Genomic DNA, 56931 nt, shown 5'->3' on the forward strand with positions numbered 1-56931 from the left:
CGAAGGCGATCGTGCCATCAGGGCTGAGCACCAGCCAGCAGGGGGCCGCCACTCCGGGCGCACTGGCCGTGGTGGATGCCGTGCTCACCGAGTTCAGCAAGCCGGCGGCGTCAGTGAACTCCGTCAGCGAACCCTGCGACGCACTGGTCGACAGATAGATGGGGTTGGTCTTTTGCGGGAGGAAAGCGGCGGCGAACGGGGCCGTGAGGCCCGTGTTCGCGACGGGCGTTCCCAGGCTGCCGTCGGCATTGATCGGGAACGACAGAACCGCGCCGCTCGCCGTGCCGGCGCTGACCACCAGCGAGCCGCCGTCCGGCGTGACGATCGCCTGCGTGGGGGCGGCCCCGGCCACGCCGGCGACCGAGTTCAGGTCGTAGGCCGCCATCAGCGCCAGGCTGCCGTCGACGCCGACCTTGTAGGCGGCCAGCGCGTGCGCACCGGACAGGAAGGTCGCATAGAGGATGCCGTTGTTGTAGGCAAGGCTGTTCGGCATGTGGCCGGCGGTCGCGGCGCTCTTCTTCAACAGCGTCAGGGCGCCGGTGGTCTGGTCGATCGACAGCGCCGAGATCGAATCGTCCCCGCCATTGACCGTGAACAGCATCTTCGCGTCGGCACTGAGGATCACGCTGTGCTGGCTGGCGAGCGAGTCCGGCGCCGTTGCGCCCGAAGCGCCGACCGCATTCGTCCCCGTACCGCCCGTCGGCGTGGACTCGGCACGCACCAGCATGCCATTCGATTGCCGGGTGAAGTGGACGATGGCGTTCGCGGACTCGTTGGTCTGGGTGTAGAGCTGGTTGGCCAGCGGGGCCGCCGCCGGCGGCGTGACCGGAGCGGTCGTGGCGTCGTCGCCACCGCATGCCGCGAGCAAGGCCGAGGCCGCGATGGCCGTGACGAGAGCGGGCATCGATTGGATGCGAAGTCGTGACCCGAGAATCTTTTGCATGAGAGGTGCCTGGTGTTGTTTGCCGGCCTTCCGATGCGTCGCGCTCGCATCGTCTGACCGGCTGTGTTCATAGGAGCCGTCGGCACACTTTCGTAGGAGCTGGAACGGCTTTTCTTACGCCGCCCCCGTGTAAAGAAATGAGTCGGCGATCCAAGCCGGTCGTGTACGGGAGCCGCGTCTGGATGGCCGTGCACACGTCGTTGGTGTACGCCGCACGATCGCCGACTTCTCTGCAAGGGGATGGCTCAACCGGGCCGCGCCAGTTCTCAAGGGCGGAGAAGATGCGTTGGTACCGTTTCTCCAGCCCGTTCAAGAGGGCAAACGACGAGAAGAGGTAACGCGCGCTCTTCCCTTCCAACTCTTCACCGGCGGCCTGAACCGCCTACGACTACATGGACACGACGACAAAGGATTCCGACGCCGGCTACACCCCACCCAATGTGTGGACCTGGGACAAGGCCAACGGCGGCCGGTTCGCAAGCATCAACCGGCCGATCGCGGGCCCGACCCATGACAAGCAGCTGCCGGTCGGAGAGCATCCGCTGCAGCTCTACTCGCTCGGCACTCCCAACGGTGTGAAGGTCACGATCCTGCTGGAGGAACTGCTCGCGCTCGGCCATGCCGGCGCGGAGTACGACGCGTGGCTGATTCGGATCGGTGATGGCGACCAGTTCGGCAGCGGCTTCGTCGACATCAATCCGAACTCCAAGATCCCCGCGCTGGTGGATCGCAGCGGGCCGGAGCCGATCCGCGTCTTCGAGTCGGGTTCGATCCTGCTGTACCTGGCCGAGAAGTTCGGCGCGTTCTTGCCCAAGAACGGCCCGGCGCGCACTGAAGCGATGAACTGGCTCTTCTGGCAGATGGGTAGCGCGCCCTACCTCGGCGGCGGATTCGGCCATTTCTACGCCTATGCGCCCTCAAAGATCGAATACGCGATCGACCGCTTCGCGATGGAAGTCAAGCGGCAACTCGACGTGCTGGACCGTCGTCTCGCGCAAAGCAGATATCTCGCCGGGAGCGAGCTCTCCATCGCGGACATTGCAGTGTTCCCCTGGTACGGTGGATTGGTCAAAGGCTGGCTGTACGGTGCGTCGGCGGAGTTCCTCTCCGTGCATGAGTACCAGCACGTACAGCGCTGGGCCGATGAACTCCTTGCGCGGCCCGCGGTGCAGCGCGGCCGCATGGTGAATCGCACGATCGGCCCGCTGTCCGAGCAGCTCCTCGAGCGCCACGACGCATCGGATTTCGCGACCCGGACCCAGGACAAGCTCGCCGATCCGCAGGCTTGACAAAGGGTTAGCGTCGAACCGACATTGATTTCATTCACACATTTTGGACGAGCGGCGGGACTCGAACCCACGACCCTCTGCTCCCAGAACTACCGTCCATGACCGATTGACGGTGTCCGATTCCTTGATCCCGCAACGCACACTTGGCCGAGACCCTTCAGTGCACGGTCCGCTTGGTGTCTGACCCTGCGCATTCGCGCAGCCCCCTGCGATCGGCCCGACATGGAACTTTCGCGCCGCCTCAAGCAGGCCGACGATGCACTCTATATGCATCGAAGCGCAAGGGACGAAATCGCATCGCGCTCGTTCCTCCGCCGAACGGGAGGACGCACTGGCGCCCCTCGAAGCGCCGTTGCGATCGCAACTGACGGGTCCGCAACTACATCGCATCGTCGCCGCTGTTGTCGGGCAGGCCGTGATGCGGCTGCCGATGAACCTGCGGGCCGAGCTTGCCGAGCTGCGTGTCGATGGCGCGATGGAGCTTGCGCACAGCGCCGTCAATGGCCTGATGCGCATTGCCGGCATGGTTCTTGGCGACAACGTTCTCTGACCCGGCCAGACGGGCTTCCAGGACGCAATGGACCTTGTCCTCGCTGCTCTTGGCACGACCGTCCGCCGCAGAAAGATGCGCCTCCACCCGCGTGATGCGTTCCCCGAAGTGTCCGAGGGTTTCCTTGACGACCGCGCCGAAGTGTTCGGTCATCGCTTGACTGCCGTCGGTGTTCGCATCGGATTCAAGTAGCACTTGCATGAGAGTCCTCGTTTAGGCGACGCCCGAGCTTGCGTCATTCGATCAGGCGTCGGCGTAGGACTCTGCCCCGTCGTGTGACCCTCAATTAGTGAGCTGTGCAAAGGATCGATGGTCGCCATCGGCAAGCGCCATCCCGTCGGGCCACGGCAGTGGACAGGCACGCGAGTTGCCATAGGGCTCCGGCATTCATCTCCGGACGCATATGGCCACAGACGACGACGCTGCTGCACCTCAGCCGGCCCATCACCCCGCCTACCAGACCGGCTACCGGGAGGGTTTCAATGATGGCTTCCGAGATGGCGTGCGCGAGGACGCGGCAACGTCTCGCAAGGACGGCAAGGTCGACGACAAAGAGAACAACAAGGATAAAGACAAGGACAAGGACAAGGACAAAGCCCAAGACGAGCAAGGGAGCAAGGCGTCTTCTGAGAAGGGGGACGGCAAGCCTCCGCTCTACAAGCGTCCGCTGATCGTCTTTGCCGCACTGCTCGTCGTGCTCGCGCTGCTGATTGCCGGCCTGCTGTTCTGGCGGCACAGCCGTCATCACGAGACCACCGATGACGCTTTCATCGACGGGCGTGCCGCCACGATCGCCGCGCAGACACCGGGTCGCGTCGTCAAGCTCTACGTCAACGACAACCAGTTCGTCCACGGCGGCGACCTGCTCGTCGCCATCGACTCGCGCGAAGGTGAGACGCGGCGCGAGCAGGCACAGGCCCAGCTCGCCAACGCGCGGGGTCAGGTCGAAACCTCCCAGGCCCAGGTCCAGGTACGCCGCGCCGCCGAACTGCAGGCCGGCGCCGCCGTGCGCCAGGCAGAGGCCGAGCTGACCAAGGCCACCCAGGACCGAGAACGTTTCGACCGCGTGGACAAGCAGGCCGTCTCGCGCCAGCAGATCGATGCGGCAGAAGCCCAGCTGCGCACTGCCCGCGCCAACCTGGACGCCGCGCGCAGCAACCAGCGCGCTGCTCAGGCGCAGACCGGTGCGGCGCAAGCGCAGGTGCGCGCGGCGCAGGGTCAGTTGCAGGCCGCCCAAGCCGACGTCTCCACCGCCGACCTGCAGCTCACCTACGACCGCGTCGTGGCGCCCATGGATGGCTACGTCAGCAAGCGAGCCGTCGAGCCTGGCAATGTGGTCAGCGCCGGCCAGCCGCTCATGTCCATCGTCAGTCCACAGGTTTGGGTGACAGCCAACTTCAAGGAGACGCAGCTGACGCGGATGAAGCCCGGCCAGCATGTGCGCATCACCGTCGATGCCTTCCCCGACGCCGAGTTCGACGCGCACGTGGAGAGCTTCCAGCGCGGCACCGGCGCCTACTTCAGTCTGCTGCCCGCGGAAAACGCGACAGGCAACTATGTGAAGGTCGTGCAGCGCGTGCCGGTGAAGATCGTGTTCGACGACGAGCGCGTGCGCAACTACCCGATCGGCCCCGGACTTTCGGTCAAGCCGGACGTCGACATCCCCTGACGACATGGCCGACCCCGCACTTCCCCGTTCGGCCGCCGGCGACCGCAGCCCCTGGCTGATCGCCGTCGTCGTCTCGCTGGCCACCTTCATGGAGGTGCTCGACTCGACGATCGCCAACGTCTCGCTGCGCCACATCGCCGGCGGCCTCGGCTCCAGCCAGGACGAGAGCACCTGGATCCTCACCAGCTACCTGATCTCCAACGCCATTATCCTGCCGGTCAGCGGCTGGCTGTCCATGCTGATCGGACGCAAGCGTTTCTACATGATCTGCGTGGCCATCTTCACCGGCAGCTCACTGCTGTGCGCGCTGGCGCCGAGCCTGCCGTGGATGATCGGGTTCCGCGTCCTGCAGGGCCTGGGCGGCGGCGGCCTGGCACCGACGGAGCAGTCGATCTTCGCGGACTCGTTCCCGCCCGAGAAGCGCGCTGCCGCCTTCGCCATGTACGGCGTCACCGTCGTCGTGGCGCCGGCCATCGGCCCGGTGCTGGGCGGCTGGCTGACCGAGTCCTGGTCCTGGCACTGGATCTTCCTGATCAACCTGCCGGTGGGCCTGGTCGCGCTGACGCTGATCTGGTTTCTGGTGGACGAGCCGCCCGCCGTGGTGCAGGACACCAAGGACTTCCGCGCGCGCTTCGTGCCCGACTGGCTCGGCTTCGTGCTGGTGGCGATGACCTTCGGCGCGCTGCAGGTGACGCTGGACCGCTTCGACCAGGACGATGGCTTCGCCTCCGAGTCCATCCTCGTGTTCTTCACGGTCACGGTGTTCAGCGGCCTCGCGCTGGTCTGGTGGGAGCGCCAGCATCCGCAGCCGGTGTTCGACGTGAGGCTGTTCAAGGTGCGCTCCTTCGCCGTGGCCAATCTGCTGATGTTCCTGCTGGGCTTCACGCTCTACAGCACCACCCAGATCATCCCGATGCTGGTGCAGAACCTGCTGCACTACGACGCGCTGGAAGCCGGCAAGTGCCTCGCGCTGGGCGGCGTGACCGCGGCGATGGTGATGCCGCTGGCTGGCGTCGTCAGCACGCGGGTGCCGGGCAAGCTGCTGCTGGTCGGCGCCTTCGTCGCCACGGCCTTCGCCTTCTTTCACACCTCCACGCTGAACAGCGAGGTCTCCTTCCGCACCTTGTCGCTGACCCGCGTGTACCAGAGCCTGCCGCTGCCTTTCCTGTTCGTGACGCTCACGACCGCCGGCTATGTCGGCGTACCGCCGGACAAGAACAGCGAAGCCTCCGCCATCATCAACCTGATGCGCAATCTCGGTGGCAGCGTCGGCGTGGCCGCAGCCACCACCGGCATGTCCTGGCGCACCCAGGTCCACCATGCCCGCCTGGCCGAGCACGTGACGCCCTTCGACACGCTGGTGCAGCAAGCGCTGGACCACGCGCACGGCAGCCTGGCCGCGCTGCAGCAGGCGGTACAGACACAAGCCCAGCTGATGAGCTACATGGACATCTTCCACCTCTGGGCATATGTCGCCCTCGCGGTGGCGCCGTTCGCGCTGCTGCTGAAGAACCCACCGAAGGGAGCGCCCGTTGGCCACTGAGCGCACTCGCGTCGCCGTGTTGCTGCTGGCCATCCTGGCCGGCTGCAAGGCTGTCGGGCCCGACTTCCATCCTCCCGTGACCCAGCCGCCCACCGCCTGGCCGGCCGAGGCCACGGCGCGCCGCGGCGGCGACGTGATCAGCGGCGTCGACACCGGCGCCGCCTTCGATCCGCAGTGGTGGACCATCTTCGGCGACCCGGTGCTGGACCGCCTGGTGCGCGACGCTGCTGCACAGAACCTGGACATCCGCACGGCCGAATTGCGCATCGAGGCGGCACGCGCCCAGACCCGCAGCGCCGAGGCGGCCCGCTGGCCCAGCGGCAGCGGCATGGGCTTGGCCGGACGCTCCCGCGCCAGCCCCAACGGCCCCCTCGGCGCGCTGAGTGGCGGCGGGCAGCAACAGCAGCCGGACCCACAACAGCAGCAACAGGGCAGCCTTGTCAGTGATCTCTACCAGGTCGGCTTCGATGCGAGCTGGGAACTGGACCTCTGGGGCGGCGTGCGGCGCAGCGTGGAGGCTGCCAAGGCCGATCGCGAGAGCGCCGAGCTGGCGAAGCGCGACGCGCTCGTGTCGCTGAGTGCAGAGATCGCCCGCACCTACTTCAGCCTGCGCGGCACCGAACGCGCACTGGCCATTGCCGAGGCACAGTTGCAGACCGAGCAGCACTTGCAGCGCCTGGTCAGCTCTCGACGCGAGGCCGGCTTCGCGCCGCAGTCGGATGTCGCCGCGCAGAGCGCGCAGGTCCAGGCGGCGCTGGCACAGCTGCCGCCACTGCGACAGCAGGCGGCCCAGTCGCGCAACCGGCTCGCCCTGCTGCTCGCCCTGCCGCCCGGCGCGCTGGCACAGCGGCTGGACGCGCAGAACCGCGCCGCGCTGCCTGCCCTGCCCGCTTCGGTGCCGGCAGGCCTGCCTGACGAACTGCTGCGCCGCCGGGCCGACGTCCGCAAGACCGAGGCCGACCTGCACGCGGCCACGGCCCGCATCGGCGTGGCCACCGCCAAGCTCTATCCCGGTATCACGCTGGGCCTGGCCGGCGGCCTGCAGGCCTCGCATTTCAGCGAGCTGGGGGACTGGGCGTCGCGCTTCCTGCTCGGCGGCGCGGAAATCAGCGTGCCGATCTTCCAGGGCGGCAAGTTGAAGGCGCAGGTGCGCCTGGCCGACCTGCAGTCGCAGCAGGCGCTGCTGGCCTGGCGCAAGACCGTGCTGACTGCCTTCGGCGAAGTGGATGACGCGATCGACGCCTACGCCGAAGCGCAACGCCATGCGGCCGCACTGGGTCGGCAATGGCAGGAAGCACGGCATGGTCGCGACCTGTCGCGCGAGCGCTGGGAGAAAGGGCTTAGCAGCTTCATCGAGGTGCTGGACGCCGAACGCAGCGCAGAGCAGGTGGAGTCGCAGCTGGCCCAGGCGCGTGTCGCCACCGTGGTGGATCTCGTCGCGCTCTACAAGGCGCTGGGCGGCGGATGGGAACCAACGCCGGATCCTTCCCATCCTACGGATGTGTCAGCCCGTGTCAGTGACCGCCTACAGTGACTCGACCCGCCGTCCTGCATGACGCGAGGCGGCCTGCCGGCAACATCTGCCGTCCAAGAGGGCACACAAGGAGATTCGCGATGGCCGAAGCAGAGCCGGCTGGGGCCGCGCATGGATGAATCCAAGGGCCATGTGCCGCTCTCCCTGGATCTTGACCTGCGCGCCACGTTCGAACGCAATGCAGTCATCGAACGCTACCGCCGCATCCTGAATCGAGCCACACAAACCGCGATCATCACGCTGGACAGATCGGGCCACGTCACCGGATGGAACGAGGGGGCTCGACGCATGCTGGGTTGGCAGGAACAGGAGATGCTGGGACAGTCGCTTGCCCGCATCTTCCCCGAAGAGTCAGGCGGTCCTTCCGCGCTGGCGCGCGAGATCCGGGAGGCCTCCGAGACCGGCACCGCCCTTGCGGAGGGCTGGCGTCAACGCAAGGACGGGGCACGCTTCTGGGCCACGGGCGAGGTGACACCGCTTGACGAAAGCGATCCCGACGCGGGCTTCGTGAAGATCATCCGGGACCGCACGGACCACCGACAGACCGAGATGCGCCTGGTCGAACAGGCTCGTGCGCTGGAGCTGCTGAATCGCACGGGCGCCAGCCTCGCTCGCGAAACCAGCGTCGACGTGCTCGTGCAGACAGTGACCGATGCCGGCGTGGCGCTGACCGGCGCGGAGTTCGGTGCCTTCTTCTACAACGTCACCGATACCAAGGGCGAAAGCTACATGCTCTAAACCCTGTCCGGCGTCCCCAAGGACACGTTCGCCGCGTTTCCGATGCCGCGCAACACGGCCGTGTTCGCGCCGACCTTCGGCGGCGAGGGCATCGTTCGCTCGGCAGACATCACCCAGGATCCGCGTTACGGCCACAACAAGCCCCATGCCGGCATGCCCCGTGGGCACCTGCCCGTACGCAGCTACCTGGCCGTGCCGGTGATCTCGCGCTCGGGCGCGGTGATCGGGGGCCTCTTCTTCGGCCATTCCGAGCCGGGCCGATTCACCGAGGATTCCGAGCGGAGTCTCAGCGGCCTGGCCGGCGAGGCCGCAGTCGCCATCGACAACGTACGACTCAACGCGGCGACGCAGACGGAAATCGTCGAGCGCCGCCGTGCCGAGGCCGCCCTGCGCGAGCTCAACGCGGATCTGGAGCAGTTGGTCTGGAAGCGCACGCAGGAACTGAATCACCAGGCGGAGGCGCTGCGGCAGTCGCAGAAGATGGAGGCCTTGGGGCAACTCACCGGCGGCATCGCCCACGACTTCAACAACCTGCTGCAGGTCGTGATCGGCAACCTGGACATCCTCGGTCGCACCTTGCCGGAGGAGCTGGTCCGCCAGCGCCGTGCGGTGGCTCTTGCAATGTCAGGTGCGAAGCGTTCCGGCGCATTGACCCAGCGGCTGCTGGCGTTCGCTCGCCAGCAGCCGCTCGATCCCAAGCCCATCAGCGCCAACCGCACGATCCAGGGCATGGCTGACCTGCTGCGACGCACGCTCGGCGAGACCGTCGAGTGGCGGACCACCCTGACGCCGGAACTGTGGACCGTCGAAGCGGACCCCGGCGAGCTGGAGAACGCGCTGCTGAATCTTGCGGTGAACGCCCGCGATGCGATGCCCAATGGGGGCAAGCTGACCATCGAGACGGCCAACGTCGAACTGGATGAAGGCTACGCGTCGAGGCGTGCAGATGTGAAGCCGGGGGCGTACGCGCAGATCAGCGTCAGCGACAGTGGAACGGGAATGGATGCCGCCACCGTGTCGCGCGCTTTCGATCCCTTCTTCACGACCAAGGCCGAGGGCAAGGGCACGGGCCTCGGCCTCAGCCAGGTCTACGGCTTCGTGCGGCAGTCCCACGGCCACGTGACCCTCTATTCGGAACCCGGCAGCGGTACCACGGTTCACATCTACCTGCCGCGGATGGATGCACAGGCTGAGACACCGTCCGAACAGACGCCCGAGCCTGCGCCGCTGTCGTTCAACGAGGTCGTGCTGGTCGTCGAGGACGATGCGGACGTGCGCACCTACAGCGTCGAGGTGCTCGAGGAACTGGGCTATCGCGTCGTCCAGGCTTCCGATGCTGCATCGGCCCTCCAGGTCATGGCCACCGTGCCCGTCGACCTGCTGTTCACCGATGTCGTGCTGCCCGGTGGAACGACGGGAGCCGTGCTGGCCAACAGAGCCCGGGAGATGCGCCCCGAGCTCAAGGTGCTGTTCACCTCGGGCTATGCACGCGATGCCATCGTGCACCACGGCCGGCTCGACCGCGGCGTGCAACTGCTGCCCAAGCCCTTCGGCTTCGACGACCTGGCCATCAAGATCCGCGAGGTGCTGGATGCCGAGCCCAAACGCGAGACCTGAAGAAGGGAGGATGCCGGCGGGCCTCACGCTTCTTAACCTTCGACGGGTGCGTCGCTTGCCCTTGCCGGCGGATCTGACGCACACGGAGGAACGGTCATGACCCGAACGGTTGGCGAACTGCTCACTGCGACCTTGGCGGATATCGGCGCCACGCAGGTCTTCGGCATCGTCGGCGATGCGATGAACGCCTTCACCGACGCGATGCGGCGCGAGCGGCGCATGCGCTGGATCGGCGTACGCCACGAGGAAGGCGCGGCACTCGCCGCCGCCGGCCAGGCCAAGCTGACCGGCCGGCTCGGCGTTTGCGCCGGCACCACGGGCCCCGGTGCCAACCACCTGCTCGCCGGTCTCTACGAAGCACGTCACGACCACGCGCCGGTGCTGGCGATCTCCGGGGACGTGCCGACCACGCTGGGCGGGATCGACTACCTGCAGGCCGCCGACCATGTGCAGGCCTTCCGGGATGCCTGCGTCTATGCCGCCACCATCGGCTCCGCCGACGCTGCGCCGGCGCAGATCCACGAAGCCATCGCGGCTGCCTACGGTCGCCGCGGCGTGGCGCTGCTGAACATCCCGCAGGACGTCATGGGCGCCAGCACCTCGCGTCCGCCGCTGAGCCTGAAGACGCTGCGAGAGCCGCGCGAGATCGCGCCCGACCCGACCGACATCGAGGCCGCCGCCCAGCTGATCGACGACGCCAAGTCGGTCGCGATCTTCGTGGGCCATGGCGCGCGAGATGCGCGCGACGAGGTGCTGGCGCTGGCGAAACGCCTCAACGCCCCGATCGTCCACACCTACCGTGCGCTGGATCAGTTCGCCTTCGACGAGCCGCTGGTCGTCGGTGGCCTGGGCCTGATCGGCTCCAAGGCCGGACAGGACGCGGTGCATCGCTGCAGCCTGCTGCTGATGATCGGCAGCGACTATCCGTACAGCGAATTCCTGCCGCAGAAAGTGACCCGCGTCGTGCAGATCGACGAGCGGGCCGAGGCCATCGGCCGGCGCCTGCCGGTGACGCAGGCCATCGTCGGCTCCAGCCGGCCGGCGCTGGCCGCGCTGCTGCTGCGCGTGCAGCCCAAGCCGGACGCCAGTTTCCTCGGCCTGGCCCAGCGCGAGTGGGCCGACTGGCGCCGCATGCTGGACCGCAAGGCAGACATCGCGCGCAGCGAGGACCGAATCCATCCGCAGGCGCTGGCACGCGCGGTCAGCGATCTCGCGGCGGAGGACGCCGCCTTCTGCGTCGACACCGGCGAGGTCACGCTGTGGACGGCCAACTGGCTGCGCCCGCGGGGGCGACAGCGCATCATCGGTTCCTACAACAATGCCGCCGTCGGCACGGCGCTGGGCATGGCCAATGGCGTGCAAGCGCTGGACCCGAAGCGCCAGGTGATCGTGATGTGCGGCGACGGCGGCTTTGGCATGCTGATGCAGGAGTTCGCCACCGCCGTGCAGCACCGGCTGCCGATCAAGGTCTTCATTTTCAACAACGCCGGTTGGGGCCTGGTGCACCTGGAGATGGAAGAGGCCGCCCTGCCCGCCTACAAGGCCGGCGTGGAGATGCGCAACCCGGACTTCGCGATGTTCGCGCGCGCCTGCGGCGCCACCGGCTTCACCGTGACCCAGCCGCAAGCACTGCGCGACATCGTGGGCCAGGCGCTGTCCACGCCGGGGCCGGTAATCGTGGACGTGGCCGTCGATCCCGCCGAGATCCCGGCGATGCCGCACGTGGAGCTGGACAAGGTCTGGCGCTTCGGCGTCGCCAAGCTGCGGGAAACGGTCCAGGCCTAGCGACAAGGTCGCCTGCCCATCGCACCGCCGCATGCCGCAGACCTTCACCGCGCCGGCCGTCCTCCTGCTGAGGGTCGCGGGCCTGGTGCTGGCCGGGCTGGCGCTGTGCGGCGCGCTGGCCTGGTGGGCCTGGTCGCCGCTGGGCGAGCCGGACGTGAACGAAGCGCGCGCCCAACCCATCCCCTTCAGCCACAAGCACCACGTGGGCGACGTGGGCCTGGACTGCCGCTTCTGCCACACCACGGTCGAGACGGCTGCCTCGCCCGGCCTGCCCGCCGCCGCCGTCTGCCTCACCTGCCACTCGCAACTGTTCGCCGACCAGGCGGTCTTCGCGCCGCTCCACCAGGCGATGGACAGCGGGGTGCCGATCGCCTGGGTACACATGAACCGCCTGCCCGACTACGTCTATTTCGACCACAGCATCCATGTCGCCAAGGGCATCGCCTGCGCCGAGTGCCACGGCCGCGTGGACCAGCAGCCACTCGCCGTGCGCAGCGCCAGCCTGCAGATGAAGTGGTGCTTCGCCTGCCACGAGAACGCCGCGCCGAAGCGCCACCTGCCCGCCCAGGTCTTCGACATGCCCCCGCCGACCTTGACGCCGCAGCAGCTCGAGGCGCTGAACCGCTTGATGAAGCTGGAGCGGACCGAGCGGATGACGGACTGCTCGACCTGCCACCGCTGAAGTAACGCGTCATGTCCACGCACCGCACCATTCCCCTGATCGCCGAGGCGCCCGACCGGGCGCAGCCATCGCGCCGCGCCTTGCTGCAGTGGTTGGCGGCCTCGGCCGCGCTCTCGCTGGCCGGCTGCGTGCGCCGCCCGGCCGAGCGCATCTACAGCTTTGCCCAGTTGCCCGAGATCGAGGCCAGCGGCCAGCCCCTCTACTACGCCAGTGCCTGCACCGTGGCCGGTCATGCACGGCCGGTGCTGGTCGGCACGCAACAAGGCAGGCCGATCAAGGTGGAAGGTCATCCCGGTCACCCGGCCTCCAGCGGCGGCACCGGCCTGGCCGAGCAGGCCGCCATCCTGGATCTCTGGGACCCGGACCGCTCCACCAGCGTCTGGCGCCGCGCCGCGCCCGGCCGGGACGAGCCGTCCAGCTGGGCCGCGTTCCTGCAGGCCTGGCGCGCGCAGCCGGCCGCCGCACCACTGCATGTGCTGACACCGGCCTTCACCTCGCCCACACTGGCCGCGCAACTGGCCGCCCTGCTGAAGCAGCGCCCCGGCTCGCGCTGGTACCGGGACGACGACGCCGCGCTGCTGGCCGCGCGGCACGGCAGCCGGCTGGCATTCAACCGCGAAGTCCGGACGGTGGCGCGCATCGAGGCGGCCGAGCTGGTAATCGCAGTCGGCGGCGATCCCTTCGGCGACCCGGTGGCCGGCCCGCGCCAGAGCGCCGGGTGGGCCCGTTCCCGGCGGGACGGCGCGCGACCACGCCTGCTGGCGCTGGAGACCACGCCGGGCCTGTTCGGCGCCCGCGCCGACGAGCGCTGGGCACTGACGCCGCTGGAGATCGAGGCTGTACTCTGGCAGGCCGGCTGTGCGCTGCTGCAAGAGCCGCGAGACGACGAACCCGCGCTGGCCGCCGCCCGGCGCATCGCCGCGCTGCTGCGGCGCCACCGTGGGCGCGCGCTGGTGCTGGCCGGGCCGGAGCTGTCGGCGTCTTCGCATGCGCTGGTGCATGCGCTGAACCAGGCGGTCAGCAGCGAACGAATCATCCACGCGATCGAGCCCCCGGACCTGCATGCCGATCTGTTGCCCGCCCCCGGCACGCTGGCCGAGCTGACCGCAGCGGCTCAGGCAGGCCAGGTGCCGGCGCTGCTGGTGCTGGGCGGCAACCCGGCCTACGAGGCGCCGGCATCGCTACGCTTCGAGGCGGCGCTGGCCCACGTGCCGCTGAGCCTGCATCTCGGCCTTCACCGCGACGAGACCGCGCGCTTGTGCCACTGGCACCTGCCCTGCGGCCACGATTTCGAGGAATGGGGCGACACCCGCGCCGACGACGGCACGCTGACGCTCCAACAGCCCGCCATCGCGCCGCTCTACGACACGCACTCGCCGATCGAGCTGCTGACACTACTGGCCAATCCGCGCGCCGCCGCGGACGGCCATGCGCTGCTGCGCGCGCAGTGGGCGGGTCTGGACTGGCCCGCCGCGCTGGCCCGTGGCTTCGTGCCTGACACAGCAGCCGCCCCGCTGCGTCTGCCGCCAGTCCCGATGCCGCCACCGCCACATGCACCAGCAAACGCACCAGCACACACGCAAGCGCCCGCGCAACTCTGGGCCGTCTTCCCACCCGACCCATGCATCGGCCACGGCGGCGCGGCCAACAACGGCTGGCTGCAGGAACTGCCGCGCCCGTTCACGCAGATCGCCTGGGGTAACGCGCTGCAGGTCGGCCCGCATACCGCCGCCGTGCTGAACCTCGCCACCGGCGACATCGTCGAGGCTCAGGGGCTTGCAGCGGCCCGCTATCCGGTCTGGGTGCAGCCAGGGCACGCCGAGGGCGCCGTGACGATCCACAGCGGCCACGGCCGGCGCGCGGCCGGCAGCGTCGGCACCGGCGTCGGCGTCGACAACGCGCCGCTGCGCAGTGCGGACACCGCCGTGCAGGCGCTCGTGCTGCGCCGCGTCGGCAGCGGCCATGAATTCGCATTGACCCAGGTGGAGCTGAGCCAGCACGGCCGCGAGCTGGCCCGCACGATGCCGATGCCACCCGCCGAGCCGCCCGCGCCGACGCTCTATCCACCGATGCCGCAGTCCGGCCCCGCCTGGGGCATGGCGATCGACCTCGACGCCTGCATCGGCTGCAAGGTCTGCACGGTCGCCTGCCAGGCCGAGAACAACATCCCCGTCGTCGGGCCGGACGAAGTGCGGCGCGGCCGCGCGATGCACTGGATCCGCGTGGATGCCTACCTGGACGACGACGGCGGGCAGGCACTGAGCCAACCCGTGCCCTGCATGCACTGCGAGAACGCGCCCTGCGAGCTTGTCTGTCCGGTCGGCGCCACGATGCACGACAGCGAGGGCCTCAACGTGCAGGTCTATAACCGCTGCGTCGGCACGCGCTTCTGCTCGAACAACTGCCCGTACAAGGTGCGGCGCTTCAACTTCCGCCAGTACAACGACCTGCGCACCGAGACGCTGAAGCTGATGCGCAACCCCGACGTCACCGTGCGGGACCGCGGCGTGATGGAGAAGTGCAGCTACTGCGTCCAGCGTCTGTCACGCGCGCGGCGCCACCAGGAGAAGACTGGCGAGGCGCTCCCGCGCGACACCGTGCGCACGGCCTGCCAGGCCGCCTGCCCGACCGCGGCCATCACGTTTGGCGACCTGAACGATCCGCAGAGCGCCGTCTCGCAGGCCCGGGCCTCGCCACGCCACTACCGGATGCTGGAGGAGCTGAACACGCGGCCGCGCACCGGCTATCTCGCGCGGCGCGCGCCGCTGCCACCGGAGGATGACGCGTGAGCGCGGATCCCGTCCTCAAGGGCCATTGGACCTACGCCACGCTGGGCGACCGCATTTCCGCGGTCGTGCTGGAACGGCCGCTGGGCCGGTACTGGCTGCTCGGCTTCGCGTTGACGGGCGCCGGCGTGCTGGTCTTCCTCGCGGCCATCGCCTGGCTGTTCGACCAGGGCGTTGGCATCTGGGGCATCAACATGCCGGTGGCCTGGGGCTTCGCCATCGCGAACTGCGTCTGGTGGATCGGCATCGGCCATGCGGGCACCTTCATCTCGGCCGTGCTGTTGCTGACGCGCCAGCGCTGGCGCACCTCCATCAACCGCTTCGCCGAAGCGATGACCTTGTTCGCCGCCTCGATGGCGGGGCTGTTTCCGCTGCTGCACCTGGGCCGGCCCTGGTTCGTCTACTGGCTCGTGCCCTACCCGGACACGCTGGGCCTGTGGCCACAGTGGCGCAGCCCGCTGGTGTGGGACTTCTTCGCCATCGCCACCTATCTCACCGTCTCCTCCCTGTTCTGGTACGTGGGCCTGATCCCCGACCTCGCCACGCTGCGCGACCGCGCCCGCGCACGGGCCATGCGAGGGCGCGAGATCGCGTTCGGCCTGCTGGCCCTGGGCTGGAGCGGTGAGGCGCGGCAATGGGCGCGGCACCAGCAGGCCTACCTGCTGCTGGCCGGGTTGGCGACACCGTTGGTGGTCTCGGTCCACTCGATCGTGTCGCTGGACTTCGCCATCGGCAACACGCCGGGCTACCACTCGACGATCTTTCCGCCCTTCTTCGTCGTCGGCGCGCTCTACTCCGGCTTCGCGATGGTGATCACGCTGGCCGTGCCGCTGCGCCGCGCGTTCCGGCTGGAAGCGCTGATCACGGGGCGGCACTTGGAGAACGCCGCCAAGGTGATGCTGGCCACCGGCTCGCTGCTGGCCTACGGCTATCTGGCCGAGGCCTTCTTCGCCTTCTACGGCGGCGACCGCTTCGAGATCGCCATCCAGCTGAACCGCTGGACCGGCCCCTACGCGCCGGTCTACTGGGCCATGATCGCCTGCAATGTGCTGATCCCGCAGGCGCTGTGGTGGCGGAGGGTGCGGAAGTCGGCAGCGGCCCTGTTCGCGCTTTCGCTGGTGGTGAACCTGGGCATGTGGCTGGAGCGGGTGCTGATCGTCGTCTCTAGCCTCAACCGGGACTACACGCCCTCGGCCTGGCGCCTGTACTGGCCCACCGGCTGGGACTGGGTCTTCCTCGCGGGCTCGCTGTGCACCTTCGCATGGCTGTTCCTGCTGTTCGTGCGGGTGCTGCCCTCGATCTCGATTGCCGAGATGCGGGAGGATCTGTCGCACCGGCCGGAGGCCTCGCGATGAAGGGCTGGCTCGCGGAGTTCGACTCGCCCGAAGGGCTGCTGGACGCCGCCCGCACTGCCCAGGCGCGGGGCTACGCACCGCAGGCCTTCAGCCCCTTCCCGGTCGAGGGCCTCGATGAAGCGCTGGGCCTGCAACGTTCGCCGATCGCCGCCTGCACCTTCGCTGGCGCGTTGCTGGGGGGCTGCGGCGGCTATGCGATGCAGTACTTTGCCGCCGTGGTGGATCGGCCGCTGAACATCGGCGGGCGGCCGCTGCACAGCTGGCCGATGTTCGTGCCGGTGAGCTTCGAGCTGGCGGTGCTGGGCGGCGCGCTGGCCGCCGTGATGGCCTTCCTGTGGACCAGCCGGCTGCCGCGGCTGCGCCAGCCGATATTCGATGCGCCGCACTTCGGCCTGGCCACGCGCGACCGCTTCTTCCTGCTGTTGCCGGCCGAGGACCCCGCCTTCGAACCCGAGTCGGCGGCCCAGTGGCTGGACCAGTTGCGCCCGCTGCGCCGTGTGGAGCTACCGGGATGAAGAAGGCCGCGCTGATCATGGCGACGACAGCGGCCCTGGCCGGCTGCATGCGCGTGACCGACGACATGGCCCGCCAGCCACGCCACGACCCGGGCGACACGAGCCCGCTGTTCTCCGACGGCAAGGCCGAGCGCGCGCCGCCTCCCGGCAGCGTCGTCCATGCACGCGGTGACCTGGCGCTGGTGAGCAGCGGGCGGGCCGGCGCCATCGATCCGGCCGCGCCGCGCCCCGTGGACAGCCCCGCCTTGCTGCGGCGCGGCGGCGAGCGCTATGCGATCTACTGCCTGCCCTGTCACGGCCCAGCCGGTGCTGGTGACGGCGAGGTCGTCAAGCGCGGCTTCCCCCGGCCGCCGGACCTGGCCGCGCTGCAGGGGGCCGACGACGCGCGCCTCTTTGCCGCGATCCGCCAGGGCAGTGGCCGCATGGCGGCATTTGCGGACCGCGTGAGCAGTGACGACGCCTGGGCCGTCGTCGCCTACCTGCGCCGCCTGCAGCAGAAGGCGGCACGATGAATCCGCTCGGCCTCCTGCTGCTGCTCCTGCTGTTCGCCGTCGGCTGGTGGCTCGATCGCCCGCTGATGGCAGCGAGTTGGCTGGGCGCCTGGTGGTTCTGCAGTGGCCTGGTGCTCGGCGCGGCGGCGCTGGCGCGCATCCACCGCTTCACAGGGGGCACCTGGGGCGAGGTGCTGCGCCCGGCGATCTGGCGGCTGGGCACTGCCATGCCGCGGCTGCTGCTGCTCTTCCTGCCGCTGCTGGCCCTGCTGCATGCGCTCTATCCCTGGTTGCGGCAGCCACCGGCGGGCGGCTTCGCAAAGGCCTGGTTCGCACCGGCCTTCGTCGCGCTGCGCTTCGCCGCCTACGGCATCGGCTGCTGGTGGCTGGCGCGTGCGCCCATGCGCGATTCCGACGGCAGCGGCCGCGCTGCGCTCTGGCTGCTCGCCTGGATGCTGGGCGGCACACTGGCCTCAGCAGACCTGCTGATGTCCCTGGTGCCGGGCTGGGCCAGCACCGTCTTCGGCTGGCTGGCGCTGGTTGGCCAGATGACCGGCGGCATGGCGGCCGCCGTGCTGCTCACCGCGCGGCGCACAACCCGGGCGCCCTGGCGCGACCTCGGCAACCTGCTGCTGATGTTCGTGCTGCTGCAGGCCTATCTGCAGTACATGCAGTTCCTGATCATCTGGGCCGAGAACCTGCCGCACGAGATCGCCTGGTTCCTGCCCCGGCTGCAGAGCGGCTGGCGCTGGGGCGGGCTGGCGCTGATCGTCGGCCAGTTCGCGCTGCCGCTGCTGGCGCTGCTGTGGCGCATCAACAAGGACCGACCCTGGCGGCTGGCCATGATCGCCGCGGGCCTGCTGGCGATGCAGGCTTTTGGCACGGCATGGCTGGTGATTCCATCCGTCCAGGCTCAGGGTTATGCGGCGTGGTGGATGCTGCCGCTGGCCTTCGGCGGCATGGGATTCGCCGCCTTCGGGCCGGCGCGGGCTTGGCGGCGAGTGACAAGGGAGGCGGCGCGTGGACGATCCTGATCGCGATCCCGAGTTGCGGCCGCGGCGTGTACTCGGCGCGGCAGTGCTGGCCGCGCTGGTCGTGGGGCTGGCCATCGCGGGCGCGGGTTCCCTGCTGCGGGCGTGGCGCCTGCCGGCCGGCGGCGAAGCGGGCAGCAGCGCGCTGGTGGAGGCGATCCCGGAGCCGCGCCTGCAGTCGGCACCACAACTCGACCGGCGCCGCGCCGCGCCGGAATTCGAGCAGCACCTGGGCGCGCGGCTGCCCGCGGGGCTGGACCTGCGCGACGCCGATGGCCACCGGGTCGATTGGCAGGCACTCGCCAGCGAAGGCCGTCCCCTGGTGCTGCTGCCGGCCTACTACCGCTGCGACATGCTCTGCGGCACTGCTGCCCACGGCGCGCTGGAGGCGCTGGCCGACACCGGCCTGCCGCCTCAGGCCTGGCGGCTGCTATTGTTCTCGGTCGACCCGCAGGACACGCCTGCCGCCGCCGCGCCGCTGCGCCAGGTCTACCGGGACTACGCCGCCTTCGCGCGACCGGCCGTCTTCGGCAGCACGGTGCCACCCCTGCAACTGATCAGCGGCGCGGACGGCGGCCGGCTGGCCGAGGCAATCGGCTTCCACTTCGAATCGATGTCAGCCAGTCCTGGCTTTGCCCATCCGACCGGCCTGGTCGTGCTGACGCCGGATGGCACGGTTTCTCGCTACCTGCTGGGCGTGCGCTTCGAGCCAAGGGCCCTGCGCGCCGCGCTGGTGGAAGCATCGGAAGGGCACGTGGGCACCTTGGCCGATCGCTTGCTGCTCGCCTGTGCTCATCTGGAGCCGCAGGGGCACGACGGCGCGGTGTTGGCCGGCGTGCGCGGTGGCGTGCTGCTGTCGCTGGCCGGGCTCGTGGCTTTCGTCGGCACCAGGCGGAGGCTCCGTCGATGAACGGCAGCGAGGCTCCGTTCGAGCTGCTGGCTCCAGCGGCCTCCACTGCCGCGCCGCGCACGGACCTGCTCTTCCTTGTGATGCTTGTCATCTGCGGCGCGATGGCACTGCTGCTGGCCGGGCTGATCGCCTGGTTCGCGTTGCGCTACCGCGAGGGCTCCGGCGCCGGCCGTGCGCACCCACCCTCGCACGCCAACGGCCTGGAGGCGGCCTGGACAGCGGTACCGATGCTGCTGTTCATCGTCCTGTTCGGTTGGGCGGCGCACGACTACGCGCTGGAGCGCCGCGTGCCGGCCGATGCGTTGCCGGTCTATGTCGTGGCCAAGCAGTGGATGTGGCGGCTCCAGCATGGCGAGAACGGCCGCCAGGAAATCAACGAGCTGCACGTGCCGCTGAACCGCCCGGTCGTGCTGGTGCTGGCCTCGCAGGACGTGATCCACAGCTTCTTCGTACCAGCCTTCCGCGTGAAGCAGGACGTGGTGCCAGGCCGCTACGCGCGGCTCTGGTTCAGTGCCACGCGGCTGGGCGAGTTCCGCATCCTGTGCAGCGAGTACTGCGGCAGCCAGCACTCGGCAATGCTGGGCCGCGTGATCGTGATGCGCGATGCGGACTATGCGAAGTGGCTGGCCAGCGGTCCGCCGCCGACCGGCGATCCCACACCGCAACAGCTCGGCCAAGCGCTGTACCAGCGCCTGGCCTGCGCGAGCTGCCACGCGCCCGATTCGAGCGTCCATGCCCCGCCTCTGGCCGGCCTGTACGGCCGCACGGTGGTCCTGCAGGATGGCGGCCATGTCACCGCCGACGAGGATTACCTGCGCGAGTCCATCGTCGCGCCGGACCGCCGACTCGTCGCCGGGCAGCCAGCCATCATGCCTTCCTACGGCGGCCAGCTCAGCGAGCAGGACGTGCAGAACCTCGTCGCCTACCTGCGGGAGTTCAAGTGAATGAGCAGTGACCTCGAGACCAGCTATCTCGCCGACGGGACGACGCTGCGCTCCTGGCTGCTCAGCACCGACCACAAGCGCATCGCCATCCTCTACGCGCTGGCGATCACCGCCTTTTTCTTTCTCGGCGGCGCGGCGGCCACCGTCATCCGGCTGGAGCTGGCCACGCCCGCCGGCGATCTGGTCTCCGACGAGGCCTACAGCAAGCTCTTCACCGCGCACGGCGTGATCATGGTGTGGCTGTTCCTGATTCCCTCGATCCCGTCCGTCGTCGGCAACTTCGTGCTGCCGCTGATGATCGGCGCGCGCGACCTGGCCTTCCCGCGGCTGAACCTGCTGAGCTGGTACCTCTACGTCGGCGGCGGTCTGGTCGTGGTGGCCGCGCTGGCGGCCGGGGGCGTGGACACCGGCTGGACCTTCTACACGCCCTACTCGACGATGTTCTCCAGCAGCTCCGTGGTGCTGACCCTGGTGGGTGTCTTCATCACCGGCTTCTCGTCCATCCTCACCGGGCTGAACTTCATCGTCACCATCCACACGCTGCGCGTGCCGGGCCTGAAGTGGTTCAAGCTGCCGATGTTCGTCTGGTCCATGTACGCGACGAGCATCATCCTCGTGCTGGCCACGCCGGTGCTGGCGATGACGGTGCTGCTGCTGGTGGCCGAGCGCCTGTTCCAGATCGGCGTGTTCGACCCGGCTCACGGCGGCGATCCGCTGCTGTTCCAGCACCTGTTCTGGTTCTACTCCCATCCGGCCGTCTACATCATGGTGCTGCCGGCAATGGGCGTGGCCAGCGAGATCATTCCCTGCTTCGCGAAGAAGCGTCTGTTCGGCTACCGCTTCATGGCCTACGCGGTGCTGGCGATCGCGGGCATCGGCTTCCTGGTCTGGGGCCACCACATGTTCGTCAGCGGCCAGTCGCCGCTGGCCAACCTGGTGTTCTCGCTGCTGAGCTTCATCGTGGCCGTGCCTTCGGCGATCAAGGTCTTCAACTGGACCGCCACGCTCTACAAGGGCCGCATCCGGCTGGACGCGCCGATGCTCTACGCGCTGGGCTTCGTCGGCCTGTTCACGATGGGCGGGCTGACCGGACTCTTCCTCGCCTCGCTGGCGCTGGACGTGCACCTGACCGACACGTACTTCGTCGTCGCGCACTTCCACTACATCATGGTGGGCGGCTCGGTGATGGCCTTCTTCGGCGCGCTGCACTTCTGGTGGCCCAAGGTGTGCGGCAGAAAGTATCCGGAGACCCCGGCGCGACTGGCGGCGCTGATCGTCTTCTTCGGCTTCCACCTGACCTTCTTCCCGCAGTTCCTGCTGGGCGTGCAGGGCATGCCGCGCCGCTACCACGCCTACCCGCCCGAGTACACGGTGCTCAACGTGCTCTCCAGCGCTGGCGCCTCCATCCTCGCCCTGGGCTACCTGATGCCGCTGTGCTACCTCACATGGTCGCTGATCAAAGGGCCGCGCAGCGAGCCGAACCCCTGGGGCGCGACCGGCCTTGAGTGGGAGACGGCCTCGCCGCCACCGACGCACAACTTCGACGTGACGCCGTTGGCCCCTGACGATGTCTATGGCTACACGCCGGAATACCCTGCACGCCATGAGCAGCACTCCGGCGCTTGAGCCGTCGCCGGACGCCGCGGCCACCGCGCGCTTCGGCATGTGGCTGTTCCTGGCCAGCGAGATCCTGTTCTTCGGCGTCGTGCTGTTCGTCTACGGCATCGCGCGTGGGCGTTCGCCGGCCGGCTTCCAGGCTGCTGGCGCGCGCACCGACCTGCTGCTCGGCACCGTCAACACCGGGCTGCTGCTGACGAGCAGTCTGGCCGTGGCGCTGGCGGCCGAGGGAAGTGCAGTACTGGCCCGCCGCGGCTTTGCCGCGGCCGCGCTGCTGGGCGGCTCCTTCCTCGCCATCAAGGGCATCGAATACCACCGCGAATGGGTGGAGGGTCTGTTCCCCGGCCCCGACTTCGCACTCGCCGATGTGCCTGGCGCGGAGCTGTTCTTCACCTGGTACTTCGTCGCGACCTCGCTGCATGCGCTTCACCTGGCCATCGGTATCGGCCTGTGCCTGCTGCTGGCGGCACAACCGGCGCTGCGCCTGCGCTGGCGCACCGGCGTAGCGCTCTACTGGCATTTCGTGGACCTGGTGTGGATCTTCCTGTATCCCTTGATCTACCTCGTCGGAGCACGTCCATGAGGCGGCTGGTGCTGGCCTGGCTCGCCCTGCTGGTACTGCTGGGGCTGAGCGCCGCCAGCGCAAAGCTGCCAGCACTGGGCCAGGGCCTGCTGGTGGTGTCCCTGTTGATCGCAGCAGGCAAGGCCGTGATCGTCGGCTGGGTGTTCATGGAACTCGGCCAGCGTCGGCCCTTGCTGCGCCTGGTGGCCGCCTGCGGGCTGGCAGCGCTGATGCTGCTCGGCGGCCTGAGCTGGCTGGACCTTGGCTTGCGCCGCGACGAGCCGAGCCGCTGGCAGGTGTCCCACAGACCGTGCCTCGGTCTGTCTAGCCGGTGCCGCGCGGCACGACGATTGCCTGAGGTGGCCATGTCAACGCAGGAGCTGAATCATGAAGTCACCCGGCCACCAGCAGATGCCCGACCACCAAGTGCGCGAGGAGCGCGCCAAGGGCGTGGTCAAGGTCCGCGTCAATGACGTGACGATTGCCGAGTCCGACCAGGTGATCAAGGTCACGGAGGACAAGTCGCCCGTCCGCTACTACTTTCCGCGCAGCGATGTCCGCATGGAAGCGCTGACGCCCACCGACACCACCAGCGAATGCCCGTTCAAGGGACATGCCACCTACTTCGACCTCGAGGCGGGCGGCCAGACGCTGAAGGATGCCGTCTGGACCTACGAGACCCCGTACGACGAGCACGCCGACCTCGCGCAGCGGCTCGCCTTCTACGACGACAAGTACCCGGCCATCCAGGTGATTGTCGGCAACTGAACGAATCGGAGGCTGCACCATGTCTGCATCTGCCGGCCGCAAGGCCGTTCCTCTGTACCTGCTGCTGTTCCCGGTGGCGATCGTCAGCTTCGTCGGTGCGCTGGCCAGCGACATCGCCTACGCGGCCAGCGCCTTCCTGATGTGGCTCAACGATGCCGAGTGGCTGATCGCGATCGGCCTGGCCTTTGGCGCGGTGGCAGCCATCGTCCTGCTCGTGGCCTTCGTGCGCCGGCCATCGATCCGGCGCGGGCCCTTCGGCTGGCTGCATCTGGCGGTCTTCGTCGTCGCCCTGCTGGTCGAGCTGTTCAATGCCTTCGTCCATACGAGCGACGGCTGGACTGCGGTGGTGCCGGGCGGCATCACGCTGTCGGCCATTGGCGCCCTGTGTGGCCTCATCGCCGTGGCCCTGCTCTTCCGCATGCCGGCCGCCCGCGTCCTGAACCCGGAGCCCATCCCATGAAAGCCCGTCGCCCCTTGATGACCATCGCCACGGCGCTTGTGCCGTTCGCCGCCCTGGCGGCAGGCTTCGACAAGAGCCAGCAGTACGGTCCGGACCCGCAGCTGCCCGAGCCCGCGCATGCGTTGCTGCCGCAGATGCATGTGCCCAAGGTCGTGGGCTGGCACGAAGGTGCGGCACCCAAGGTACCGGCAGGCTTCCGGATTGATGCCATTGCGACCGGACTTGCGAACCCGCGCAACGTCTATGCGTTGGCCAACGGCGATCTGCTGGTGGTGGAATCGACCAAGGATGCCAAGGAGCCGCTGGAGCGGCCGAAGCGTCCGGTGATGGACTTCGTCGAAGCCCGCGCGCATGGCGGCACGGGCAACGCGCCGAGCAATCGCATCCTGCTGTTGCGTGCCGCCAGCCAGGGCACGGGCCGGACGGTGCCCAACGTGCTGGTCGACCATCTGAACTCGCCGTTCGGTGTCGTCGTCGTCGGCGATGCGCTCTACGTGGCCGATACCGACGCGATCCTGCGTTACCCGTTCAAGGTCGGCGACACCGCGGTCGGCGGTCCGGCCACCAAGCTTGTGGACTTGCCCGCCGGGCCGATCAACCATCACTGGACCAAGAGCCTGACGGCCAGTGCGGACGGCCACAAGCTCTACGTGGGCGTGGGCTCCAACAGCAACGCGATGGAGCGGGGGCTGATTGCCGAAACCGACCGCGCAGCGGTATGGGAGGTCGATGCGGCAACGGGCGAGCACAAGATCTTCGCCAGCGGCCTGCGCAACCCGAACGGGCTGAACTTCTACCCCGGCAGCGACACGCTGTGGGCCGTAGTCAACGAGCGTGACGAGTTGGGCCCGAACCTCGTGCCCGACTACATGACCTCGGTCAAGCCAGGCGCTTTCTATGGCTGGCCGTTCAGCTACTGGGGCCAGCACGTGGATCCGCGCGTCAAGCCACAGCAACTGGACAAGGTCAAACAGGCCATCAAGCCGGACTACGGCCTCAGCTCGCACGTGGCTCCGCTGGGCATGGCCTTCTACGGTGGCACCGCCTTCCCCGCGCAGTTCCAGGGTGGCGCCTTCGTTGGCGAGCACGGCAGCTGGAATCGCAAGGAGCTGAACGGCTACAAGGTGGTGTTCATCCGCTTCGATGGCGGTCATCCGGTGGGCGCTCCGATGGACTTCATCACCGGCTTCGTCGACAAGGACGGCCATGCGATGGGCCGGCCCGTGGGTGTGACCGTGGACAGCGCGGGCGCGCTGATCGTGGCGGATGATGTCGGCAACACGGTGTGGCGCGTCAGCGCCGTGACAAGCACGGCCAAGCAGTAGCAGGAACTCCGGCCGATGTCGACGAAGAAGATCGTCCTCTACGCCGCCATGGCGGCCAACATCGGCATCGCGGTGACGAAGTTCATCGTCGCGGGCATCACCGGAAGCTCTGCCATGCTGTCCGAGGGCTTCCACTCCACGGTGGACATCTTCAACGGCGGCCTGCTGCTGGTCGGCACCCGGCTCAGCCAGCGGCCGGCCACGCCGGAACACCCGTTCGGCCATGGCAAGGAGCTGTACTTCTGGAGCCTGATCGTCGCCGTGCTCATCTTCGGCTTGGGCGGCGGCCTGTCCTTCTTCGAGGGCGTGCAGCACATCCTGCACCCGGAGCCGCTGAGCGATCCCGGCTGGAACTACGCGGTGCTGGCTGCGGCCGGCCTGTTCGAAGGCTCGAGCTTCCTGGTCGCGCTGCGCGAGTTCCGCGCCCAGATCGGCGACACGCCCTTCTGGGAGGCCCTGCACGCGAGCAAGGACCCCGCCACCTACACCGTGCTGGCCGAGGATGCCGCGGCGCTCACGGGTCTGCTGATCGCCGCGGTAGGCATCGGCCTGAGCCAGGCGCTGCAGCGGCCGGAGATCGACGGCGCCGCCTCCCTGCTGATCGGCGTCCTGCTGTCCGCAGTGGCCGTGCTGCTGGTGCGCGAATCGCGCGGCCTGCTGATCGGCGAAGGCATCAAGCCCGAGACCGCGCAGGCGATCCGCGACCTCGCCGCCGCGCAGCCCAAGGTCCGCGAGGCCGGGCGCGTGCTGTCCATGTACGTGGGTCCGGACGACGCGCTGGTCACCATGGATCTGCAGTTCGAGGACGGCACGACGGCCGAGGACGCGGCGCAGACAATCGCCGAGGTCGAGCGCCAGGTGCGCGAACGCTTCCCGAAGATCCGGCGCCTGTTCATCGAAGCCGGCTCGACGGCGCCACCGCATCAGCGCTGGGCGCGGCCCGATGCCGTACAGCAGCCGCCTGGCTACTCAGAACCAGCGGCCACTCCTTCAGGCGCCGCGCCGGGGCGGTCCTAGGTTGGCGTGTTCGAGATCCTAGGAACTGAGATCGATCGGAGAGGCCAACAGCCTCTCCAGCGTCTCGATATCCACCGGCTTGAGCAGGTGCGACGAGAAGCCGGCCCGGCGAGCTTCCTCCTGGTCCCGTTCCCTGCCATATCCGGAAATGGCGATCAGCCGTAGCGGATCGGCCATCTGCTGCGCGCGCATCCGCCGCGCCAGCTCGTAGCCATCGATCTCCGGCAGACCAACGTCGAGCAAGGCGGTGTCCGGCTTGAACTCGCGCTGCAACTGCAGCGCATCGATGCTCGAGTAGGCCGTCGAGACCTCGTGGCCTTCGGCCTGCAGCAGTTCCGCCAGCGCGTCTGCGCCGTCGCGGTTGTCATCAACGACAAGGATGCGACGCGCGACCTTTGCTGTGGCGGGCTCTGAGCGGACCGCCTCGCCGGAATCTGAAATCCGCGCCAGCCGGATCTCGAAGGTGGCACCCTTGCCGACGCCCTCGCTGCGGGCACTCACGGTTCCGCCATGCATCTCGACAAGCCGCTTCACCACCGCGAGGCCGATTCCCAGCCCGCCCTGCGAGCGATCCAGCGTGCGTTCGCCTTGTGAGAACAGATCGAACACGCGCGGAAGCACGTCGGCCGAAATTCCCACGCCGTCGTCGCTGATCGTGATCACCGCCTGGTCGCCATCAATCCCGCTTCGCACGCAGATTTCACCGCCCGACGGCGTGTACTTGGCCGCGTTGACCAGGACGTTGCTGAAGCATTGCACCAGGCGCTCCGGATCGCCCATCACGCTCAGCGGATCGGCGCTGGGACGCAGCACGACCGAATGCCGCTTCTCCCGCATCAGCGGCGCCACGCTGTCCAGCGAATGGTTGATCAGTTGATCGATTCGCTGTGGCGCGAGGCGCAATTGGATGCGTCCCTGCGTGATGCGGGAGATGTCGAGCAGGTCGTCCACCAAGCGTGTCAGGTGCGTGACCTGGCGCCCGATGATGTCCACCGCCCAACGTGATCGCGACGACTCCAGACTGGTCCGCAGCAGAAGCTCGGTCGCGCTGCGCATGGGTGCCAGCGGATTGCGCAACTCGTGCGCCAGCATCGCGAGGAACTCGTCTTTCTGCCTGTCCGCCGCTTCCAGAGCCTGGCCGTGCCGCAGGAGATCCTCCTGAGCCTGCCGACGTTCCGTGACGTCGGCGGCCGCGCCGAACCATTCAACGATCTGCCCCCGCTCGTCATGCAGCGGAATGGCGCGCGAAAGTGTCCAGCCCAGCGAGCCGTCCACACGGATCACACGGTGCTCGAGCTCGAACGGCGAGTTCGACGCGATCGCCTTCGCTATAGCGGCCTGCACCGCGGCTCGGTCATCCGGATGGATGTACTTCTGCATCCAGGCGTGGCTTGGCCCCTCTTCGTCGGCGATGAAGTTCCGTCCGTGCAACTGGCGCATCTCGCGCCAGTCCGAGCTCATCCGATAGACCGCGTCATGGGTCGCCTGCATGTAGGCACGGAACCTCGCTTCGCCCTGGCGGCGTTGACGGATCAACTCCAGCAGCGAGCCGATCCGGGTCAGCAGTTCGCGGGCATGGAACGGCTTGTAGACGTAGTCGTCGGCTCCGGCGGCGAGAGCCTCGATGCGCGACTCCTCGCCGGCTCGCGCCGACAGCAGCATGACCGGCACCTCGTGCAGGACAGGGTCGGAGCGCAGCCGCGCGAGCAGTGCCAGGCCATCGAGGCGCGGCATCATCACGTCGGCAAGGATCAGGTCCGGCGGCTCGGCGCGGGCCCTGGCCAGTGCCTCCTCGCCATCACCTACGGCCAGCACCTCGTAGTGCACGGCGAGCAGGTTGCGAAGGTAGGCCCGCATGTCCGCGTTGTCGTCGGCAAGCAGGATGCGGGCACCGAAGCTCGCCTGGAAGCGTGAGTCCGCGTCGCGCAGCAACTCGCCACCGGCATCCGCCTGCGCGCCCGGCCCCGCCTCCTCGCCGGGCAGCCAGCGCAGCACGTCGTCGACGTAGGCCCGGGCATCCGACGACACGGCCATCGACGACGAGGGCTCTGCAGTCCGTTGGGCTGGCGGGATATGAGCCGTGCCCAGTGCCACGCGAACCCGGAACGTACTGCCGCTCCCCGGCGCGCTGTCGACCTCGATCGATCCACCGTGCAGGCGAACCAATTCCTGCACCAGGGCCAGCCCGATCCCGGATCCCTCATGGCTGCGCGATCGCATGCCTTCGATCCGATGGAAACGTTCGAACAGGCGCGGCAGCTCATGCCCGGGGATGCCGCCGCCGGTATCCGAAACCTCCAGCAGCGCGAAACCTCCGTCTCGCCGCAGCCTCACCGTCACGCTCCCGTCGAAGGTGAACTTGAACGCATTCGAAAGCAGATTCAACACGACCTGCTCCCACATCGCGCGATCGACATGCACAGGCTCGTCGAGCGCTTGGACATCGACGTTGAATGCCAGTCCTGCGCGCTCCATCGCCGACCGGAAAGAGCTCGCCACATCGCGGGTCAACGATGCCAGGTCCACCGGCGTGAAGGACGCCGTCATCCGCCCAGCTTCGATGCGCGCGAAATTCAGCAGCGAGTTCACCAGCTTGAGCAGGCGCTGGGCGTTGCGGTTCGCCAGATCGAGTTGCGCGCGCAGCGGCGCCGGCAGCGTGTCATTCCCGAGCGCGTCCTCGAGCGGACCCAGCATCAGCGTCAACGGCGTACGGAACTCGTGGCTGACGTTCGAGAAGAAAATGGTCTTGGCCCGGTCGATCTGCGCCAACGCCTCGGCGCGACGGCGCTCTTCTTCGTAAGCCCTGGCATTGGCCACGGACGAGGCGATCTTGCCGGCGACGAGATCAAGAAAACGCGTGTACTGCGCATCGGGTCGGATACAGGCGCTGATGCCCGCGACCAGGACACCCGCTGGACGCGTACTCGTGGCCGATCGCAGCGGAACCAGCGCGAGCTGATGCGGCGGCTCCGGCCATGGGCCGACAGGCACATCGAGCAGCAAGTCCTCGCCAAGGTCGTGGAGCTGCAATGCACCAGCGCGCGCGCACTCGGCGATGCGCCGGGCCAGTTCGTCTTGCGGGGCCTCCAGATGGGCCGCACCGGTCGCTGCGCTCCAGCCGCTGGCCCCCGCAAGATTGATGGAGTCCCCGCTCTCGTCGAACAGGTACACGAGCGCGAAGGGCACATCCTTCGGATGCTCCGCCAGCACGTTGATGGCCTGGCGGCACGCGTTCTCCGCGCTTCTGGATTCGACCACCCTGGCGCCGAGCTCACTCAGGATCTGCAGCCGCCGCTCGCCGATCACCTTCTGCGTGATCTCCATCACCGTCCCCAGCACGCCGCCGATGCCCTTCGGCGCCTCGTCGTCGGGCACGGAGCTGTAGGCAATGGTGAAGTGGCTCTCTTCAGCGAAGCCGTGTCTCCGGACGATCAGCTCGATGTCGTCCATCCAGGTGGCCGGGCCGCCGTTGAAGGGCACGTCGACCAGCGGGCCGAGCACGTCGAACACTTCATGCCAGCATTCGCGAAAAGGGCGCCCCAGCGCCTGCCTAGGATGCTTGGCGCCGAGGATGGGGGCGTAGGCGTCGTTGTAGATCTGGATGTAGTCCGGCCCCCACCAGAGCAGCATCGGAAACCGATTCGCCAGCACGACGCGCACGATCATCCGAAGGCTGCTTGACCAGGTCGAAGGCGGGCCCAGGTCAGTACTCGACCAGTCAAAATCCCGTACGAGTTCATCCAGGGACTTGCCCTCCTCCGACGAGGGCGAGGTCGGGGTCGCTACGGACGAAGTCAACACTGAAACCATCGGCGCTCCTGTCATCAGGCGGCGCACTGTTGACCAAGACGGGCCGGCCTGGTCCGGGGCGCCGCATGTTTTTTGCGGCGAAAGTATCGCCTATGCCGAGGTGTTACCGACAAGCGCACACATCCATCAAATGCTATGAATTTGCGAATGGAGTGTCTGGCGAGGTCTCAGATTCTCGAACCAGGAGCTCGAGTGGGAAGTATCTGGTTTGGACAGAACTGGAAGCATCAACCCAGGTGCAGAGTGCATGCTCGCGGCCATGAAACTCGCGTATCTCCATGATGGACATCAGGGGTCCACCAGCTTTCAAGCTAACGATGACACTGGGATCGTTCATTGCCAACCTCGCGTCGCTTGCACGGAGAATATTGCAGCCTCGGGCGCGTGTTTGTAAGACAGTTTCCCGACAGAATCGTGCGTTTTCACCTGCGACATGCGCCGGATTGGGCGCAAGCGATGTCACCCGTGGGGCTTGTAGGGCCGTCGTGCCAACGCGTGCCCAGCGGCGTAGCATCGGATCCCGCCTGCAGGCGCCGACTTTTCGCCAGCGAGCTCACTTGCGCAGCGCGCTCACCGGGTGGCAGACGTGTGACCGGAGGCTTCCGGCCGCAAGCTGACATCGGTGACCGTTAGCTTCGCTGCCGTCCGCCGCCAGCCGCCCACAAGAAGCGCAATCGAAACAGACTCACGCCGTCCACAGACGCTCATGGTTGTGCACCCGAAACCGCTCTACCAAAGCGTCAATGAACGGTCGCACCCTGGCCGGCATGTGAGCACGGGACTGGAACGCAAGGTAGTGGTCAGCCGAGGTAGGTTCCAATCGTCCAGCGCGGGTACCAGACGGCCTGCGGGAGCGATCTTCCTGGATGATGTACTTGGGCTCTTGCGATAAGAAGTTGCTCAACGGTTTGATGATTGCTGCTCGTTAGTCGCGAACGATAGAGCCCGGGTACGTCCTGATCTCGATGAGATGCTTGTTCGGGTCGTTGAAGTAAAGCGTTGGCGCTTCTCCCCTGGCGCCTCTTTCATTGCCTAGCGAGGTGTTCACGCCTACCGTGTCGAAGGTCGGCCCGTGGTCGCGATTTGCGGCCTTGATCCTCCCGACGATCTGTTCGAATTCGGCGGCCGAAACCGCAAATGCATAGTGCTCGAAGCCGGAAGTTCCCCATGGCGCCAACTGGAGCAGGCAGTCTTGTCCGACGCGCATGATCGTGGACGGGCCGTCCGTCCCCTCGCATGCAAAGCCCATCAGTCCGCCGTAGAACTCGACGCTCGCCTGGAGATCGTTGACTTTGACGATGATGTGATCGAGTTGGGCCATCGGAGTTTCGTATCGGCGTGGATGCGCCGATCTTGCCAAGACAAGGCCTCAAAGTGAAGCGGATACAGCCTTGCTGATCCATCAACGCAAGTGGGAGTTCCATCGCTTGTCGCGGCCACGGCAAGAACGCCAAATGCTCTGCATCGAAGTGCCGCCCCCTCGTCAAGCCGCCGTTCGGCATAGGCGAAGCGGCCCAACTCGTAGTCAGGAGAACTCATGAACGATGCCCGAGCGCCTGCCTCCACCGACCGCCGCGCCATATGCGTGGCACTGCTGGCGGCCGTCTGCGCGCCAAGCCGAGCCGCAGCCCCGGCGTCCGGTGTGGCGGACATCCAGACGGAGGTCCAAGGCATCGTCTCCCGTTTCATGACGCGCGCATCCTCAGTCCTCCCCGGTGTGCCGGCGCCCAGAATCGTCATCTCGTTTACGCCACAGCTTTCGTGGATTGCAGACGACGGCAGCGCGATCCACACGGTTGCCTGGTCGCAGTGCCCACCGGGCATGCAGGGCTTCTTCGCCGGCCTGCTCGGCGACGCGCCTCCGATGTCCGCGCCGGAGTTCTTCCACGAGGTATTCAATGCATTCCTGGTCCCGCACGAGATGTCGCATTTCGTCGATGCCCGGCGGGGCCACCTGAAGAACGGCGGTGACTTCTATGGTGGTGAAGTGCATGCCAACCGCGTCGCCGTCGCCTTCTGGCTGGGCGAGCCCGGCGGCGGCGAACGCATGGCTCGGCTGATGGATGCGGTGACGCAAGCCCACGGTCGCATGAGCAGCCCGGTCCCGGCTGGCCAGGAAAAGGCGACGTACTTCAACGAGAACTACCAAGCGTTGCTGGACGACGCATCCAAATACGGCTGGTACCAGTTCCGCATGTTCCTGGACGCCTGGGACCAACGCAACGCTGCAGGCTTTGACACCCTGCTGCGGACGCCTTTGGCGTAGCCCGAATCGGGCTGCTGCCGGCCAGGTTCTACCGGCCACAAGCGGTCGTGGACGAAGGTCTGCATCCCGACGACCAAGTGTTGACGTGGCCGCTGCAACGGCGTGTCAAAGAATGGCGGCTGCACTCGCATCGTCGTCTGGCTCGAAGCCAAGCCCAATGCAATGACAGCGAGCGCACGGTCATCCTGGATACCAACTTCACCCGATTCGTGCGCCCTTTGGATGCAGAGCTCCACTCGAGCGGCATTGGCGACCCACGCGTGCGCCAGATCAACCGTACCCTTCGACTGCAACCGCGCGGCACGCAGGAGGGTTGGGAACAGCGAGTGAGGTGGGCGCCACGGCCTGGGAGATAGGAGTCGTAGGGCCCCGGCACCCACAGCCTCAGTGCGTCATCGAGTGTCATGCCCAACAACAGGGCCTGTAGGTCCAGCCGCTTCTCCAGCCCGAAGGTCTTCAGGTTCTTCTTGATGCGCTCGAGAACCACAACTGGCTCGCCGCTGACGCCGAGGCTGCGCAAGCTCAGGAAGCCCGCAGAGGCGACCAGGTCGCGCTCCATCTCGTCGGCATTCACGAAGACGCCAATCTACTGGGGCTTGAGGTCTGGTTTGATGGTGCTCTTGCCCGGTCCGTTCGGACCGGCGAGAACCCGGAGTCGAGGCTGCGCGGGCTGTGCCGCTGGCGCTTGAGGTGGTTTTGCGGCCTTGGCCGCTGCATCCGCGCCGGCCGGCTTACTTGACACGCCTGAGGACGGTGCCGGTCTTGACGCGCTTGCCGACCGGCAAGCTCTTGATGACCGTCTCGCTCCCATCGAGCGCGCGCTTCACGACCTGACCATTGCTGGTCTTCACGGTCACTGCACCAGTCTGCTGCAGCGTGGTCCGGTATGCCTCATGACCAGCCTTCGCCGCCAGCGCTGGAATGCGTCGCTCGACGATCTGCATACCGCGTTCGGTGAGGGTGTTACGGCTGGTACGGGAAGACATGTTGAGGCGCCGGAACGACTTGTGTGAGTCTACCAGCGGAAGCCCTGCTGGATGTGACGGCCGGTTGATGTCCCGCTGTCAGCATGCGGTGCTGGTGTGGACCGGCCCCACATGACTGCTTTCCGGCACCGGATTTGGGCTCGCCAACTTCTGCTGTGGGTCTAAATGAGACTATTTGGTAAGCGCGCGGGCATCACACGCTCGTGCCACCGCAGGAGTCCGAGCAATTGCGATTTGCGCCACTCAAATCGGATGTGTTTCCGCAACACATTGAAGTCACCCTCAACTTTCGAGTCTACGTGCTGCGTCTCGCAGCCCTTCGAGGATGGTGATGGCGACCTGTTCCGGGAAGCCCGCCGGCAGTCGGGCGCCGACCGCAGCGATAACTTGAGGTGTGCGCATGACGATGTCATCGATCAGGAACTGCACCTCTTGGCCGTCTTCGGTCAGGATGCCGTGACGGACTCCCAGTGCCATCCAGTGTCGGCGCAGGACGTCGCGCATCTTCCAGTGCGCATTCTTCGACCGTACCGCCATGGCCATCTTGGCCTTGAACGGCGATATCTTCGACGGTCCTTCGCCCAGAACCGGATAGGCGGACAGCACGTCATATAACGGCGTGAGCTGATAGCGCCCTTCGGGTCTGATGAAGGTGCTGAAATTCTTGGCGTGGCCGTCGGTGGCGCAGAGCATCCAGAAGAGCAGTTGCGCCTTGAAGAAATTGCGGCGGTCCTGCTCGCGCGTGATCGAGCCGCCGAGCAGGTCGAGGATGCGATCCATCCCTGGGCCGCCATCCGCCTCGTACTTGGCTTCGGGCGAGGTGCCGGTGGCCTGGCACATGTCTTCCTGTGGCAGGCGGATGATGCGGCGCTCGCCAGACGACGTGGTCCACCAGGTGCGATCGAAGCGCTCGACCACCAAGGCCTTGACGTCATCGAACTGCATGGGCTGGCAGACGGCGACAGGGAGGCCGAACTCTTTCAGGATCTGGGCGCACAGCCACTCGTTCTCGATCGAGTCGCGCATGTCGATCTTCATGCCGCCAATGAGTCCCAGCGGCAGCTTGAAGATGTGCGTGGTGGGTGTGTGCCCTCGAGGGAGGCACCACTGTCCGTTCTGCAACAGCAGAGCAGTTTTTTCCTGGGCGCCGGCGATCGATATGCGGAACTCGTCATCGTCGAATCCCCAGCCCATCGCGTTCGGGGTCGTCGTGCCGCGCAAGACCTGGGCGATCTGTGCCTCGCTCAAGGGTTCGGCTTGCAGCGGTGATGTACCGGAGGAGTCCGCGCCGTCGGGAAGGATCTCGAGCGCCCCGACACAATCCCGACCGATCTCGGCGAGCAGTTCGAACGCATCGGTCGATCCGGTGTTGAAGCGGCGCGCCAGGCGGTCTCGGATCTCCGTGCTGTCGGGCAGCAAGTTCTCGAAGTAGGCGCGGACCTTTTGGCCGCGATGCGGCGCATTGCCCGGCGTGAAAGGCAGCGATAGCGACAGGGGGCGCCCTTGCTCGGACCGAGTCCAGGCCAGGTCGTAGTGGAGCGTGTCGGGCGAATGGGGCGCCAGGCTCCAGGTGCCGACGTAGGCACCGTTCATCCAGAGGCCCAGCGTGCGCGTGTGGGACAGGCGACCCATGGGCTTACCAGACGGGCTTGTCGGACGACGCGGCCGGGCCTGATGGCGCGGATGCCGGCCGTGAGGGTTTGCCAAGCGCCAGTTCAATACCCAGGATGTTCAGCAGCTTCAGCAGCCTTGCAGTGCCTACCTTGTCCGCATTGCGCTCCATGGCGGAATAGGTCTGCTGTGAGACGCCCAGGCGCAGGGCGACCTCGCTCTGGGTGAGGCCGGCCTCCTTGCGGAAGGCCTGGAGCAACGGGGGGAGTTGCTCAGCAGTTCGGACTGGATATTGAGTCATACAGGCTTCAAACTGTATTTTCCTAATACAGCTTTTGATGTGTATTTTCTTTATACACACTATGGGCTGTAAATTCAAGAAACAGTATTGAGCTGTACCCTGACACCGCGGACATGTATGGGCCGGGCGGCGACGAAAGCTTTCTGGGCCCCTTCGCCCGGGTGAATCGCAGCTAGGTCGTGCTAGCCACGAAATTCGGCTACACCCGCTGGCCGGAAGCGCCCGGCGACTGGAGTTTGAGCAATCGTCCCGTTCTGCGGTCAATTGCCGACCTTGTTCACTCTTGTCCGCAGCGCTGGATCGCAGACGTGCAGAAAGCTGATTAGCGCGGACCGAGCAAGCCGCGCCCTTGCGCGATGCCTTTGGCAACCGCTTACGTCGCGCCTACTTTGCGAAGCTCCGAGGCGTAATGCCGCATTCCACGGGACGTGCATTGGGAACTTGGTGGCGAACTGCCCTACAGAGGCCGTGCCAGAAGTCGCGAGTCCACGCTGGGTATCGCGCAGCAAAAATCGGGGACGCTGGCGCGAAGAATGGCAGTTCAGCCGCAGCCGGTACCCACTCGACAAGTCCCGCCCTTGATTCCGGCAGCAGGGTGTCCCGCGGCGCCGGACTCAGCAGGAGGTCGAAGCGCCTTGCCTCAAGCATGCCGAATGCAAGGTCGTAGGTGCTGATCGGCACGATAGGCCACCGTCGCTCTCGAGCGAAGGCTTCTTGCAGAGAGCCAGAAACGACACCTACACGAGTGCCGCTCGGCAAATCTGTTCCATTCCAGGCCGGATCCGGCGTGCTTCCTCGACGGCCAAAAAGGGCAACGCGGCCCAGCAGGGGCGCCCACGCGCTATCGGGCCGGCCTTGACCGTCGAGAGGGAATCTCATCTCGGACATGCGCACCGGCGTAGCTCCAAGGAAGAGAGCGAAGTCGATGCGTCCCTGCGCGAGCCACGCGCTCAGGCGTTTACTTGGCAACCGCAGGTACTGTGCTCTACAACCCAGGCGCTGAAGTGCATCGTTCACTGCATCCACCTGCCAACCGGGAGGATCCTCAAACGCCTCGCCGCGGCCATTCAACATCGGTGGAATCGCCCCGTCGTGGAATCCGATGCGCAGCGGAGTCGGACATGTCGGCACTTCGGCACCAGCAGCAAGCCCTGACGCCAGCAAGGCAAACAGAACGAAAACGTGACTCATACGAAGGTGATCTGTGGGGCTGAGACTAGAGCACGTCAATGGCTTTATCAAGGGTACCTGCCGACTACGCGCTCACTGCCCGCCCCTCTCCTTCGTGCGCTCGACCATGATTCGATCCGCGAATGCTGACTCCTTCAGCGCACCTTCCACTCGCCAAAGCTGCTCGAAGACCTGTGCGTTAGCCTCGCCCAGCAGCTTTTCATAGGCCGCGATGAAGGAACTACGCGCTTCGAGCAGCAGCTTCGCTTGCCGCCTACCTGCAGGCGTGAGCGAGACCAAGGTGCGGCGACGATCGGCCGGGTCGAGCCGCGTCTGCACGAGCTTCAATTCCTTGAGCCGCTTGATCCACTTGATGATCTGCGGATGCGACTGGCCGATCGTCGCGGCGATGTCGGTGACGGCCCGCGGACCGCCCTCGTGCAGCAGGTGCACGGTCGAAACCGCCCGAGGCGGCACGACGATGCCGTATTCCGGGAACACGGCATCGCAGGCTTGCACGAAATGATCGGCGAGCCGCCTGAGGATGTGCGGGAGCCAGATGAGTCCCTGCGAGTGGATGAAGTCGTCCATGGCGTAACTGTCTCCCGAAAACGCTGGCGAGAACGGGCATTTATGTACTAAATTACGTAACCAGTAACGCAATTATTGGAGAGCTCGTGCAAGGTTCTTTTCTCGCGCCGGTGCTGGCGCTGTTGCTGGTCGTGTCAGGCATCTCGGCGGCGCCCTGCCTGGCGCAGGGCGCGCAGCCGCCATCGGGCGTGTACCTGGACGATCAGGATGCCAACGTCCGGCCGCAGGACGATTTCTACGCTCACGCCGTGGGCGGCTGGATCGCCCGCGTCAAAGGGCCCGCTTACCTCCCCGGTTGGAGCGCCAGCCGCGAACTTCAGCTGAACGTATATGAGGGGCTCGATCGCGACATCCAGTCGCTGGCCGCCGAGCCGCACGCCACGCCAAACCAGCGCAAGCTCGCCGAGTTCTACACGAGCTACATGGACGTCGATCGCATCGACGCCGCCGGCCTGCGGCCCTTGCAACGCTACTTCCGCGAGATCGATGGCGCCACCGGGCCGCGCGGCATCGTGCGAGCCATGGCGCTGCTGTCCTCGCAGGGGCTGGACATCGGCTTCGGTGTCTGGGTCCACGCCGATGACGAGGCACCCGAGCGCTACTTGGCGGACTTCGTGCAGAGCGACCTGAGCCTGCCGGAGCGCACGTACTACGTCAGCACCGAGCCGCACTACGCGGGCCTGCGCGAGGCCTATCTCGGGCATGTCGAGCGCGTACTGACGCTGGCCGGCGTAAAGGATCCAGCGCGGCAAGCGAAGGCGATCGTGGCGATGGAGACACGCCTGGCAACGGCGCAGTGGACGCAGGTGGCCACGCGCGTGCCGGGTGCTACCACGCACCGCAGCCAGCGCGCGCAACTGGCCTCGCAGTTCCCCGGCCTGGACCTGGAGCTGTACGCCCAGGGCATCGGGATCCGGGCTGAGGCCGCGCGTTTCAATGTCAGCCAGCCGAGCTACTTCACCGCTTTCGGCCAGCAACTGCGCGAAGTGCCGCCTGAGGTGTGGCAGGCCTATCTCAAGTACCGGCTGATCGACCATCTGGCGCGCTTCCTGCCGGCACCATACCGCGACGAAGCCGACCGTTTCTACACCTTCACGCTGGCCGGCGCGACGGGCACGCGGCCGCGCTGGCTGCGGGCGATCGGCGCGATCGAGGCGACGATGGGCGATGCGCTCGGCGAGCTCTACGTGCAGCGCCATTTCCCGCCAGCCGCCAAGGCGCGCGCCCAGGTCGTGCTGGACGACGTGATCGCCGCCTTTCGCGAGCGCATCGAGACCTCCGACTGGCTCAGCGAGACCGGCAAGCGCGGGGCGATCGCGAAGCTGGACAAGTTGGTGATCCGCCTCGGTGCGCCCGATCGGATCCACAGCTACGCCGGCCTGCACATCGACCGCATGGATCCGGTCGGCAACTGGATGCGTGCACGTGCGCTGTTGTCCAGCTTCGAGGTGGGGAAGCTTCAACGCCCAGTCGATCGCGAGGAATGGACGATGTCGGCGCAATCGGTGAACGGCTACTACTCCGTCAGCAGAAACCAGGTCGTACTGCCTGCGGCCCTGCTGCAGCCGCCGTACTTCCAGGCAGGCGCCGACGATGCCGTCAACTACGGCGCCCTCGGCTTCTTCATCGCTCATGAGCTGAGCCACGCCTTCGATCGCGCGGGCAGCCAGTACGACGGCGCGGGCCGGCGAGTGGAGTGGATGAGCGCGGCCGATCGCGCCGAGTTCGAACGCCGCGCCCACGCGTTGATCGAGCAGTACGGCGGCTATGAAGTCGCGCCGGGCCAGCACCTGAACGGCGAACTGACCATCGGCGAGAACATCGCCGACAACGCCGGACTGGCAATTGCGCATGCCGCCTACGAGCGCGCGCTACGCCGAAGCCCAACGACGAAGGGCGAGACGCTCGACGGGCTCAACGCCGATCAACGCTTCTTCCTCGGTTTCGCCCGCATCTGGGCGTCCGAGCCCATCAAGTCCGCGGCGGATATTCGCCAGGCGCTGTCTGACACGCATGCGCCCGACCGCCTGCGCGTGATCGGTGCAGCGATGAACCAGGAGGCCTTCTACAAGGCATTCGACGCACGGTCCGGCGACGCCATGTTCATGCCGCCGGAGAAGCGCACGAATATCTGGTGAAGCATCCCGTACTGAGTAATACCTTGTCGCAGCAATGGCGGCCCAGGTCGGCGAGATCCCTCTCAGCTGACGCGCTCAAACGACGAAGAAATGGTGCGTACCGTCGCGCCCGAGTTGCTCCACGAGGCCGAATTCCCAGTCGAGGTAGGCCTGCATCGCAGAAGCGGCGTTGTCGGTCCCTTCGTAGGGCCGGCGATAGCGGTCGATTCGGGGCGACAGCAGGCGTGTCTCGCCGGCTTCCACCGGCAGACCGGCAGCCACCCAGGCCGCAGTGCCGCCTTCCAGCACGAGGACCTCGCTGGCGGTGAGGGCCTGAATGTCCTCGGCGGCAAAGCGCGCCAGCAGGCTGGAACCGCAGGTCAGCACCAGCCGCCGCGGGTTGCCGAGTTGGGGCAGCAGCTCGGGCAGCTGCGAACGCAGGGCGTAGGCAGCGCCGGGCACATGGCGCTTCACATAGTTCGCGCTGAGCGTGACGTCCACCACGATCGCGTCGCCCGTGGCCAGCCAGTCGGCCAAGGTGGCCGGCGTGACGCTGCGCACGGCCGGCGGCGCCGGCTGCGGCGCCTTGTCGGGACCGGTTTCGAGCGCATCGCCCTGCGGCGGTGGTGCGTCCAGCACGGCCACGTCCCAGCCCATCTGGGCGAGCCAGGAAGCCGCCATCGAGGCCCGCACGCCATCGTCGTCGCTAAGCACGATGCGAGCACCGCGCACCGGCGCATGCACATCGGTCTCCTGCACCAGTTGCCCGCCCGGCGCGCTGCGGAAGCCAGCACGATGGCCGGCGGCATATTCCTCGGGCGTGCGTACATCGAAGCGATAGGTGGTGCGCCGGGGTTCGGCCAGCCATTGCGCCAGCGTGGTCGCGCCGATCACCGACACGCCCGCACGACGCGCCACGTCGGCGGCCGCGCCGCGTGCAGCTTCCAGATGCTCGGGCCGGATCGCCGGGTCGAAGCGCCGCGACGCGCCATGCTCCAGTGACTGGCCCGCCAGCGTCCAGCCGATCGTGCCGTTGCGCAGCGCCGCCACCGGGTTGGGCAGGCTCGCGTTGACCAGCGATTGCGTGCCGATGATGCTGCGCGTGCGGCCGGCGCAGTTCACGATCACGCGGGTGGCCGGATCGGGCGCCAGTTCGCGCGCCCGCAGCACCAGTTCGCCGCCGGGCACGCTGGTCGAGCCCGGGATGTTCATCGTCTGGTACTCGTCGAAGCGGCGGGCGTCGAGTACGACGACGTCGGCCTTGGCCGCCAGCAGCGCCTGCACGTCCTGCGCAGACAGCGAGGGCGTGTGGCGTTTCGATTCGACCAGCTCGCCAAAGGACTTGCTCGGCACGTTGACGTCGCGGAACAGTTCGCCGCCGGCCTCGCGCCAGCCGGCGAGGCCGCCGTCGAGGCTGTTGACGTCCGTGTAGCCCAGTGCCCGCAAGCGGGCCGCCGCACGTTCGGTCAGGCCCTCGCCGTCGTCATAGACGACGATGCGCGTGTCGCGGCGCGGGATGCGCCCCCAGGCCTCCAGTTCGAGCTTGGACAGCGGCAGGTTGGCCGCCCACAAGGGGTGGGACTGCGCGAACGGGTCTTCCTCGCGCACGTCGAGCAGCGCGATCTCCTCGCGCGCGATCAGGGCCGCACGGACTTCTTCGGTGGAAACAACAGAGGTCGTCATTGTGGGATCTCTTATTCAGGAATCGAGCGGCGAGTAGCCGGAGACAAAAGGCCGGCTGCTGCCGTCGGCCTCGTCGTAGATCGAGCGCTGCACGGTGCCGATGTCGCCACCGTAGATGTGGATGCTGATCGACACGCGGTCTTCGTAGGCATTGCGCACACGGTGAATGTCGCCGATCGCCGGAGACACGGCCTCGACCTGGCCCGGCTCCAGCCGCACGGGCGGGCCATCCGGCACCATCTGCCCCGGCCCGATGAAGCGGTAGCCCTGCGAATACTCGGCGCCGCGCAGCATGCCGATCAGTCCCCAGACCGTGTGGTCGTGGATCGGCGTGGCCTGGCCTGGCCCCCAGACGAAGCTGACGACCGAGAAGCGGCCCGCGGCGTCGCGATGCAGTGGGAGCTGCCGGTAGCGGGCGAGATCGGGCCTGGCGAAGGCCAGAGGCAACCAGTCGTCGCGCTGGACGAGGCCGGCGAGCAGCAGCGCGCCGCGCCGGCGGATCTCGGCCTCCGAAGGCCCCTCGTCCAGCAAGTGTTCGAAGGCTCGCACGAAGCGGTCCAGCGCGCCGCCGATCGCCTGCTCGCTATGATCAATGCGCATCGTATCCAACGACATCATTCCGCTCCTGCATGAAAATTGAAGACATCGCCGCCTTCGTGTCCGTCGTCCGCGCGCGCTCGCTGAGCCAGGCGGCCAAGGACATGGGCCTGACCCAGCCGGCGATCACGCGCCGGATCCAGAACCTGGAGGAGTCGCTGGGCATCGAGCTGCTGGACCGCGCCACCAAGCCGCCCAAGCCCAATGCCGCCGGCCAGAAAGTCTACGAGCAGTGCCGCGCCGTGCTCGATCAAATCGAGCGGCTGCGCGAGCTGGCTGCCGCCGACGCCCACCCCAGCGGCAGCCTGAGGCTGGGCTTGACGCAAGGGATCGGCGACCTGGTACTGCAGGGCACGCTCGACGGGCTGACCACGCACTACCCCGACCTCCAGCCGAGCATCGTCACCGGCTGGGGCCAGCAACTGCTGGAACAGATCCACACCGGCGAGCTGGACGCGGCGGCCACGTGGCTGCCAGTGAACGCCGTGCTGCCGAAGAACGCGACGGGCCAGGCGCTGGGACGCACCGACCTGGTCGTCGTCGCGCCGGCGAAGGAGGTCACGCGGCGCGCTTACCGCCTGGTCGACTGGCACACGCGCGGCTGGGTGCTCAATCCGGACGGCTGCGGCTTTCGGGCCGGCCTGCGCCGCGCGCTGACCGCGCTGGGTCTGCCGCTGACCGTGCGCCTGGACACCAACAGCCGCGAACTGCAGCTGGAACTGGTGGCCGACGGGCACGGCCTGGGCCTGGTGCCCTTGCCGCTGCTGGAGCGCAGTGCGCGGCGACAGGACCTGGGCGTCGTGCCGCTCACCGACTTCAAGCCGCAGATCGAGCTGTGGCTGCTGCACCGACCGGCGCTGGGCCGCCTGCAGGAGCCAGTGGACCAGTTCGGCACTTTCGTCGCCCAGGTACTGCAGGGCGCCTGAATCCACGCGCGCCGCCCGAATCACACGCTCAGGACGCACGGGCGCGCTCGAAGGCCAAGCGCCCCGCACCGAGCAGGATGCTGTCGTTCTGCGGCGTATGGATGCGGCTGCACAGCACGTCGCGGTGATGCCGCTCCAGCGGGTTGCGGCGCGACAAGCCATGATTGCCGCTGAGCTCCAAGGCCAGGTCCACTACGCGGATCGCGTTGCCGGTCGCGCCGTACTTTGCCAGGCCGCTTTCGACGGCCGGGGGCGGCTGTCCCGCATCAGTGGCCCGCTCCAGGCCGCCGAGCAATGCCTCATTGGCCCAGAGCAGCGCATCGATCTCGCCGACCACCTGCTGCACGCGCGGCAGCGTGGCCAGCGGCGCCCCCAGGCTGCCCGGCGTGCGCCCGGCAAGAAAGCCCAGCAGCCAGTCCCGCGCCGCGCGGGCGACGCCGTCGTACAGCGCGCCGAGCAGCACGATCATCCAGGCGTACTGGTCGGCATCGGGACCCGCAGCCCAGTCGGCCGCCGGTCGGATGTCCACCGCATGGTCCAGCGGCAGCCGCACCGCATCGAAGATCACCTCGTGGCTGTTGCTGGCGCGCAGGCCCAGATGATCCCAGCTCTCGACGACGCGGATGCCAGGATGGTCCGAACCTGGGTCGCGCGGCACCAGAAACATGCCGACGCGCGGCTCCGGCTCGTCGGTGCGAGCCCACACGGCCAGCCAGCGCAAGGCCGGGATGCCGGTGGTGTAGAGCTTGTGGCCGGACAGCAGCCAGCCGTCCCCGTCGCGGCGCGCCACCGTCTCCGGCAGCCCGCCGCGCGCCGGTGAGCCCAACGCCGGTTCCACCCGCAGCGAGTTGGCCAGCGCCCCCTCCTCGACGGCCGAGCGGTAGAGGGCATCACGCAATCGCGGGCTCCAGCGCGAGTCCGTCCGCGAGACCGAGCGGTGCATCAGGTAGGTCATCGTCAGCACCAGCGCCGTCGAGGGCTCGCCACGCGCCACGGCGGCCACGACGCGACGCGCATCGGCCAGCGTGGCGCCGCCGCCGCCCTGCGCGGCCGGCACCACCGCAGCAACAAGACCCAGCCGCTGCAGCTCGGCGAAGTTGCCGAACGGAAAACTGCCGTCGCGGTCATGCAGTTCGGCCCCGTCGGCGAAGCGACGCGTGAGCTCGGACAGCGCCGTCTCGAACGCTTCGGCGCGGGCGAGCAGATGGGGAACGGGCAGGCGGCGAACCTCGCCGGCAAACGAAGCAGATCCCATGGGAATTCCTTTCAGGGACCGCAGCCTAACGCTGGACTTCAACGGCGTTAATCATGCAAATCAAACATGCAAATGCGGTTTCATTATTTGTCCCATGCATGCACGGACCGTACCGTACCGGCTCCATTCACACGGAGTTCAGGGCATGAGCAGCATCGAGTTCATCGGCATGATCCAGACGCAGAAGGTGTCGGAGACACACGCCCCGCAGGGGCCGGCCGTCGATCGTGACTACGTCCGGGCCTTCGCCCAGGCCCATGAGGCCGCCGGCTTCGACCGTGTGCTGGTGCCACATCACTCCACCGGCCCCAGCGCCACGCTGACGATCGCCTACGCCGCGGCCCACACCGAGCGTATCCACTACATGCTCGCGCACCGGCCCGGCTTCACTGCACCGACGCTTGCCGCGCGCCAGATCGCCACGCTCGACCAGTTCAGCGGCGGCCGCCTGGGCGTCCACTTCATCTCGGGCGGCTCGGACGCCGAGCAGCGCCGCGACGGCGATTACCTGGATCACGACCAGCGCTACGAGCGCACCGACGAGTACCTGGGCATCCTGCGCCGCCTCTGGACCAGCGATCAGCCCTTCGACCACGAGGGCAGCCACTACCGCTTCGAGGCCGGCTTCAGCGAGGTCAAACCGGTACAGCAGCCCCATGTGCCGATCTATTTCGGCGGTGCGTCCGAGGCGGCGATCCCGGTGGCCGGCCGGCATGCCGACGTGTATGCGCTGTGGGGCGAATCGCTCGACCAGGTCCGGGAGTTGACGACACGCGTGCGCGCCGAGGCCGCAAAGAATGGCCGGCAGGTGCGTTTCTCGGTGTCCTTCCGCCCCATCCTGGCCGACAGCGAAGGCGCCGCCTGGGACCGCGCCCACCGCGTGCTGGAAGAGACGAAGCGCCTGCGGGTGCAGGCCGGCTATGCCCGTGGCGGCCCGCAGCAGAGCGAAGGCGCGCGCCGCCTGCTGGCCGCGGCCGAGAAGGGCACGCGCGTGGACAAGCGGCTCTGGACCGCCATCGCCCAGGAGACCGGCGCCCGCTCCAACAGCACCGCCCTGGTCGGCACGCCCGAGCAGGTGGCCGATGCATTGCTCGACTACTACGACCTTGGCGTCACCACCTTCCTGATCCGCGGCTTCGACCCGCTGGAAGACGCCATCGACTACGGCCGCGAACTGATCCCGCGCACCCGCGCGCTCGTCGCGCAGCGGCTCGCCGAACAGCAACCCAAGGCCGCCTGAGCGCGGAGGACCCTCATGACCCAGCCTCTCGACGGCCTCACCCGCCGCAAGATCCTGCACGCCGCCGCAAGCGCGGCGCTCGTGGCGCCCGTAGCCATCGCCACCACCGGCGCGCTGGCCCAGCCCCGCAAGCTGACCTTCGCCTGGAACGCGAACGCCTTCTGTCTGTCCCCGGTCGTCGTGGCCCAGGAACTTGGCTACTTCGAGCGGAACGGCCTGCAGGTCGACCTGATCAACTACACCGGCTCGACCGACCAACTGCTCGAGGCGCTGGCCACCGGCAAGGCCGATGCGGCGGTGGGGATGATCCACCGCTGGCTGAAGCCGCTGGAGTCGGGCTTCGACGTCAAGCTGATCTCCAGCTCGCATGGCGGCTGCGTGCGCCTGGTCGGTGTGAAGAAGGCCGGCGTCACCGACCTGCAGAGCCTGAAGGGCAAGACCATCGGCGTGGCCGACCTGGGCGGACCGGGCAAGAACTTCTTCGCGATCCTGCTGACCAAGGCCGGCGTCGATGCCGACAAGGACGTGCAGTGGCGCCAGTACCCGGCCGACCTGCTGGGCATCGCCGCCGAGAAGGGCGAGATCCAGGCCATCGCCGACGGCGACCCGACGCTCTACCTGATCGAGAAGCGCACACCCGGCTTCTACAGCGAGATCGCAACCAACCTCAGCGGCGAGTACAAGGATAAGGTCTGCTGCATCATCGGCGCCCGCGGCGAGCTGGTGCGCAACGAGCGGCCGGTGGCCGCCGGCATCGCGCGCGCCATCGTGCAAGCCTCGGACTACGTGGCCGATCACCCCAACGAGTCGGCCAAGATCTTCTCGAAGTACTCGCCCAAGGTGCCGGCCGAGGACCTGCGCGCACTGCTCGGCACGCTGACGCACCACCACCACCCGACCGGCAACGACCTGCTCGCCGAGATCGAGTTCTACGCGCGCGACTTCCGTGCCGCCGGGGTGCTCAAGCGCAGCACCGATCCGGCGAAGCTGGCGCAGCATGTCTATGCCAACGTACTGGCCTGAGGGACTGCGATGAGTGCCGTCCTCGATTCGCTCCCTGACCCGCTCCCGCTGGCGCAGCTTCCCGCACGGAGCCAGCGGCCCTGGTGGACCGGCGGCATCGCCGCGCTGGCCTGGGCCGCCACGGGCCTGCTGACCCTGCGCGTGCCCAACCAGGCCGCCGGCTTCAGCGACTGGGTCTACACCGATGAGTTCGGCATCGCCGCGCTCGCCGTGGCCGCGCTACTGTTCCTCCTGGCGCTGGCGGGCACCCGGACACCAGCGCGGCTGCGCACGGTCGGGCCCTGGCTGATCGCGCTGGGCGTGGGCCTGGGCGCCTGGGAGCTGGTGACCGCCAAGCTGGCCTGGCTGCCGACGCCTTTCTTCGCGCCGCCCACGGCCCTGGCCGAGGTAGTGGTCGACGATTGGCGGCGCCTGGGCGACAGCACCTGGAACTCGCTGAAGCTGCTCGCCACCGGCGTGGCCTGGGGTGCGGCCACCGGCTTCGTGGTGGGCGTGTCGATCGGCTGGTCGCGCGCTGTGGGCTACTGGGTGCATCCGCTGATCCGCTTCATCGGGCCGGTGCCGGCCTCAGCGCTATTGCCGCTGGCCTTCTTCGTGTTCCCGTCCAGCCATGCCGCGGCGGTGTTCCTGATAGCGCTGGCGACCGGCTTCCCGGTCGCGGTGCTGACCTGGTCGGGCGTGGCCGGCGTCAACCGCAACTACTACGACGTGGCCCGCACGCTGGGCGCATCGAACACCTTCCTGGTGTTGCGCGTGGCGATTCCCGCCGCGCTGCCGCAGGTCTTCGTCGGTCTGTTCATGGGCCTGGGCGCGGCCTTCTCCATCCTGATCACGGCCGAGATGATGGGCGTGAAATCGGGCCTGGGCTGGTACCTCAGCTGGGCGCAGGGCTGGGCGGCCTACGCGAACATGTACACCGCCCTGATCGTGATGGCGCTGATGTGCTCCGGCCTGATCACGCTGCTCTTCGTGCTGCGCGAGCGCGTGCTGTCGTGGCAGAAGGGAACCTTGAAATGGTGAATGCCGTCCTCGAAGCACCGCGGGTCGAGCCCGCCGCCGGTGCGCACATCGGCATCCAAAAGGTCAGCCATCATTTCGACCTGCCGGACGGACCGCTGCCGGTGCTCGATGCGATCGACTTGGACCTGAAGCCAGGCGAATTCGTGGCGCTGCTGGGCCCCAGCGGTTGCGGCAAGTCGACGCTGCTGCGGCTGGTTGCCGGGCTGGAGCCCGCCGGCCGCGGCACGCTGACGCAGGACGGCAAGCCCATCACGCGCCCCGACCCCTCGCGCATCGTCGTGTTCCAGGATCCGACGCTGTACCCCTGGCGCAGCGTGCGCGACAACGTGGCACTGGGCCTGCAGGCGCGCGGCGTGCTGGCCGCGCAGCGCGGCCGCGTGGACGAAGCGCTGGCCCGCGTGGGCCTGAGCGCCTACGCCAAGCTGCTGCCGCATCAGCTCTCCGGCGGGATGGCACAGCGCGTGGCCCTGGCGCGGGCGCTGGTCAACGACCCGGCCCTGCTGGTGATGGACGAGCCGCTGGGCAAGCTCGACTCGCTGACCCGGCTCACGATGCAGAGCGAGCTGGTCGCGCTATGGCAGCGCGCGCGCTTCTCGGCACTGCTGGTGACGCATGACGTCGAGGAAGCGCTGTTCATGGCGCAGCGCGTGATCGTGCTGAGCGAACGGCCGGCGCGAATCGTCGGTGAGCTGGTGAACCCCCTGCCCTACCCGCGCCAGCGCGGCAGCGCGCAGTTGGCCGAGCTGCGCCACGAGGCATTGCGCCTGCTGGGGCTGGACGCCACCTGGTGAGCCTGCTGAGCCTGATCCAGGCGGCGCAGTCCGGCCTGCTGAAGGCCATGCACGCACTGGGCCTCAGTGGCGAGGTGGCGGGCCAGCCAGCGTGGCCCTTCGACTCGCGCATCGACACCGGGACGCTGGCGATCGACCCCGGGCTGGAACGCCAACTCGCCTGGGCGCTGGGCCTCAGCGCGCTGGCATTGCTGCTGTTGCTGGCCGGTGGATGGCTGCGGCGGCGCTCGCGCTGGGCTTGGGCGGGCGCCTGGGCCGCTGCGGCCGCGTGCGTCTGGCTGGCCCCCTGGCCGCCGCTGGCGCTGCTGCTGACCGATGCCGTGCCGACCAGCTTCCATCGCTCGAAGACGCACTTCGACGCCGCCTCGATCGACCGCGGACTGCAGCTCTTCGAGGCCCACTGCGCGGCCTGCCACGGCAGCGACGGGCGCGGCGAAGGGCCGCTGGCGGCGCAGCAGCGGGTGTGGCCGCCGACCTTGTCGGCCGGGCTGCCGTGGAAGCGCGCCGAGGGCGAGTTGCTGTGGCATGTGCTGCACGGCATGAAGGACCGCAGCGGAGCGCCGACCATGCCCGGCTTTGCCGACCGGCTGCAGACGGCGGACGTGTGGGCGCTGCTCGACGGCATGAAGGCGCTTGCCGCCGGCGACAACCTGCAACGCGAGAAGGCCTGGGCCTGGCCCGTGCAGGCGCCCACGCTGGCGGCTGACTGCGCCCGGGCGTGGCGCGGCCAGCGCGTGCGCATCGTCGCGGCGGACGACGGCGTGCCTGCGCCTCGCGAAGATCCGCTCTTCGTGACGGTGATGCTGCACCGACAGCCCCTGGCCCCAGGCCCAGACTGCGCCGCCGGCTGGCGCGCCTATGCCCGCATCGCCGGCGTGCCCGATGTATCGCTGGCCGGCACGCAGTTCCTCGTCGACCGCGATGGCTGGTTGCGGGCCGTCAACCGACCGGGCGAGCCCGCCTGGTCGGAAGACAGCCTGGTCTGCAGGTCTCCCAACGAGTCACCAACGCCCTCCGGCGCCGCCGGGCTGGACGCCCTGATCGCCCGCATCGACGCCGATCCCGTCCGCCTCGGCGACAGCGGCCTGCCGCACACGCGCTGACGCAGCTATCAACCCGTCCCCAAGGAGCCCCCATGAGTGCCGTCCATCCCCTCCCCTTCACGACCCGTTCGGGCCTGACCCTGAACCCCCATCCACAGCGCAAGGACTGGTTCGACGAGCCGGCACAGGCACGAAGCCTCGAGGCCGAGCGCCGCCATCGGCAGGAGCGCCTCGCCGGCGCCTTCCGCCTGTTCGCGCGCTACGGCTTCGACCAGGGGCTCGCCGGCCACATCACCGCGCGCGACCCGGAGCTGAGCGACCACTTCTGGGTCAACCCCTTCGGCCTGCACTTCTCGCGCATCAAGGTGTCGGACCTGCTGCTGGTCAACTCGCGCGGCGAGATCGCCATCGGCGAGGGGCCGCTGAACCGGGCCGCCTTCGCCATCCATGCAGCCATCCATGAGGCGCGCCCCGAGGCCGTGTCGGCGGCGCACACGCACTCGCTGTACGGCAAGGCCTGGTCGTCGCTCGGCCGCAAGCTGGCGCCGCTGACCCAGGACTCCTGCGCCTTCTACGAGGATCACGGCCTGTTCGAGGACTTCGGCGGCGTCGTCTACGAGACCAGCGAGGGCGCGCAGATCGCCAGCGCCTTGGGCCCGCACAAGGGCGTGATCCTGAAGAACCACGGCATCCTCACCGCCGGGCCGAGCGTCGAGGCCGCCGCCTGGTGGTACATCGCGCTGGACAACGCCTGCCACACGCAGTTGCTGGCCGAGGCGGCCGGCACGCCGCAGCCGATCCCGCACGAACAGGCCGCGCTCACGCACTCGCAGATCAGCAGCCCCAGTGGCGCGGCGCATGCCTTCGATTCCCTGTGGCAAGGCCTGGTCGCCGCCGAACCGGAGTTGCTGCAATGAAAGCGCCGCTTCACATCGACCGCCGCCGGCTCCTGGTAGGCGCGGCCGCCGTGCTCGGTGGATCAGGACTGGCGCGGGCGGGCTTGCCCGTTCTGAAGGCCGGCGACCAGAAGGGCGGCCTGCGCGCGCTGCTCGAAGCCGCGAACGAGTTGCAGGGCCTGGACTATGAGATCCAGTGGACGGAGTTCCCGGCCGCGGCGCCGCTGGCCGAGGCGCTGAATGCCGAGGCCGTCGACCTCGGGCCGATCGGGGACGCACCGCTGATCTTCGCGCAGGCCGCCGGCGCGCGCATCACGGCCTTCGCCGTCAATCGCTCCGACCCCTATGGCACGGCCGTGCTGGTCCGCCCCGACTCGCCGTTGAAGACGGCAGCCGACCTGAAAGGCCGGACGATCGCAACGAACCGGGGCTCGATCGGGCATCACGTCGCGCTGAAGGCGCTGGCGTCCGCCGGGCTGAAGCCCGATGCCGGCACTTTTCGCTTCCTGCCGCCAGCCGAGGCCAAGCTGGCGCTGACGCAGGGAGCCGTGGACGCCTGGGCAACCTGGGAGCCCTACACCGCGATGGCCGAGACGGCCGGCCATGCGCGCGTGCTGGTCAACGGCCGGGGTTTGTCCTCGGGGCTGAGCTTCCTGGCCGCAACTGACGCGGCGCTGGCGAAGAAGCACGTGCAGTTGCTTGACTTCGGCCGGCGGGTCGTGCGGGCGCAGCGCTGGTCGCTGCAGCACGTGCCGGAGTTCTCAGCCACCCTGGCCCGGATCATCGGCATCCCACCGGAAGCGGCACGCCTGCAGTTCGAGCGCCGCCAGCAGCGCTGGATCGCCATCGACGCGCAGGTGGTGGCCGATCAACAGCGAACGGCTGACTTCTTTCTGGAGGCTGGCCTGCTCAAGCAGGCGCTGGTCGTGAAGAACACGTTCGACACGAGCTTCGCGGTGGTTTGAGACGAGCAGCGGATGCAGTGGCACCAAATCCCTAGCGCCCCAAACCAGCAGCGGATCGCCTCTAGTCGGCCGTGACCCGCCGCGGGTGAATGGCCGGCCTCTGACAGCTAAGAGTGCCAGGCGAAGCCCTGTCCCCGACATGCAGTGCACAGGTTAGCTCGAGGTCGGCTCTTCACTTGCTTGACCTGGGCGTCAAACGGCTGGGCACCGGCGCCTCATCGTCGGAGTCAGCTTCACAGGACTTCGAAAACCTCGAGGTGCACAACGCTGCCGTCGCGATAGCCGCTCGTCAGGAAGATGGCGCTGTTCAGCCAGGCCAGAGATCCCGCGGGCGCTTCGAAGCGCATTCGCCCGCGGAAATAGGGGCGGTCGTCCTCGGTGGCGGTACGCCGCAGTCCGGTGTTCTCGAGCAGCAGATGACCGGCATCACCCAGGTCCACTGCGTAGCGCGCCATCAACTCGATAGTGCCGTCGTCGCGCACGGACTGAACGTCGGTGCCGCCAGGCAGGATGCTGCCGCTGAACTGACCCTGCACCCTGCCACCCACGATCGAAACCATGCGGCGCTCAATACCGTTGAGTGTTCCGAGCAGGGTCGGTGGAGCCACCTCAATTTGCAGTCGGACGACAGGGCGCAAGACGGGAGCTGCGATCTGGTTCATGTCTTGGTCCTGAGGCTGTCCTTGTCGAATCCCGCCAAGCGCTTGTAACGCAGCGAAATACCTTCCAGCGTTTCGCGCGGAATCACGTCATCGATGTTCTTGAAGCCGCTTGGCGCGCGCGATTCGGCCATCTGCATGACCTGTTCCGGTCCGTTCATGCGGTTGCGCAGAACGATGCCCGTGGTTCTGGGCAGCCGTTCGGCTTCGTACTCGCGCAGCGCATAAGACGTGTCAGGGTCGGACGCCAGGCAGTCGCTCAGGTAACGGGCATCGAGGATGGCCTGTGCGCTGCCGTTGGAGCCGATCGGGTACATCGGGTGCGCGGCGTCGCCCAGCAGCGTGACGCGACCGAATGTCCAGCGTGGCAAAGGGTCGCGATCGACCAGCGGGAACTCGTAGATTTCCTTGGCGCCGTCGATGATGGCGGGGATGTCGATCCAATCCCATTTCCAGGCCTGGAATGGCGTCGCGAAGACGGACTTGTCGACCTTGCGGTTCCAGTCGGAATTCGGAAGTTCGCCACTCGGCACGCGCAATTCGGCGATCCAGTTGATCAGCGAGCGGCCTTTGCGGTGCAGCGGCTGCGAGATCGGGTAGCAGACAAACTTCTGATCCTGATGCCCAGCCATGAACATGCTGCGGCCGTCCATATAGGGCTCGGCTTCGGTCACGGCGCGCCACAGCATGCGCCCGGAAAAACGCGGCTCGTCACCATGGGGATACAGGAATTTGCGCACCGAAGAATGGATGCCGTCCGCACCGACCAGCACATCGCACTCGGTCTGTACCGTGATGCCGTCTTCACGGCGCGTGAACTGGGCGAGAACCCGGTCCGCAGACTGATCGAATGACGCGAACGCGTACCCGACGTGCACATTCTCGAGGCCGATTCGCTGCTGGACCGCCGCCAGCAGAGTCATCTGCAGTTCGCCGCGGTGGATGGAGAACTGCGGGAATTCATAACCGGCTGCACGCCCGCGGGCCTCTCGCCAGATCTCCTGGCCGAACTTGTTGAAATAGGCCAGCGTGGATGTCTCGATGGCCTGCGCGGCCAAACCGTCTTCCAGGCCGAGCATGCAAAGTTGCTGGCTTGCGTGCGGCAGCAGGTTGATGCCGACGCCCAAGGGCCTGATCTCACCGACGGCCTCGAAGACTTCCACCTCGATGCCGCGCTCGTGCAGCATCAGGGCCAAGCTGAGACCGCCGATACCGGCGCCTGCAATCGTGACTTTCACGCCGTTCTCCAGTTCCTGTTGTTCATGCGGCGCCGCGGCATGACATGCGCGCCGAATTGTTATAGCCTATAACAGTTGCATCCGTGAACACAAGTGCCCGACAGCCGGGGATGAGGAGACGTCTTGGAGCCGCGCGTTCGTTTCAACGCCCGCATCGAAGGTGTGGAGTACGACCTGCTCGACGAACTGATCGGCTATGCAGTGCGCCGCGCACAGTTGTCGATCTACGAGGATTTCGCCGCGACGATGGAGGCCGACGAGATCACGCCGCAACGCTTCTCCTCGCTTGTGATCGTTGAGAACAATCCCGGAATTTCCCAGTCGCGCCTGGCCGAAGTGATGGGCATTGCGCGGTCCGGTGTGGTGGCGATCATCGATGGCTTCGAGAAGGCAGGCCTGATGGAGCGTCGCGCCAGCGGCGACCGCCGCTCGTACAGCCTGCTGCTGACCCAGGCAGGCACGCGCCTGCTCAAGCGCTACAAGCGGGCCGTGAAGGAACACGACGAAAGAATCTCGGCCGGACTGACGCTTACCGAAAAAGCGCAACTTCGAAGACTGCTGAGCAAGCTCGGCACGGCTTGAGTCGCAAGGAAGAGGCGCGGCATGCAGCGAATGGATTTCACCCAGGAGACAAGATGAAAAGATCGATCCGTCCCTTGTTTGCGATGCTCTTGAGCACAGTGGCCTTCGGTACGGCCCGCGCCGAAATCACCATCGGCGTGAGCCTGCCGCTGACCGGACCGGCGTCAGGTCTCGGTATTCCGACCAGGAACGGGATCTCCATGTGGCCCGACATCATCGCTGGCGAAAAGCTGAAGCTCATCATTCTGGACGACGCCTCCGACCCGACGCAGTCGGCCAAGAACGGGCATCGCTTCATCACCGAGGACAAGGTTGATGCGATCGTGGGCTCCACCGCCACCCCCGCGTCACTGGCGCTTTCAGCTGTGGCACAGGAGGGCAGGACGGTGCAGATCTCGACCTCGCCCGTCGAACTTCCCGAAGGCAAGGATGTATGGACCTTCCGTGTCGCGCAGTCCACGGCGCTGATGGCCTCGGCACTGGTCGAGCACATGAAGAAGCATGGCATCAAGACCTATGCCTACCTCGGCTACTCAGACGCTTATGGCGAGGCTTGGCTGAAATCCTTCGATGCGCTGGCCGAGAAGGCCGGTCTGACCTCGGTGGCCACGGAGCGCTTCGCCCGATCCGATACGAGCGTGACGGCCCAGTCCTTGAAAGTCACCATGGCTCATCCGGACGCGATCCTGATCGGCGCGTCAGGCAGCGGTTCGGCGATGCCACACAAGGCCATTGTTGAACGCGGCTACAAGGGAAAAATCTACCAGACCCACGGTGCTGCCTCGCGCGACCTGATCCGCCTGGGCGGTAAGGACGTGGACGGGTCGATCGTGGTGGCGGGCCTGGCTGTGATGCCGGAAGCACTGCCGGTGTCGCATCCCTCCAAGAAACTGGCCACCGAGTTCGTAGAGCGCTACGAGCAGCAGTTCGGCGCGGGCACGCGCAATCAGTTTTCGGCGCATGGCTATGACGCTTATCTACTGTTGCAGGCGGCGGCGCCAGTCGCTCTCAAGAAGGCCAGACCGGGCACGGCGGAATTCCGCGCAGCCCTCAAAGACGCCTTGGAGAACTCCAAGGGCATAACAATCACTCAGGGTGTGATCCGCTATTCGGCCAAGGATCACTGGGGACTGGAAGACAACGCCCGCGTCCTGCTGACGATAGAGAACGGTGAGTGGAAGGCAGCGAACTAGAGGCCGCGGATCGCTTGCTCGAACCACGGCCTTTGATCGCTCGTCGAGGGTCGCCACAACATCGGCCTTCGCAACAGCGATCGAGGGGCTCGACCTCCAGTAGTTCGAGTGTCGGATAGCGCTGGCGTCGTGAACCGCGCTCGCGCTCATGGGACAGGGTGTCCAGGATAGAGCCAGCGAACTGTTAGGGTCGGCCATCTCCAGACATTCGCCACCGGCTGCTGTCGGTCAGCTCGTTCTGGCTCTGATTCAGGGCTTGGACCGCGCGGCCAGCGAATCCATCGGACTGCGTACCCCACCGCCGCCCACCTTCAGCACATGGGTGTAGATCATGGTCGTCGCGACGTCAGCGTGCCCGAGCAAGTCCTGCACGGTGCGGATGTCGTAGCCGGCCTGCAGCAGGTGCGTCGCGAAGGCATGTCGAAGCGTGTGTGGCGTTGCCGGCTTGGTCAGTCCGGCCGCACTCACTGCACGTTTGAAGGCGCGCTGGAAGGTTTGGTCGTACAAGTGGTGTCGCCGAACCACGCCGCTGCGCGGGTCCGTGGAATGCTCCGCCTGCGGGAACACCCAGAACCAAGCCCAGGCCGCGCCCGCGCGCGGATACTTTCGCTCAAGGGCATCCGGCATGAACACGCCGCCCCGCCCCTCCGCTTGATCGAACGTCCACAGCGACCGAGCCGCATTGAGCTGTTCGTGCAACCCTGGCACCAAGCTCTCCGGCAGCATGACCACGCGGTCCTTCGCACCTTTGCCCTCGCGGACGATGACCGCGCCGTGCGCGAAGTCCAGATCCTTGACCCGAAGCTGCAGCGCCTCGCTGATCCGCAGACCCGTGCCATAGAGAAGCTGCGCCAGCAGGCGGCGAGTACCCTCCATGTGATCCAGGATCGCCATCACCTCGGATTGACTGAGCACCACGGGCAGACGACGCTTGACTTGAGGTCGGCCGATCTCCGCCATCCACGGCAAGCCGACGCCCAGGACTTTGCCGTACAGGAAGAGCAACGCAGACAAGGCCTGGCGATGCGTCGAGGCGGCGACGCCGCGTTCATTCGACAGCCAGGTGAGGTAGGTTTCGACCTCGGCCCCACCCATCTCGGCGGGATGGCGAACGCCGTGGAAGCGGATGTAGGCCCGGCACCAATGCACATAGGCATCCTCGGTGCGGCGGCTGTAGTGCAGATAGCGGATCCGCTCCCGAAGCTGGTCAAGGAGCTTGGCCGACTGCAAGGGTGGCAATGGCGGCTGCTGGGGACGTAGAAGGCCGCGAGCAGCGAGAGGACGATCCCCTGCCAGGGTGATTGACGGAGTCGACATGCTTGCCTCCAATCGTCGGCGTGCACCCACCCGCCAGGTCAACCACGAGGCCGTGATCCCGGTCAGGCTGTCAAACTGAAGGTGCCGCTTTTGGCGGATCTGATACTACTGTATAAATATACATGATGCAGCGCAAACTCAAGCCTGACGCGGCCTGCGGCCAAGGGGGTGGTGCCGTGATAAGCGGACGCCGCGCCGTGATAAACGGACACGCCTGTCTCCCTACAACACGTTAGGCACTCATGGAACTGCACTCGATATTTCTCATTGGTGGCGCGGACGATGAAACCGCAACACTTCGCGCGGAAGAGCGCGACGATGCCTGCAATCTGGAGCTGTCCTACCGTGGGAAGGTCATTGCCGCGAGCGCTGACGACTTCTTTGAGGCGCTTTGCATGGTTCGCCTGGGCCTGGAGAGCGATGGCTTGCTGCTTTTCTGCTATGGCTCTAGCTTGAATGTCTATCCATCTGGAATGGCAAGAAGCATGGCGAGCGGCAAGGTGGCCTACAAGATGCAAGAGGGAAGACACGCTTCAAAATCAGATCTTGTGAGCATCTATGCTGAAGGCCCCGATGTCATTCCTGCCACCGTCTCCCAGCAGCGGGAATACTTCAATGCTTGGGCTTCCAGCGAGCGTGCCTAACCAGTCGCTCGAGCCGACTCGCGTCGGCAGGCCGCCGCTCGCGGCTCAGCTTCAACGTTAGACCTCACATGCATTGGGTTCAAGCACTCGTGGCTCCTCGCGAAACTCTCATCGAACTGCCCGCCAAGCTGTCGAATGCAGTCGTTCGAGATCTACCTCAGGGCCTTGCTCTCGTTCCAATCACCGATGCGCTTGCGGAAGAACTCCTCCAATCCGGTATCGCGTCAGCCGATCCGAACCCGATGCCAGCCGGGGAAATGGCCGCAGGAGTATCGGCCTTGGCTCAAGAACTCTCGAGGACATCGAAGGTCGTCTACGTTGCAACATTTATCCATGGCGGGACTGGTGCTCAAGACGCCATCGTATGGAAGGACGGACGGATCGTCCTCACGCTTGGAGAGACGGAGGAGAACATGTCCAAGTGGCCTGACTCCTCCATCAGTCGGGCCCTCCGCTTTGCCGGAGTTGTCGCGCGAAAAGGGGAAGACGAGTTCGATGCTTTGGGCCTTGGCACGCATCGAAGCAACGAAGCTTGGGCAAGCGGGACCGGGCGCGTGGAGCCCTTTCCACTGAGCGAGTCTCGTGAGTTGCCGTCGGCGGAGCCTGTCATAGCCAGATCGTGGTGGCAGTTTTGGAGGTGAGGTCTAACATGGCAGTCAACTCGGACGCCTTGCGGCGTCCGGTCGCTACGCTCCCTCCTGCCGCAAGTCGCCGGTTACCTTCACGTTAGACCTCCATGCAGTCATCAACGACACTCCTCAAGATCAGCGGCTTCTCTTCTCTAGAGAAGCTAAGAGATGACTTTGCGTCGTATATGGTTGATGTAGGCTACATAGCGGAAGAAGGTGACGGGTATGTTCTCGTTGCGCCCGACGA

52 protein-coding genes (2 of these 52 running past the window's edge) are annotated in these 56931 nt (G+C 67.2%); 37 read left to right on the plus strand and 15 right to left on the minus strand.

Annotation, left to right across the window (positions count from 1 at the left end; genetic code table 11):
* On the minus strand, window positions 1-904 hold the 5' portion of the coding sequence (locus SNE35_RS24565; protein ID WP_320425656.1) for a lactonase family protein. Its footprint begins 287 nt before the window's first position; 904 of the gene's 1191 nt are visible here — the first part of the coding sequence; the start codon lies at window positions 902-904; the stop codon falls past the left edge of the window.
* A 431-nt stretch (window positions 905-1335) separates the two neighbouring features.
* Between SNE35_RS24565 and yghU the strand changes: the two genes are divergently transcribed.
* Entirely contained in the window at window positions 1336-2232 is an 897-nt protein-coding gene (yghU, locus tag SNE35_RS24570; protein ID WP_320425657.1) for a glutathione-dependent disulfide-bond oxidoreductase, read from the plus strand.
* A gap of 379 nt (window positions 2233-2611) precedes the next feature.
* On the opposite strand, the gene SNE35_RS24575 is transcribed toward yghU, so the two are convergent.
* The gene (locus SNE35_RS24575; protein WP_320425658.1) at window positions 2612-2935 is read right to left on the minus strand and encodes an HPF/RaiA family ribosome-associated protein; all 324 of its coding nucleotides are present in this window, start codon (window positions 2933-2935) and stop codon (window positions 2612-2614) included.
* Window positions 2936-3185: 250 nt separating this feature from the next.
* On the opposite strand from SNE35_RS24575, the gene SNE35_RS24580 reads away from it, so the two are divergent.
* The 21 genes from SNE35_RS24580 (at window position 3186) to SNE35_RS24675 (ending at window position 26131) form a co-directional block, all read left to right on the plus strand.
* Window positions 3186-4451: an HlyD family secretion protein gene (locus tag SNE35_RS24580; RefSeq protein WP_320425659.1), complete on the plus strand. Its 1266-nt coding sequence runs from the start codon at window positions 3186-3188 to the stop codon at window positions 4449-4451.
* Between the two features lie 4 nt (window positions 4452-4455).
* Window positions 4456-5994 carry a DHA2 family efflux MFS transporter permease subunit gene (locus tag SNE35_RS24585; protein WP_320425660.1) on the plus strand — a complete coding sequence of 513 codons (1539 nt, stop codon included), beginning with the start codon at window positions 4456-4458 and terminating at the stop codon, window positions 5992-5994.
* Window positions 5984-7528, plus strand: a complete 1545-nt coding sequence (locus tag SNE35_RS24590; protein ID WP_320425661.1) for an efflux transporter outer membrane subunit — start codon at window positions 5984-5986, stop codon at window positions 7526-7528. The genes SNE35_RS24585 and SNE35_RS24590 overlap by 11 nt, the downstream gene beginning before the upstream one ends.
* Before the next feature lie 111 nt (window positions 7529-7639).
* Window positions 7640-8266, plus strand: a complete 627-nt coding sequence (locus SNE35_RS24595; RefSeq protein ID WP_320425662.1) for a PAS domain S-box protein — start codon at window positions 7640-7642, stop codon at window positions 8264-8266.
* A gap of 42 nt (window positions 8267-8308) precedes the next feature.
* Entirely contained in the window at window positions 8309-9883 is a 1575-nt protein-coding gene (locus SNE35_RS24600; RefSeq protein WP_320425663.1) for an ATP-binding protein, read from the plus strand.
* Between the two features lie 96 nt (window positions 9884-9979).
* Entirely contained in the window at window positions 9980-11668 is a 1689-nt protein-coding gene (locus SNE35_RS24605; protein WP_320425664.1) for a thiamine pyrophosphate-binding protein, read from the plus strand.
* 31 nt (window positions 11669-11699) lie between these two features.
* On the plus strand, window positions 11700-12350 hold the full coding sequence (locus SNE35_RS24610) for a cytochrome c3 family protein (RefSeq protein ID WP_320425665.1): 651 nt from the start codon (window positions 11700-11702) through the stop codon (window positions 12348-12350).
* Between the two features lie 11 nt (window positions 12351-12361).
* Window positions 12362-15139, plus strand: a complete 2778-nt coding sequence (locus tag SNE35_RS24615) for a 4Fe-4S dicluster domain-containing protein (RefSeq protein WP_320425666.1) — start codon at window positions 12362-12364, stop codon at window positions 15137-15139.
* Window positions 15136-16491: an NrfD/PsrC family molybdoenzyme membrane anchor subunit gene (gene nrfD / locus SNE35_RS24620; protein WP_320425667.1), complete on the plus strand. Its 1356-nt coding sequence runs from the start codon at window positions 15136-15138 to the stop codon at window positions 16489-16491. The genes SNE35_RS24615 and nrfD overlap by 4 nt, the downstream gene beginning before the upstream one ends.
* Window positions 16488-17006, plus strand: coding sequence for a DUF3341 domain-containing protein (locus SNE35_RS24625; RefSeq protein ID WP_320425668.1), 519 nt, complete (start codon window positions 16488-16490; stop codon window positions 17004-17006). The genes nrfD and SNE35_RS24625 overlap by 4 nt, the downstream gene beginning before the upstream one ends.
* Complete coding sequence (locus SNE35_RS24630) at window positions 17003-17518, plus strand: c-type cytochrome (protein WP_320425669.1); 516 nt, start codon at window positions 17003-17005, stop codon at window positions 17516-17518. Before SNE35_RS24625 ends, SNE35_RS24630 begins: the two co-directional genes overlap by 4 nt.
* Complete coding sequence (locus SNE35_RS24635) at window positions 17515-18531, plus strand: hypothetical protein (protein WP_320425670.1); 1017 nt, start codon at window positions 17515-17517, stop codon at window positions 18529-18531. The genes SNE35_RS24630 and SNE35_RS24635 overlap by 4 nt, the downstream gene beginning before the upstream one ends.
* Entirely contained in the window at window positions 18518-19438 is a 921-nt protein-coding gene (locus SNE35_RS24640; RefSeq protein WP_320425671.1) for a thioredoxin domain-containing protein, read from the plus strand. The genes SNE35_RS24635 and SNE35_RS24640 overlap by 14 nt, the downstream gene beginning before the upstream one ends.
* On the plus strand, window positions 19435-20382 hold the full coding sequence (coxB, locus tag SNE35_RS24645; RefSeq protein ID WP_320425672.1) for a cytochrome c oxidase subunit II: 948 nt from the start codon (window positions 19435-19437) through the stop codon (window positions 20380-20382). The genes SNE35_RS24640 and coxB overlap by 4 nt, the downstream gene beginning before the upstream one ends.
* Window positions 20383-22008 (plus strand): cytochrome c oxidase subunit I, encoded by a 1626-nt coding sequence (gene ctaD / locus SNE35_RS24650; protein WP_320425673.1) that lies wholly within the window; start codon window positions 20383-20385, stop codon window positions 22006-22008. It abuts the gene before it with no gap.
* Window positions 21986-22582, plus strand: a complete 597-nt coding sequence (locus tag SNE35_RS24655) for a cytochrome c oxidase subunit 3 (protein ID WP_320425674.1) — start codon at window positions 21986-21988, stop codon at window positions 22580-22582. The genes ctaD and SNE35_RS24655 overlap by 23 nt, the downstream gene beginning before the upstream one ends.
* On the plus strand, window positions 22579-23034 hold the full coding sequence (locus tag SNE35_RS32135) for a cytochrome C oxidase subunit IV family protein (protein ID WP_431312785.1): 456 nt from the start codon (window positions 22579-22581) through the stop codon (window positions 23032-23034). Before SNE35_RS24655 ends, SNE35_RS32135 begins: the two co-directional genes overlap by 4 nt.
* Window positions 22949-23329, plus strand: a complete 381-nt coding sequence (locus tag SNE35_RS24660; RefSeq protein WP_320425675.1) for a DUF427 domain-containing protein — start codon at window positions 22949-22951, stop codon at window positions 23327-23329. Before SNE35_RS32135 ends, SNE35_RS24660 begins: the two co-directional genes overlap by 86 nt.
* 19 nt (window positions 23330-23348) lie before the next feature.
* Complete coding sequence (locus SNE35_RS24665; protein WP_320425676.1) at window positions 23349-23789, plus strand: DUF2231 domain-containing protein; 441 nt, start codon at window positions 23349-23351, stop codon at window positions 23787-23789.
* Window positions 23786-25114, plus strand: coding sequence for a PQQ-dependent sugar dehydrogenase (locus SNE35_RS24670; RefSeq protein WP_320425677.1), 1329 nt, complete (start codon window positions 23786-23788; stop codon window positions 25112-25114). Before SNE35_RS24665 ends, SNE35_RS24670 begins: the two co-directional genes overlap by 4 nt.
* 15 nt (window positions 25115-25129) lie before the next feature.
* A complete protein-coding gene (locus SNE35_RS24675) occupies window positions 25130-26131 on the plus strand; it encodes a cation diffusion facilitator family transporter (protein WP_320425678.1) in 1002 nt (333 codons plus the stop codon).
* Between the two features lie 18 nt (window positions 26132-26149).
* Here the strand turns inward: SNE35_RS24675 and SNE35_RS24680 are convergent, their stop codons facing one another.
* The 3 genes from SNE35_RS24680 to SNE35_RS24685 all read right to left on the minus strand — a co-directional run bounded on the left by SNE35_RS24680 (window position 26150) and on the right by SNE35_RS24685 (window position 31262).
* Window positions 26150-29797, minus strand: a complete 3648-nt coding sequence (locus SNE35_RS24680; protein ID WP_320425679.1) for an ATP-binding protein — start codon at window positions 29795-29797, stop codon at window positions 26150-26152.
* A 277-nt stretch (window positions 29798-30074) separates the two neighbouring features.
* A complete protein-coding gene (locus SNE35_RS32140; protein WP_431312786.1) occupies window positions 30075-30455 on the minus strand; it encodes a DUF2158 domain-containing protein in 381 nt (126 codons plus the stop codon).
* Window positions 30456-30866: 411 nt separating this feature from the next.
* Complete coding sequence (locus tag SNE35_RS24685) at window positions 30867-31262, minus strand: VOC family protein (RefSeq protein WP_320425680.1); 396 nt, start codon at window positions 31260-31262, stop codon at window positions 30867-30869.
* Window positions 31263-31478: 216 nt separating this feature from the next.
* Here SNE35_RS24685 and SNE35_RS24690 point away from each other — a divergent pair, with 216 nt between their 5' ends.
* On the plus strand, window positions 31479-32207 hold the full coding sequence (locus SNE35_RS24690; RefSeq protein WP_320425681.1) for a hypothetical protein: 729 nt from the start codon (window positions 31479-31481) through the stop codon (window positions 32205-32207).
* Between the two features lie 731 nt (window positions 32208-32938).
* Here SNE35_RS24690 and SNE35_RS24695 read toward each other — a convergent pair.
* The 4 genes from SNE35_RS24695 to SNE35_RS24710 form a co-directional block, all read right to left on the minus strand.
* Entirely contained in the window at window positions 32939-33193 is a 255-nt protein-coding gene (locus tag SNE35_RS24695; RefSeq protein ID WP_320425682.1) for a hypothetical protein, read from the minus strand.
* Window positions 33194-33475: 282 nt separating this feature from the next.
* Window positions 33476-34825, minus strand: a complete 1350-nt coding sequence (locus SNE35_RS24700) for a type II toxin-antitoxin system HipA family toxin (RefSeq protein WP_320425683.1) — start codon at window positions 34823-34825, stop codon at window positions 33476-33478.
* A gap of 4 nt (window positions 34826-34829) precedes the next feature.
* On the minus strand, window positions 34830-35105 hold the full coding sequence (locus SNE35_RS24705) for a helix-turn-helix domain-containing protein (protein WP_320425684.1): 276 nt from the start codon (window positions 35103-35105) through the stop codon (window positions 34830-34832).
* A gap of 1263 nt (window positions 35106-36368) precedes the next feature.
* Window positions 36369-36866, minus strand: coding sequence for a MarR family winged helix-turn-helix transcriptional regulator (locus tag SNE35_RS24710; protein ID WP_320425685.1), 498 nt, complete (start codon window positions 36864-36866; stop codon window positions 36369-36371).
* 86 nt (window positions 36867-36952) lie between these two features.
* Here SNE35_RS24710 and SNE35_RS24715 point away from each other — a divergent pair, with 86 nt between their 5' ends.
* Window positions 36953-39004: a M13 family metallopeptidase gene (locus SNE35_RS24715; RefSeq protein WP_320425686.1), complete on the plus strand. Its 2052-nt coding sequence runs from the start codon at window positions 36953-36955 to the stop codon at window positions 39002-39004.
* Between the two features lie 75 nt (window positions 39005-39079).
* Here the strand turns inward: SNE35_RS24715 and SNE35_RS24720 are convergent, their stop codons facing one another.
* Complete coding sequence (locus tag SNE35_RS24720; protein ID WP_320425687.1) at window positions 39080-40666, minus strand: rhodanese-related sulfurtransferase; 1587 nt, start codon at window positions 40664-40666, stop codon at window positions 39080-39082.
* A 15-nt stretch (window positions 40667-40681) separates the two neighbouring features.
* On the minus strand, window positions 40682-41266 hold the full coding sequence (locus tag SNE35_RS24725) for a cysteine dioxygenase family protein (protein WP_320425688.1): 585 nt from the start codon (window positions 41264-41266) through the stop codon (window positions 40682-40684).
* Between the two features lie 29 nt (window positions 41267-41295).
* Between SNE35_RS24725 and SNE35_RS24730 the strand changes: the two genes are divergently transcribed.
* Window positions 41296-42189 carry a LysR family transcriptional regulator gene (locus SNE35_RS24730; RefSeq protein WP_320425689.1) on the plus strand — a complete coding sequence of 298 codons (894 nt, stop codon included), beginning with the start codon at window positions 41296-41298 and terminating at the stop codon, window positions 42187-42189.
* A 28-nt stretch (window positions 42190-42217) separates the two neighbouring features.
* Here SNE35_RS24730 and SNE35_RS24735 read toward each other — a convergent pair whose 3' ends face one another.
* The gene (locus tag SNE35_RS24735) at window positions 42218-43444 is read right to left on the minus strand and encodes an acyl-CoA dehydrogenase family protein (RefSeq protein WP_320425690.1); all 1227 of its coding nucleotides are present in this window, start codon (window positions 43442-43444) and stop codon (window positions 42218-42220) included.
* Between the two features lie 145 nt (window positions 43445-43589).
* On the opposite strand from SNE35_RS24735, the gene SNE35_RS24740 reads away from it, so the two are divergent.
* From SNE35_RS24740 to SNE35_RS24770, 7 genes are read left to right on the plus strand one after another with little or no spacing between them, the layout of a single operon-like run.
* Window positions 43590-44684 carry an LLM class flavin-dependent oxidoreductase gene (locus SNE35_RS24740; protein ID WP_320425691.1) on the plus strand — a complete coding sequence of 365 codons (1095 nt, stop codon included), beginning with the start codon at window positions 43590-43592 and terminating at the stop codon, window positions 44682-44684.
* Window positions 44685-44699: 15 nt separating this feature from the next.
* Entirely contained in the window at window positions 44700-45707 is a 1008-nt protein-coding gene (locus SNE35_RS24745; protein WP_320425692.1) for an ABC transporter substrate-binding protein, read from the plus strand.
* A gap of 9 nt (window positions 45708-45716) precedes the next feature.
* The gene (locus SNE35_RS24750; protein WP_320425693.1) at window positions 45717-46727 is read left to right on the plus strand and encodes an ABC transporter permease; all 1011 of its coding nucleotides are present in this window, start codon (window positions 45717-45719) and stop codon (window positions 46725-46727) included.
* A complete protein-coding gene (locus SNE35_RS24755; protein WP_320425694.1) occupies window positions 46721-47518 on the plus strand; it encodes an ABC transporter ATP-binding protein in 798 nt (265 codons plus the stop codon). Before SNE35_RS24750 ends, SNE35_RS24755 begins: the two co-directional genes overlap by 7 nt.
* Window positions 47515-48621 (plus strand): c-type cytochrome, encoded by a 1107-nt coding sequence (locus SNE35_RS24760; protein ID WP_320425695.1) that lies wholly within the window; start codon window positions 47515-47517, stop codon window positions 48619-48621. Before SNE35_RS24755 ends, SNE35_RS24760 begins: the two co-directional genes overlap by 4 nt.
* A gap of 32 nt (window positions 48622-48653) precedes the next feature.
* Window positions 48654-49478: a class II aldolase/adducin family protein gene (locus SNE35_RS24765; protein WP_320425696.1), complete on the plus strand. Its 825-nt coding sequence runs from the start codon at window positions 48654-48656 to the stop codon at window positions 49476-49478.
* Window positions 49475-50422 carry an ABC transporter substrate-binding protein gene (locus tag SNE35_RS24770; RefSeq protein WP_320425697.1) on the plus strand — a complete coding sequence of 316 codons (948 nt, stop codon included), beginning with the start codon at window positions 49475-49477 and terminating at the stop codon, window positions 50420-50422. Before SNE35_RS24765 ends, SNE35_RS24770 begins: the two co-directional genes overlap by 4 nt.
* A gap of 233 nt (window positions 50423-50655) precedes the next feature.
* Here SNE35_RS24770 and SNE35_RS24775 read toward each other — a convergent pair whose 3' ends face one another.
* Together SNE35_RS24775 and SNE35_RS24780 are read right to left on the minus strand one after the other, a co-directional pair.
* Window positions 50656-51084, minus strand: a complete 429-nt coding sequence (locus SNE35_RS24775) for a DUF3237 domain-containing protein (RefSeq protein ID WP_320425698.1) — start codon at window positions 51082-51084, stop codon at window positions 50656-50658.
* On the minus strand, window positions 51081-52319 hold the full coding sequence (locus SNE35_RS24780; RefSeq protein WP_320425699.1) for a flavin-dependent oxidoreductase: 1239 nt from the start codon (window positions 52317-52319) through the stop codon (window positions 51081-51083). Before SNE35_RS24780 ends, SNE35_RS24775 begins: the two co-directional genes overlap by 4 nt.
* A 123-nt stretch (window positions 52320-52442) precedes the next feature.
* Here SNE35_RS24780 and SNE35_RS24785 point away from each other — a divergent pair, with 123 nt between their 5' ends.
* Window positions 52443-52901 carry a MarR family winged helix-turn-helix transcriptional regulator gene (locus SNE35_RS24785; RefSeq protein WP_320425700.1) on the plus strand — a complete coding sequence of 153 codons (459 nt, stop codon included), beginning with the start codon at window positions 52443-52445 and terminating at the stop codon, window positions 52899-52901.
* Window positions 52902-52954: 53 nt separating this feature from the next.
* Complete coding sequence (locus tag SNE35_RS24790; RefSeq protein WP_320425701.1) at window positions 52955-54094, plus strand: ABC transporter substrate-binding protein; 1140 nt, start codon at window positions 52955-52957, stop codon at window positions 54092-54094.
* 249 nt (window positions 54095-54343) lie between these two features.
* Here the strand turns inward: SNE35_RS24790 and SNE35_RS24795 are convergent, their stop codons facing one another.
* Window positions 54344-55324: an integron integrase gene (locus SNE35_RS24795; RefSeq protein WP_431312787.1), complete on the minus strand. Its 981-nt coding sequence runs from the start codon at window positions 55322-55324 to the stop codon at window positions 54344-54346.
* A 329-nt stretch (window positions 55325-55653) separates the two neighbouring features.
* Between SNE35_RS24795 and SNE35_RS24800 the strand changes: the two genes are divergently transcribed.
* The 3 genes from SNE35_RS24800 to SNE35_RS24810 all read left to right on the plus strand — a co-directional run.
* Window positions 55654-56055: a hypothetical protein gene (locus SNE35_RS24800; protein WP_320425702.1), complete on the plus strand. Its 402-nt coding sequence runs from the start codon at window positions 55654-55656 to the stop codon at window positions 56053-56055.
* Between the two features lie 68 nt (window positions 56056-56123).
* Complete coding sequence (locus SNE35_RS24805) at window positions 56124-56696, plus strand: hypothetical protein (RefSeq protein ID WP_320425703.1); 573 nt, start codon at window positions 56124-56126, stop codon at window positions 56694-56696.
* A gap of 95 nt (window positions 56697-56791) precedes the next feature.
* Window positions 56792-56931 carry the 5' end (the start) of a hypothetical protein gene (locus SNE35_RS24810; protein ID WP_320425704.1) on the plus strand. It continues 154 nt past the right edge of the window, so 140 of the gene's 294 nt are visible here — the first part of the coding sequence; its start codon is at window positions 56792-56794; its stop codon lies off the right edge, out of view.

The organism is Roseateles agri, from assembly GCF_034043675.1.
Classification (GTDB): Bacteria; Pseudomonadota; Gammaproteobacteria; order Burkholderiales; family Burkholderiaceae_C; genus KK5.

Coding starts and splice junctions, on each gene's coding strand:
- SNE35_RS24630 (WP_320425669.1), top strand. CDS start 17,003: ATGAAGAAGGCCGCGCTGATCATGGCGACGACAGCGGCCCTGGCCGGC.
- SNE35_RS24805 (WP_320425703.1), top strand. CDS start 56,124: ATGCATTGGGTTCAAGCACTCGTGGCTCCTCGCGAAACTCTCATCGAA.
- SNE35_RS24680 (WP_320425679.1), bottom strand. CDS start 29,797: ATGATCGTGCGCGTCGTGCTGGCGAATCGGTTTCCGATGCTGCTCTGG.
- SNE35_RS24595 (WP_320425662.1), top strand. CDS start 7,640: ATGGATGAATCCAAGGGCCATGTGCCGCTCTCCCTGGATCTTGACCTG.
- SNE35_RS24675 (WP_320425678.1), top strand. CDS start 25,130: ATGTCGACGAAGAAGATCGTCCTCTACGCCGCCATGGCGGCCAACATC.
- SNE35_RS24600 (WP_320425663.1), top strand. CDS start 8,309: ATGCCGCGCAACACGGCCGTGTTCGCGCCGACCTTCGGCGGCGAGGGC.
- SNE35_RS24605 (WP_320425664.1), top strand. CDS start 9,980: ATGACCCGAACGGTTGGCGAACTGCTCACTGCGACCTTGGCGGATATC.
- SNE35_RS24575 (WP_320425658.1), bottom strand. CDS start 2,935: ATGACCGAACACTTCGGCGCGGTCGTCAAGGAAACCCTCGGACACTTC.
- SNE35_RS24635 (WP_320425670.1), top strand. CDS start 17,515: ATGAATCCGCTCGGCCTCCTGCTGCTGCTCCTGCTGTTCGCCGTCGGC.
- SNE35_RS24610 (WP_320425665.1), top strand. CDS start 11,700: ATGCCGCAGACCTTCACCGCGCCGGCCGTCCTCCTGCTGAGGGTCGCG.
- ctaD (WP_320425673.1), top strand. CDS start 20,383: ATGAGCAGTGACCTCGAGACCAGCTATCTCGCCGACGGGACGACGCTG.
- SNE35_RS32135 (WP_431312785.1), top strand. CDS start 22,579: ATGAGGCGGCTGGTGCTGGCCTGGCTCGCCCTGCTGGTACTGCTGGGG.
- SNE35_RS24700 (WP_320425683.1), bottom strand. CDS start 34,825: ATGGGTCGCCTGTCCCACACGCGCACGCTGGGCCTCTGGATGAACGGT.
- SNE35_RS24655 (WP_320425674.1), top strand. CDS start 21,986: ATGAGCAGCACTCCGGCGCTTGAGCCGTCGCCGGACGCCGCGGCCACC.
- SNE35_RS24755 (WP_320425694.1), top strand. CDS start 46,721: ATGGTGAATGCCGTCCTCGAAGCACCGCGGGTCGAGCCCGCCGCCGGT.
- SNE35_RS24615 (WP_320425666.1), top strand. CDS start 12,362: ATGTCCACGCACCGCACCATTCCCCTGATCGCCGAGGCGCCCGACCGG.
- SNE35_RS24585 (WP_320425660.1), top strand. CDS start 4,456: ATGGCCGACCCCGCACTTCCCCGTTCGGCCGCCGGCGACCGCAGCCCC.
- SNE35_RS24800 (WP_320425702.1), top strand. CDS start 55,654: ATGGAACTGCACTCGATATTTCTCATTGGTGGCGCGGACGATGAAACC.
- SNE35_RS24670 (WP_320425677.1), top strand. CDS start 23,786: ATGAAAGCCCGTCGCCCCTTGATGACCATCGCCACGGCGCTTGTGCCG.
- SNE35_RS24770 (WP_320425697.1), top strand. CDS start 49,475: ATGAAAGCGCCGCTTCACATCGACCGCCGCCGGCTCCTGGTAGGCGCG.
- SNE35_RS24710 (WP_320425685.1), bottom strand. CDS start 36,866: ATGGACGACTTCATCCACTCGCAGGGACTCATCTGGCTCCCGCACATC.
- SNE35_RS24690 (WP_320425681.1), top strand. CDS start 31,479: ATGAACGATGCCCGAGCGCCTGCCTCCACCGACCGCCGCGCCATATGC.
- SNE35_RS24665 (WP_320425676.1), top strand. CDS start 23,349: ATGTCTGCATCTGCCGGCCGCAAGGCCGTTCCTCTGTACCTGCTGCTG.
- SNE35_RS24705 (WP_320425684.1), bottom strand. CDS start 35,105: ATGACTCAATATCCAGTCCGAACTGCTGAGCAACTCCCCCCGTTGCTC.
- SNE35_RS24775 (WP_320425698.1), bottom strand. CDS start 51,084: ATGAACCAGATCGCAGCTCCCGTCTTGCGCCCTGTCGTCCGACTGCAA.
- SNE35_RS24660 (WP_320425675.1), top strand. CDS start 22,949: ATGAAGTCACCCGGCCACCAGCAGATGCCCGACCACCAAGTGCGCGAG.
- SNE35_RS24790 (WP_320425701.1), top strand. CDS start 52,955: ATGAAAAGATCGATCCGTCCCTTGTTTGCGATGCTCTTGAGCACAGTG.
- SNE35_RS24580 (WP_320425659.1), top strand. CDS start 3,186: ATGGCCACAGACGACGACGCTGCTGCACCTCAGCCGGCCCATCACCCC.
- SNE35_RS24725 (WP_320425688.1), bottom strand. CDS start 41,266: ATGCGCATTGATCATAGCGAGCAGGCGATCGGCGGCGCGCTGGACCGC.
- SNE35_RS24745 (WP_320425692.1), top strand. CDS start 44,700: ATGACCCAGCCTCTCGACGGCCTCACCCGCCGCAAGATCCTGCACGCC.
- SNE35_RS24730 (WP_320425689.1), top strand. CDS start 41,296: ATGAAAATTGAAGACATCGCCGCCTTCGTGTCCGTCGTCCGCGCGCGC.
- SNE35_RS32140 (WP_431312786.1), bottom strand. CDS start 30,455: ATGCTACGCCGCTGGGCACGCGTTGGCACGACGGCCCTACAAGCCCCA.
- SNE35_RS24685 (WP_320425680.1), bottom strand. CDS start 31,262: ATGGCCCAACTCGATCACATCATCGTCAAAGTCAACGATCTCCAGGCG.
- SNE35_RS24740 (WP_320425691.1), top strand. CDS start 43,590: ATGAGCAGCATCGAGTTCATCGGCATGATCCAGACGCAGAAGGTGTCG.
- SNE35_RS24750 (WP_320425693.1), top strand. CDS start 45,717: ATGAGTGCCGTCCTCGATTCGCTCCCTGACCCGCTCCCGCTGGCGCAG.
- SNE35_RS24720 (WP_320425687.1), bottom strand. CDS start 40,666: ATGACGACCTCTGTTGTTTCCACCGAAGAAGTCCGTGCGGCCCTGATC.
- coxB (WP_320425672.1), top strand. CDS start 19,435: ATGAACGGCAGCGAGGCTCCGTTCGAGCTGCTGGCTCCAGCGGCCTCC.
- SNE35_RS24695 (WP_320425682.1), bottom strand. CDS start 33,193: ATGTCTTCCCGTACCAGCCGTAACACCCTCACCGAACGCGGTATGCAG.
- SNE35_RS24735 (WP_320425690.1), bottom strand. CDS start 43,444: ATGGGATCTGCTTCGTTTGCCGGCGAGGTTCGCCGCCTGCCCGTTCCC.
- SNE35_RS24625 (WP_320425668.1), top strand. CDS start 16,488: ATGAAGGGCTGGCTCGCGGAGTTCGACTCGCCCGAAGGGCTGCTGGAC.
- yghU (WP_320425657.1), top strand. CDS start 1,336: ATGGACACGACGACAAAGGATTCCGACGCCGGCTACACCCCACCCAAT.
- SNE35_RS24765 (WP_320425696.1), top strand. CDS start 48,654: ATGAGTGCCGTCCATCCCCTCCCCTTCACGACCCGTTCGGGCCTGACC.